Here is a 41,329-nt window from a genome sequence, read left to right as displayed (position 1 = left end):
TGTGGTGCTGCATATGGATTTTGTTGATATGGTTGTTCTTGGTTTTGTGGTACCGCATATGGATTTTGAGGATATTCATAATTTGGACGTGTTTCATATGGATTTTGTGGAAATTCAGTTTCTTGATTTTGCGTTGTTGCATATGGGTTTTCGTCATATTGTTGTTCTTGCTGTCGTAACTCTTGTTCTTCGTATTGTTCTGTGTATCTTTGTTCTTGTTGTTGAGGGTAAAATGGTTGCCTTGGATAAGGCGGTTGATTATTATAGAACATATTTATTCCTCCTTCATGATGATGCTTACCACTCAGTGTATGGGCGGACAAGAAAATATGTGATGAAAAAATGCGGGCGTGTTACAATAAGTAACTGGGTGAAGATAAAATGACAAAACAAGAAAAGATTCAAAAAACAATTACTTTTGTAAAACATATTTTAGAAAAAGATGCGAGTGGGCATGATTGGTATCATATTGAACGCGTACATAAACTGGCGATTTCTTTATCCGAGCAAGAAGGGGGAAATCGTTTTATAATTGAAATGGCAGCATTACTTCACGATGTGGCAGATGAGAAGTTAAATGAAAGTGAAGAAGAAGGAATGAAAAAAGTTTCTGATTGGTTAGAAGAGTTACATGTGGAAGAAGAGGAAAGTAAACATGTTCTTCATATCATCGCCAATATGTCTTATAAAGGTGGTCATGGCGGCACACTTGAATCGCTTGAAGGGGAAATTGTTCAAGATGCGGATCGTTTAGATGCTCTTGGTGCAATTGGAATTGCACGTACATTTGCATATGGCGGGGCAAAAGGGAGATTAATGTATGACCCAACTATTCCGCCGCGTGAAGAAATGACGAAAGAAGAGTATAGAAAAAATAATGATCCATCTTTAAATCATTTTTATGAAAAACTTTTGAAATTAAAAGATTTAATGAATACGAACGCAGCAAAACAAGAGGCGGAAGTTCGTCATCGTTATATGGAACAGTTTATTGAACAATTTATGAAAGAGTGGAATGCACAAATATGAAAATGTTAACTGTGGAAAACTTATCAAAATCATATGGAGAAAAACCGTTATTTGATGGATTATCATTTAGTATTGCAGAAGGACACCGTGCCGGAATTATCGGTGTAAACGGAACTGGTAAATCGACGTTATTAAAAATTATTGCAGGGGCAGAAATTCCTGATACAGGTGATATGACTCATTCTCGTGGGTATACAATTAGTTATTTATCACAGCAACCAGAGTTTGATGAACAACTAACAGTGCTAGAGCAAGTCTTCCATGGTGATACTCCTTTAATTCGTCTTCTTCGTGAGTATGAAAAGGCGCTATTACATATCGAAAAAGATCCAAGTAATGAAAAAGTACAGGAACAATTATTTGCAGTGCAGCAACGTATGGATGCAATGAGTGCATGGGAAGCAAATGCAAATGCGAAATCTCTTTTAACGAAATTAGGAATTACGGACTTCACTGCAACTGTTGGAAATTTATCTGGTGGACAGAAAAAACGTATTGCGATGGCGCAATGTTTTATTGAAACACCGGATCTATTAATTTTAGATGAGCCTACGAACCATCTTGATCATGAGACAGTGGAATGGTTAGAGGAATATTTAGCTCGATATAATGGTGCAGTATTACTTGTAACCCATGATCGTTATTTCTTAGATCGTGTGACGAATCGTATTTTCGAATTAGATAATGGAAAACTGTATAGTTATGAAGGGAATTACAGTACGTTTTTAGAAGCGAAAGCGCTTCGTGAAGAACAAGAAATTGCGCAAGAATCAAAACGTCAAAACTTATATCGCCGCGAACTAGCATGGATCCGCCGCGGTGCAAAAGCCCGTTCAACAAAGCAAAAGGCACGTATTCAACGATTTGATGAGCTAAAGGGCCAAGAAGGGCCAGCTGCAAAACAGTCAGTTGATATTGCACTTAGCGGTAGCCGTCTTGGGAAAAAAGTACTTGAGTTAAAAGATGTGACGAAAAAATTTGGTGATAAAACGGTATTAAACAACTTTAATCATATCGTGAAACCAGGCGATCGCATCGGAATTATTGGAGCGAATGGAAGCGGGAAATCTTCGCTATTAAATATGCTTGCAGGTAAGTTATCTCCTGATAGTGGTGAAATTGAAGTTGGGCAAACTGTAAAAGTTGCTTATTATACGCAAGAAAATGAAGAAATGAATTTAAATCAGCGTATGATTGAATACATTAAAGAGATTGCAGAAGTTATCCATACAACAGATGGAAAAGTAATTGGTGCATCTCAAATGTTAGAACGTTTCTTATTCCCGACTCATTCACATGGTACACCGCTTGGTAAACTATCTGGTGGTGAAAGAAGACGTTTATATTTATTACGTATTTTAATGGGAGAACCAAACGTACTTTTACTTGATGAACCTACGAATGATCTAGATACACAAACATTAACAGTACTAGAAGATTATTTAGAAGATTTCCCAGGTGTCGTTTTAACTGTATCGCATGACCGTTACTTCTTAGATAAAGTAGTAGATGAACTGTTCATCTTTACTGGCGGAGGCGAAGTGCGTGAGTTCCTAGGTAGTTATACAGATTATTTAGAAATGGAAAAAACGAGAGAACTTATGGAGAAAGCGGAAGTTCAAAAAGAGAAAAAAGTAGTAGAAGAAGCTCCAAAACAACAACGTAAACGTAAACTTTCATACAATGAGCAGCGTGAATGGGAAACGATTGAAGATACAATTGCCGAACTTGAAGAAAAAATTGAGTCAATTGGAGAAGAACTTGCGAAAGTTGGATCTGACTTCACAAAGGCACAAGAATTATCTGAAGCACAGCAGAAAATAGAAGAAGAGCTAGAAAAAAAGATGGAAAGATGGAGTGAACTATCAGACATCGTTGAAGGATTAAAATAAAAACAAGCTGCATATATTGAAAAGTAAAGAGAAAAACTTTACACTATTGGTAGAACCTATTTTAGGAGGGAAAAAATGAGAACATCTAATCCAATGTTGAAAAAAGAGGCATTCCGTAAAGAGGGAGCAAGCGCTTCTGCGATGACGATTGGCGGAACAGTAGGCAAAACGTTCATTATGCTTATCTTGCTACTTGCAACGTCTGTCTATTCATACATACAGATGATGCAGGGGACGATGAAGATTCCAGTATTAATTGGTGCTTTAATCGTTGCAGCAATCATCGCATTTGCGTCTATGTTCTTCCCGCGTATTTCACCTTTTGGTGCACCAATCTATGCGGCGGTAGAAGGGGTTGTGTTAGGAAGTATTTCAGCAGTTTATACAATGAAATTTGGCGATTCTATCGTTTTAAATGCTGTATTACTAACAATCTCAATTCTATTTGCAATGTTAGTGTTATATGCAACACGCGTAGTAAAAGTAACGGATAAATTCCGTACAGGCGTTATGGCAGCAACACTTGGAATTATGGTTATGTATTTAGTCGTATTCCTACTAAATATGTTTGGTGTAACTGTTCCATACATTCACCAAGGTGGTACAATCGGTATTATTATTAGTGCAGTTGTTATTGTAGTTGCTGCATTAAACTTATTACTAGATTTCGATTTAATCGAAAATGGTGTACGTAGTCAAGCTCCGAAATATATGGAGTGGTACACTGCAATGGGACTAATGCTTACATTAGTTTGGTTATACTTAGAAATTCTTCGTTTCGTTTCTTACTTTACGAAAAATGACTAATAAAAAAAACCTGCATGAAAAATGCAGGTTTTTTTTATTTTCAAAGATATATTGAACGTATGGTATAATATGGATGTTATCAACTTGAATTGAAGGAGATGGAATATGATGAAAGGGAAGAAGGGGATTATGAAAAAACTATTTTCTAAAAGTTTTTTCATAGAACTAGATGAAGCTTTAACGTATCCATCATCTGAAGTTATTACTTCAGCGATTGAAGGATATGCAACTGAATGCAATGAAAGACTAAAATTTGAGAGTAAAGTTAAACCGATTACTTTTTACTTAGAAAATGTAATGTACCGTGCTGAAATAAAGATGGCTCGCGGAGGATATTACATATCTTGTACTGAAGTGTAATAAATTTTGAAACCATACATGTTTGAACTATGTATGGTTTCTTTTTTTGTTTTGTAAGGTCTAAATTAATACTTTTTACTTACGGATACATCATTTTGTGCTTTTTACCATTCATCCATTTCTCCTTACAATGGAGAAAAATATGTGAGGTGGTATAACTTATGATGAATAGAGTTGTATTAATCGGTAGATTGACAAAGGAGCCAGAATTATACTACACAAAACAAGGCGTTGCTTATGCAAGAATATGTATTGCGGTGAATAGAGGATTTCGAAATAGTTTAGGTGAACAACAAGTCGATTTTATTAATTGTGTCGTTTGGCGAAAATCGGCTGAGAATGTAACTGAATATTGTAAGAAGGGATCACTTGTTGGGATTACAGGGCGTATTCAGACGAGTAATTACGATGATGAACAAGGCAAGAGAATATATAGAACTGAAGTTGTGATTGAGAGTATTACCTTTTTGGAGAGAAGGCGGGAGGGGGCATCGTAATAAAAGGTGATTTTAAGTAATAGCTACGGAAAAAATTGTGGAAAGTATTTTAATAAACTTAAAGAAGGAGTACCGCCAGATTTTTTTGGAAAACAAGTAAAGAGTATACAAAATTTTATTACGTTTTTCGGCTAATCCAGTAACAATCGAGAACCGTAAAACCCATGCCAGGATAGGAATGTATAAAAAGAAGAATCGAGTGATAGAAAATAAAAAAGGGGATCCTTCTGAGAGTAAGGAATCCTCCTTTTTGTTGCTACCGATAATAGGACGTTATGTTAACTTTACATGAATATGTTATACAATAGATAAAAAAGAGATGGGGAGAACAATGAGTATAAACTATCCATTTAAACCAAAATCAAATCGTTATTTAGTACCAGGGCAATTTTGGACTATTCCTTTAGATAACAGTAAATTTGCATGTGGTAGAGTAATTGAAACAGATCCAAATAGTAGAAGGGGATTTTTAGCAGGTTTGATGGATTGGATCGGAGATAGCCCACCTATGGCTGAAAATTTAAAAGGTTGTAAAACGTTAATACAAATAGATGTTCATATTAAAACCATTCATGAAACAGCATTGGATGGTTTTATAAGTGGCTATCGTTCATTAGAATTAGATGGAATTGAAACAGAGTATTTCACTTCACAAATGGTTCATGATGAGAATTGTATGTTAATGAAAGGATATTCAGTACTTAGACAGGCGACCAAAGAAGAAGCAGATACGTATGATCAGTTCGGTTACGCAGGCTACATGATGATTAAATGTTACGCAGAAGATTTATTAGCAAATAAATAACTTCCAATAACGAAAAATATGTAAATAAGCTATCCATATGGATAGCTTATTTACATATTTTTTTGTTTAGCGTGTTTTTTTCAAAAATAATGGCGATGCCTCAAGAAATGGATAAAAAATAAAAATCATCGGAAACGAAAGCTTTTAAAATCCCATCCCTAATTTGAAATGTAAAAAGAATGAAATAGTATGGTAGCGGGAAGAAAGTAGTAAAATTAAGCACCTGAGTAGGAGTATAGAGTGATAACATGTTACAATACAGCTAAGAACACGCAATAAAGGAGAGTTTTTTACGTGAAGATTAAAGCAATTGAACCGACGCCAAGTCCAAATACAATGAAAGTTATTTTGAATGAAGTATTACCATCAGGAGCGCGTAATAATTATACAAATGAAAATAAAGAACAAGCACCAATGCAAGTGCAAGAAATTTTGAAAATTGAAGGCATTAAAGGTGTGTATCATGTAGCTGACTTTTTAGCAGTCGAGCGAAATGCAAAGTATGACTGGAAAGTATTATTACAACAAGTTCGTGCTGTTTTTGGCGAAGAAGTAGTGGAAGAAAGTGAAGAACAACAACTGTCTCATTTTGGAGAAGTGAAAGTGTTTGTTCAAATGTTCTTTACAATTCCAATGCAAGTAAAGTTAACAGATGGAACATCGGAAGAACGCGTTGGCTTACCAGATCGTTTCAAAGAATCAATTATGAAAGTACAAATGTCTGCACCAAACGTTGTAAAAGAGCGTAAATGGGTAGAACAAAGTACACGTTACGGTAATTTTGAAGAAATCGGGAAAGAAGTAGTAGAAGAGATTGTTGCTGCTTATTCAGAAGAACGTGTAAATGAAACGGTTAAAGAATTATTAAATCAAGCAGGTGCTGTTGAAGTAACGATTCAAAAGCGTGAACCATATAAAGTAACAGAAGAGATGATGAAAGATTCTGACTGGAAAAACCGTTTTGCAGCATTAGAACAAATGGATCCTACTGAAGAAGATATTCCAGTGTTGAAGATGGCGTTAGATGATGAAAAAGTTTCAATACGCCGTTTAGCAACAGCGTATTTAGGTATGGTAAAAGGTGATGAAGTATTACCGTTATTATATAAAGCGTTGTTAGATCGCTCTGTAAGTGTTCGTCGTACTGCAGGAGATTGTTTATCAGATGTAGGTGATCCGGCAGCGATGTTCGTTATGATTAAATCTCTGAAAGATCCAAGTAAATTAGTACGCTGGCGTGCAGCGATGTTCTTATTTGAACTTGGAGATGAAAGTGCGATTCCAGCATTAAAAGCAGCGCAAGATGATTCAGAGTTTGAAGTAGCGATGCAAGCACGTCTAGCATTAGAGCGTATTGAAGGCGGAGAAGAAGCAAAAGGTTCTGTATGGAAACAAATGACGGAGTCTCGTAAAGGGGAATAATGTATGATTGTTTTCTATGATAGTTGGTGTCCGATGTGTACGGCCGTTGCAGAACGTACGAAAAAATTAGATAAAAAGGGTAAGATGAAATTTGTTTCATTTCGAAATGAAGATGTAGTTGAGAAATATAAGCTTTCTCAAGAACTACAAAGTAAAATGGAACAAAGACTGTATATTTTTAAAAATAATAAGTGGTATGACGGCATTCAGAGCATAGATGTATTAGCAAAGGCCGTTCCATCTTATTGGTTTGCAGTTCCTTTTATAAAGCTATCTATCGTACTTGGTTTTGGAAGTAAAGTATACGATTATATCGCTAATAATAGAAAACTTGTTCCAGTGGGACATTGCCGCGGTGGGGTTTGTGAAATCCCTACAAAAAAATGAAATCATCGTTATCTTTCTTTTGCACCTATTAATAGAGCGTGATATGATGAATTTGGAATGAAAGTTGAAGGAGAGATTACAAGATGTCAAATGCTTATGAAGAATACATGCGCCAAATGGTAATCCCAATGCGCCAAGAGTTAGTGCGTTCTGGGTTTGAAGAGTTAACTACAGAAGAAGCTGTAACAGAATTTATGGAAAATACATCAGGTACAACTTTAGTAGTTGTAAACTCTGTTTGTGGTTGTGCAGCTGGTTTAGCACGTCCATCAGCAGGTCAAGCGGTTGTTCGTGCTGAAAAACAACCTGATCATCTTGTAACTGTATTCGCAGGTCAAGATAAAGATGCTACTGCAAAAATGCGTGAATACTTCGGAGAAATTCCTCCATCTTCACCATCTATGGCATTATTAAAAGGAAAAGAAGTTGTTCACTTCATTCACCGTCATGAAATTGAAGGTGCAACTATGGACGAAATTATTACGAACTTAGAGCAAGCTTTCGAAAAGAATTGTTAAAGAAGGGGGAGAGTAAATCTCCCTCTTTTCTTTATATAGAGGTGAAACAATGATCGTAACAACAGCAGGAAGAACAAACAAAGAAATGACAGCATATGCAAAAAAGGTAGCAGAAGAATTAAATCGTTCTTTCATTTTACGTAATGATATACCAGTGCATAAATTACATGAGCAGTATGAACAAGATATACTTGTCGTAGGAAAGAACCGATTAGCTATTTATCCGAAAGGTACGGAAGAATCATTTTTCTTTCATCCGAACTCAGCGATGTTTCGTGTGAAAAGGTTAATGCGTGGAGAACACGATCCGTTTGTACAAGCTGCTAAATTAGAGAGCGGAATGACAGTGTTAGATTGTACGCTCGGTATGGCATCAGATAGTATTGTAGCTAGTTATGTTGTTGGTGAAAGTGGAACAGTAACAGGACTTGAAGGCAATGAATATATGGCTTATATCATGAGAAATGGTTTGAAAACATGGTCTTCATCTGTTTCTGAAATCGATGAAGCAATGCAAAGAATCCAAGTAACGCAAACGGAGCATTTTTCATTTTTAGCGCAATGTGAAGACAATAGTTATGATGTCGTTTACCTTGATCCGATGTTTGAAGAAACTGTCATAGAATCTGACGGAATTAAAGGATTAAAACACTTCGCTTTGTATCATGATATTACTGATGAAACAATTGCGGAGGCGAAGCGAGTGGCGAGAAAGCGTGTTGTTTTAAAAGATCATTTCCGTAGTTCTAGATTTGAAAAACACAATTTTCACGTATACAAAAGAAAAAGTGCTAAGTTTCACTTTGGTGTAATTGACCCTTGCTAATTGTTTGAAAAGATGTATAATAAGCAATAATTAATTAAATATACTGTCTGTGATGAAGAGAGTAGTCTTTTTTAGAAGGAAAGCGAGCTAGGGATGGTGTGAGCCTAGTACGGAAGAAAAAGATGAAGCGCACTTCGGAGATGCTTCTTGAACGAATAGTAGAGAAAGCCGAGGCCCCCTGTCCTCGTTATAAACGGGAAAGTGGTTCGTAACGAACAACAAGGGTGGTACCACGGGTTCAAACTCGTCTCTTTTTTAGAGACGAGTTTTTTGTGTTTTAAAAAATAAGGAGGTTGTATCATGGATTATAAAATACAGTTTGCGGAAAGTTTATCTAATATTTTCACGAATGAATTAACGCAAAAACAAATTTTAGATTTAATTGAAACACCGAAACAAGATGAATTTGGAGATGCAGCGTTCCCATGTTTTTCATTAGCGAAGCAATATAAAAAAGCACCAGCTCTTATCGCAAAGGAAGTTGCTGAGAAATTAAATGATCCGTTTTTTACGAAAGTAGAAGCCGTTGGTCCTTATGTAAATGTATTTTTCAATCGTGAAACTGTAAGTGATGCAGTATTAAAAACAGTTTTAGCGGAGAAAGAAGAGTTCGGTCAAAACCACTTTGGCTGTGAAAAAACAGTAGTAATTGATTATTCCTCTCCTAATATCGCGAAACCTTTTTCGATGGGGCATTTACGTTCTACAATGATAGGAAATTCGCTGAAACATATCGCTGAAAAATGTGGCTATGAAGTTGTAGGGATTAATTATATAGGAGATTGGGGAACACAGTTTGGAAAGTTAATTACGGCTTATAAAAAATGGGGAAATGAAGAAGTAGTGAAAGAAGATCCAATACGTGAGCTATTTAAGTTATATGTTCAGTTTCATGTAGAAGTAAAAGAGAATGATGAATTAGAAGAAGAAGGACGTGCTTGGTTTAAAAAGCTAGAAGAAGGCGATGAAGAAGCAGTTGAACTTTGGAATTGGTTCCGTCACGAATCATTAAAAGAATTTTCTCGTATTTATGAACTTCTCGGTGTGGAATTTACTAATTTTCAAGGCGAAGCTTTCTATAATGATAAAATGGAAGACTTTATTGGGATTTTAGAAGAGCACGACTTACTGGAAGAATCAGAAGGCGCATTAGTCGTTAATTTAGAAGAAGAAGGAATGCCGCCTTGCTTAATTAGAAAATCAGATGGTGCGACGATTTATGCAACGCGTGACTTAACGGCAGCTTTATATCGTCAAAACACTTATGGGTTTGATAAAGCGCTATATGTTGTTGGTCCAGAACAAAGCTTACATTTCAATCAATTTTTCACTGTATTAAAAAAACTTGGCTATACTTGGGTTGATGGTATGGAACACGTACCGTTTGGCTTCATTTTAAAAGATGGTAAGAAAATGTCGACACGTAAAGGAAGAGTTATTTTACTTGAAGAAGTACTTGAGGAAGCAATCGACCTTGCAAAACAAAATATTGAAGAGAAAAATCCAAACTTAAAACAAAAAGAAGTAGTAGCAAAGCAAGTCGGTGTAGGTGCAGTTATTTTCCACGATTTAAAAAATGAGCGTATGCACAATATTGAATTCTCATTAGAAAACATGCTGAAATTTGAAGGAGAAACAGGCCCGTACGTACAGTACACACATGCACGTGCTTGCTCTATTTTAAGAAAAGAAAGTGTAGAATTTGAAACATGTACGTTTGCTTTAAAAGACGATCATAGCTGGAGTGTCGTAAAATTATTAAACAAATTCCCACAAGTAATTGAAGCAGCTTTCAATAAAAATGAGCCATCGATTATTTCGAAATATGTATTAGATGTAGCACAATCGTTCAATAAATATTACGGTAATGTTCGTATATTAGAAGAGAGTGAAGAAAAAGACAGCAGACTCGCATTGGTTTATGCTGTGACGGTTGTATTAAAAGAAGGATTACGTTTACTTGGGGTGGAGGCTCCTGAGGAGATGTAAAATAAATATGTAGCTAGCAATATTTACAGTATTTTAGTAATGAAACGGTAGAGTGAACTAAAGCTTAATATTGGAATGAAAAGATGAACCAGATGATAATGAAACTGGTTTGTCTTTTTATATTTTCTTAGATCGAATTCTTATTTATATAAAGTGTGGTGAGAACAAGTTTACGTATGTTTTATTTTGTTGCAAAATCAATTTTAAATATTTTTATAGAGGTAGTTTATTTTAAAGATTTATTATAGATATTTTTTCTTATTTGTTATTTTTAATGTGTCGAGGCTATTTAGTCTTTAACCTATTGGATAAACTGTCTCTAGGAGTGAAGTTTTGGAAGGTATGTAAAGTATTTAACTGGAAATATAGAAATAATACGGGTGAAAAGTTATAATTTAGTTAAGGTTTAATTAAATTGAAATAAATAATAATTGGTAGCAGGAATAAAGTGATTTTCTAATGCTCCAAACAAATATTTTTAAGTAAAGTATAAAAAACACTGTGTTTTTGTACTTTTAAAATTGCGAATATGTTACTAATTGGGCGTTTGTGATTGCTAAGAGCAATTTAAGAAAAACCGTAATAATTTTGATACGGAACAATTTGTATCGAAAAATGTTATTGATTACAGAGCTAACAATATAGTAAAAATCCAAACAGGAATAAAGGAGCAATTATTTTGAATAGTAACGTACTAGACACATTAATAATTCCTTATACTACTGATGCTAGTCCAAGTTGGAATGGCTATAATTATCAAGGAAAAGTAGGGGTTTATGTTGCATTAAATATGATGAAGGATATACCTAAAGAAGATGTAAATAAATATGAATTAGAGCTAGAGTGGTTTGAAGATTTTTCTATAAAAAAAGAAGGGAAATATAAGTCAATACATCAAGTTAAGACTTATGCGGATACAGCTACTTCAAAGTATAAAGAAGCAATTTGGTTATTGTTAGCCAAATTATTAGATATAAAAGAATTAGAAGGTGCTTTTTTACATGTTACTCAAAAATTAACCAGTGTTGATAAGTTAGAAGAAAAGTTATTGGGTTATGTTATGTCAGAAGATGAGGAAAAAGATACAGAAGATACTTCCAAAAAGCAAAAAATAAAGAAATATGCCACCCCTAAAGAGTGCCACGATAAAGTTAAAGCCTCGGGTGAATATCATAAGTTATTTCGAAAATTCTCCTTATATAACTATAATGATAAAGAACAATACTGTTCAATTGAAGGTATTGAGGAAGCGACTAAGGAGAAATTACATCAATTAATTGGAGCATTAGCTACCGAAACCAGGGTTGAAAGAGCGTATTACTATTTATTAGGCTTAATAGATAAAAATATTAGAGAAAGGCATATTGATATTCAGACAGGAGAGAAGAAAAAGAAAGTATCAATTAATTTTTTGGATATACAAAAAATAGTATATCAAGATTTTGAGCTAATTAGTAAAGAATATGCTTCATACTATTTGAAAAATGAATTTAATCATATTGCAAATAGTTATTTAGATGATTTAAAAGAGGAGTTAGAAATTAATATTATATCTGAACAAGAGATTTTAATCTTTAATAATACTCTAAAACAAATTAATGAGTTAGATGATAAACAATTTTTAGATTTTTGTTTAAAGATAACGCCAAATAATGAGGTGAATAAAGAATTACCTGAACATATAATTAAAATGATAAGTCAATGTTTAAACAAAACAGGATTGAATGATGTTTTTTTTGAAATGGTAAAGCAAATAAAAAAAGAGTTTAAAGATAATAAATGGACCTATAATAAAAAAAATTTAGATGGGATGAATATTACTTATTTACCATCAACTATAACTGACGCTGATCATCCGATTAGAAATCGTAAAATAGCAAAGGGAATTATAAGTAATGCTCATCCGGAATTATTGAATGAAGTTGATAAGATTATTACGAAATCCATTAACTTGCCTTCATTAGAGGATGCTAAGGTCTATACTAATGTGCCAGATCCAGAGGATGAAAATTTTGAGAAATCAAAAGAATATCATGACAGAATAACTAAAATTAAAAAAATTAGTTTAGTTGATATAAAAAATGCAAAAGGAGATTTATTGAAGTGAAGAGTATTATAAAAAAAATTTTTAATGACAATGGGTTTAGCGATATAAAAATTGAAAATCCTGTTGAAGGAAATCAAATTGAATTTTGGGCCAATTATAGTGATAACGCTGTTAACTTTTATTTAGTATTATTTTTAGATGAAATAAAGGAGGATTTTTTAACCAATGAAGTGCCAGCTTATTTCAATGCAATTAAGCAATTAGAGGTAGGATATGATGAAAGAATGGATAAGAATCTTTCAATGTTAGTGTGTGTCAAGATGGAAAATGAAATGATACAGGAAATCCCTGAAAAAATCTTTGAAATTGAAGAGGATCCATATTTCTTTAAAAAGTATGTTATTACATACAATGAAAATAATTGTAATGAATTGAAAAGTCAATTTGATACGATGCATGAAAGTTCCAATGATATTTTAAACAGAATTATTAATAATCCTAAAATGTTTTTAAGTTTTAAAATGAATGAAAGTAATAATTTCACGTCATTATATGAAATATCTACTAAATTAATGATAAAAATCCCATTTATGAGGTTAGAGAAAAGATTAGAGGAACTAGACAATTTAAACGAAAAAATCGACGAAGAATTATTCGGAAAAAACCTTTTGGCATTTAAGAATTCTTTATTAAAGTTCAATGAAAATGATGAAAGAATAATAGATCATGTTCTTTCTATAACAGAGGATGAAATAGATAAATGAATAAGTTGAAAATAAGTAGGATACAAATAAAAAATTTTAAACATATTGAAGAACTTGTATTGGATTTTTCAAATAAAGATTTAATTGTGTTAGATGGACCGAATGGATTTGGAAAAACTACAGTTTTTGATGCAGTGGAACTAGTTTTAACAGGAAAAATAAGTAGAATAAAGAATACAGCAGATGGACGTATTGGATATGGAGATATTCTATTTGCGAATAATAGCGAATTAGATACCGAAATAAAAGTAGAATTTATTGGTGAAAATGATTGCTTTGTAATAGCTAAAAGAATTGATTCTAAGAAACGTTTAACAGCTGTAGAGAGAAAACCAGACAACTGGGAGGTTTTTGAGACATATCATTTATCTGATTTTGATATACCTGTAACAGAAGGTGATTTAATTTCAAATGAAGACATAGAGACTATACTTTCAATTGATAACTTAGAAAGATATTTTAGTTTATTCTATTATGTACAGCAAGAAGAAAATACTTTGTTTTTAAAGCAAAATGCTAAAGAAAGAATGGATGAAATTTCTCAGCTGTTTGATACATATAACGAAGAGACAGAATTAAAAAAATTACAAATAATAAAATCGAAAATTACAACTGAGTTAAAAAGATTAGATGGTCCTAAAGGAGAGCTAGCTAATAAAGAGAATACAAAAAATTTATTAATAAATGGGCTAAAAGATCTTGAGAAGAAAGATATACAAGAAATTGAGTATTTTGTTCTATTTCAGGAAGAAAATACTCTAAAAGAATGGGATAAAGAAAAAATTACGCTTAATAAGGAAAGTAGAGAGAAATTTTTACAAGAATTGCGTGAAGTATACATTTTAGTAAGAAATATTGAAAAATTTTTAGACACTGAATTTAATAATGAAATTTATAAACTTACAGAAAATAAAAAACTTCTTGCACATACAATTCTCACATATAACTTTCTGGAAGAGTACGGAAAATTTAAGAAGTTAAAAGATAAAGAAACAACTTTAAAAAGAATAAAACACAAGATTACTAAAGAAAATTTAGATAAAAATCTAATTGTTTCTCATTTTACTGAATTACAGGAATTATTAAGTATTAAAATTAATATAGAGGATATTGAAATTTATATTAGTAATTTAAAAAGTTATAAATTAAGAATGGGAGAAGTTTCAGAAGTAATACAGCAATTAAATGTTACAAGAGAAACTTTAATGACTCAATATAATAAAATTAAAGAAGAGTTTGAAAGTGTTGAGTGTCCTTTATGTGGAAACCCATATAAATCTTATGAAAATCTAATTACATCTGTTAATGAAAAGGAAAAAGTTTTTTCACAGATGTTAGATAAAGATACTAATAAATATAGTGAATTATATAATGAACTATTCTTAAATCATGTGGACAAGATACTATTAGAAATTGAAAAATATTTATTGGTAGAACAAAATATAATAAATGAAGATTTGTATAAAGTATTCATAGAAGCATTACGTAATAAAAATGCTATAAACAATTTTGTGGATTGGTGTGAAAATAATAACTTGGATATTAGTTCCAGTTTGAATACTGAATTTAGATTCGTAGAGAATATTGATGCTAAGGTGCAGCAACTTATAGATCTGTTGTTATTACAAATAAAAACTGTTGATAGCTCCTATGCAAATCATGAAAGTAACAAAAGTACTTTTAACACAGTATTTAGTGGAGATATTAAAAAGGTACGTAAAATTGATTTGGTTGATATAATTAAAAAAGTAAAATATATAGATTATCAATATTATTATAATAGCTCTGAAAATATAAAAGTTTTACAAAGAGAAATAGATCAAATGTCTACGAAACGCAGAAAAATAATTTTAGCAGAACAAAAAATAAAGGTGTTAATCGAAGTATATGAACAAAAAATACTAAATCATTGGAAAAAGATAATTACGGACATTGAAATTCCTTTTTATATATATACCGGTAAAATAATGCAAAATTATCAAAGAGGTTGTGGTCTTTTTATACATGATAATGAAAGTTTCGGACAAAAAAGTATAAGATTCGTCTCTAATCTTAAATCGGATCATGATGCAATAAACTACCTTTCTTCGGGACAGCTATCAGGTTTAGTTATTGCATTTACATTAGCTCTCAATAAAGTATATGGAGAGAACTCAATTGATATAATAATGATTGATGATCCAGTTCAAACGATGGATGAAATAAATATCGCGTCATTAACTGAATTACTTAGAAATGAATTCAAGAGAAAACAGATTATTATGTCTACTCATGAAGAGGAAGTATCTAGATATATTCGTTATAAATTTGCTAAATATGATTTGAAAACTATGAGACTTAATATTAAAAATGAAATTTATACTAATAGGTTTGAAAAATAGTTTGTAATCAATAAGATAATTTTATGGATTTAGACTTAAATAAGTCAATTATAAGAAGGCTTTCCTAAAAAGTATTTGGGAACGGCCTTTTTTTATTAATAAGTTACTAGTAATATATTTTGTTGTTAAATCGATATCTTTTATTAAATGTTAATATAAAAAGAGTTATGTACGATATAAACTAATTTTTAGGAATTATTTATATTTCTGTTCCGAATAACGCAATTAATTGGTTGGTTTTTTGAAATGAAATGATAAAACTAATTTTCTAATAATATATGTTAGTGTATAAACTTAACAAAATACGGAGAAAAACAATCATTTTTACTATATTTTGTTATAAATTTGAATAATATTAATTAATACCATCCATTATAAGAGATTTTAGTTGAATACATACTATATGGTGTGTAAAATCTAAGCAAGTAGCAGTATAAATATAAATTCGAGGTGAATGCATGCTAGATTTTAAGCAGTTAGAAACTTGTTTAAAAGACAAGAGATTTGTAGATGGATTACAGGAAATAAATAATGAAATTGCATATATAAAAGAAACGAATACTTTATCCTATGTGAAGAATTGGCTTGCCAATATTACTTCGCATAAGGAGTTCGATATATTAATTCGCCTTACTGATGAAGGGCTTATGCACCAATACAGTTCATTCCTCATTCGTTACGCTTATAAAAAATTCCCAAATATGAGAACGCTCTCTTTATATTGTGATGAGTTAATTGATGAGCGGAAAATTCTTGAAGCAGAGCAGTTGTTAAAATCTTCTTTAGAAGAGTTAAGTAAAGAAGAAATAGATGCAGATTTTTTAGCGAAAACATATTTTACATTAGTACGATGTCTTTTAGAAATGAAAAGAAATGAAGAAGCGCTAATGTATATGCAAAAAGCAGAGGAGTATAGTACGCGCGTAGTGTTTGATAAATGGGGCTACGTTTATATGCATACAGGCGAATGGGAGAAAGCGGAAGAACAATTTATTGCTGGCATGCAGCATGAAGATTGTGAAGAGTTATCTACCTATTTATTATCACAATTGTATGCAAATAAAGGAGAACAAAAACGTGCGATACAGTTAATTAATGATGCGATTGTAAAGTTCCCACAAGTACCATATTTTCATTTTGAGAAGGTAAAGTATTTATTAGATTTAGAGCAATATGAAGAGATGTTAGCGGTAATAGATAACATAAATACTCAGCTGCCATATCATGCTTATAACACTTACTTTGTACATTTACGTGCAGAAGCGCTGTACAAAATGAATAAATTTGCAGATTTACAAAAGCTATTAAAAGAAGAAAAGAGTTTAAAAGAATCTTTATATCATAATTTAGAAAAAAATCCGGATGGAAAAAAGGTTCACTTGCCGATAGTTCCTATTGTACAAAAGGATAATTATTGTGTTCCGACAAGTTTAGAGATGATGTTGCGTATATGGGGAGAGACACGTACACAAGATGAAATAGCAGAGTTTATTTTTGATATGACAGGATCGAAGTTTTCAGATACTGTTTCTTATTTAGAAGAATTAGGTTATGAATATCGTTATTTTAAAGGGAATGAAGAGAATTATAAGAGACTGATTGATGAAGGAATTCCTGTTTTATTAAGTATAGATATTGAGCATGCTTCACACGTACAAGTTCTATCTGGATATGATGATACATTGCAAGCTTTCTATGTTCAAGATCCAAACTTTATAGAACCAGTTCTTGTAGAATATAGTAAATTACAAGAAAAATATCGTTATACAGGCTGTTTAGCAATCACGTTTGTTCCGAAAGAAAAGAAGGCGCAACTAGCGTTTCTAAATGAGGAAGAAAATCGTTATTTTAAATCTATTTTTTCTCTTACGGATCATTTAGATGAACATGACAAAGAGGGAATTAGTAACTTAGTACAATTTTTAAAAGAAACGAGCGATAATCCAAATACGTGGCTATATACGATAAAGCACTTAGATGTTGAAGTAGATAAAGAATTTATTTTATATTGTATCGATAAGTTAATGGAAAAGTTTCCGAACTCGGACTTTGTTAAATTGCATGGTGCACAGTGTTTTATTCGTCTTCAAGAAGTAGAGAAAGCGGAGCAAATGCTGACAAGCGTTGAGAAGAAAAATAATCGTGCATTATATCATTTAATAAACGGAAGATATGCTTTTGAGCAGGAAAGTTATATAGAAGCGATTTCAAGCTTTCGTTCATCGTTACAATTAGACGCAGATCAGCCTATTGCTTGGAGTTTTCTCGCTTTATCCTATATGTATATTGATCAATCTGAAAAAGCATTGCAATACTCTCAAGTTGCGTTAGAGCGCAGTCCTGAAAGGTTCACTTTAACGAATCACGGTTTAATATTAATAGATTTAGAAAGATATGAAGAAGCATATGAAATCTTTAATGACTTGTTAAAAGAGTATAAATATGAAGCACATGTATGGTATGAACGAGCGAGATGTGCACATCAACTAGGAAAATTATATTTAGCAATAAAAGGGCTTAAAGTAGCGATTCATTTGGATAGTAATGCACCTTACATTTATACGAAACTTTCGGAAATATACGAATCTGATTTGAAGGATGAGGAAAGTACGAAAGAAATTTTATTAAACGGTATTGAGAATTGTGATGATAAAGCACCTCTTTACGTAAAATTAGGTGACTATCATTTTCAAAATGATAGCTTGGAAGAAGCAGAAGTATTGTATAAGCGTGCTTTAGAAGAAAACGATGAGGATGTTTATTCTCACTTCGGATTTACACAAGTGTATATGGCAAGAGAACAATACAAGGAAGCAAAAGAATACATTCTTGGTCTTGAGAAGCAAATTGAAAAGAGCCAAGATTTCCTCATGAATGCAGGAATGGTTTTATGGGATGCTGAAATTGAACTTGGTGGAAATGAAGAAGGATTTAAAGTAGCGCTATCTAAGTTAGAAAATGGTATAAAGAAAAGTGATTATAATGTAGCAAGTGCGTTAGATGAATATGTGAATCGAATTAAAGGAACGGAATTTGTACAACGAGGTATAGCGTTTTTAAGAACGTTACACAAAGAAAGTAATGAAGTAAGTGAGTACGGTTGTTATGCAGGTATTTTATATGAATCTATTGGACAGTACGGCCAAGCGATGAAAAGATATAATAAGGCGATAGAACAAAAGGAAACGGCATTACCGTATTACCGAATTGGTGAAACACTTATGGCATTAGGGCAATTGACGGAAGCAAAACAAGCGTATGAAACATGTTTAGAGCTTGATGGGAATTTCGTAGGTGTACATTTACAGCTTGCGGAAATATACGAAAAAGAAGAAAACCGTTCTAAAGAACAAAGTCATATGGTTCAGGCGATGAAGGAAGAGCCGTTGCATATTAATATGGAATATTTGGCACAGCTTTCAGTAGATATGAATCTTCAGGAAGAATTGCTGACTGAACTAGAACAATTAGAGGAAGAAGTACCTGAAATATGGCGTTTAGATGCGATTGCATATGTGTACGGAGCGATGAATGAAATAGATAAAGAACAAGCACAGATTGAATACGCGCTACAATTAGATGGTGAGCATATAGAAGTTCTATATCATTATGCAAAAGTATTAGTGAAAAAAAGAAATGTAAAAGCAATTGAAGTTGCAATGAAAGTAATACAAAAAGATTTTGATAATGAACGTATATTTGATGTTTATGTAAAAGCAGTAGAGCAACATAAAAAATTGTCTAACATACGAGATTTTCTTCATACGTTAAAGGTGAAAAAAGCAGAAAGAAGTACAGCATTCATGTATGCTGCAGCTGCGGTTACGGAAATATGGATTGAACGTCAGCTGCATGAACAGCCAAAACGATCTATCATTACGAGAGCTTTTTATCGTATGAAAAATCGTGCCAAAGAAATTTCAATGGTTACTATGATAATTGATTTATATGAAATCTCTTTAAAGTTAAATCCGAAAAATAGTATGGCAGCACAGCGATTTGCGCTATTTTATGAGAATGTAGAGATGAATAAAGAAGCAATAGAGATTCTGCACACGTCGCTAGAAAATAGATGGGATTATGAAGTAGCGAAGCAACTTGTAAATCTTTTCGTTGAGTGCGAGGAAGAAGATATGTTAAGAGATGCTTTGGAATTAACGAAGCAAATGGTTCGAGAACTACCAGATGATTATGATACTCTTCTTCTGCAAGCACAAGTATTCTTTAAAGCAGGGGAAGAAAGAAAAGCAGAAAAGATTACCTTACAATTAACGGAGCAAACACCGTTTGTAAGTAGAGCATTTCTTGCTTTAGGAGAAATGTATCAAAGTCAAGAAAGGTTTGAAGAGGCAATTCATCTATTAGAAAATGCTTCTATACATCATCCAAATGAAACAGCAATTCTCCTTTCTTTAGCGTCTTCATATCATGGTGCCGGCCAAACACTAAAGGCAGAAAAAATAGCAAATGAAGTATTAACAATGGATGCAAATGATTTGTTAGCAAGATATGATCGTGCTTGTTATTTAGCACAGTTAAATAGAAATGAAGAGGCGAAGGAAGAGCTTGAAATTGTCCTTCGTGAGGATGAATCGGGATTCTTTGCTGAACTTATTGAGGATGATGAAAATTTAGCAGCATTGCGAGAATTTGAAAAGTAATTGTATAAGAATATATTTTGAATTAGTTGACAATTAGTTGTCAAATGGCATAAAATAACTTTTAATAAAGTATACAAATCTGAAGACGAGAAAGAGTAAAATAGTGAACTGTTCTCCAGAGAGCCGGTATATTGCTGAAAGCCGGTGGGCAGACGTTATTTGAAAATCATCTCCGAGGAGCTGAGGCTGAAAGTGAGTAAGCCCGGACGGATGTCTACCGTTACAAAGAACACGTATGATAGTACGTTGCTAAGCGCTATTAGTGAAAAAGCTAATAGAATTAGGGTGGTAACGCGGGTAAACCCGTCCCTACTTCATAGGGACGGGTTTTTTGTGTGCTTTTAAAACATTCAAAGGAGTGATTGTAGATGAAGAAAGTAGATGTAAAAGAGTCAGCTGTAGGGAGAGAAACACGTATTCGTAAGCAGTGGAACGAACAAAGCATTTTTGAACAATCAATTCAGAATCGAGAAGGCGCGCAATCGTTTGTGTTTTATGAAGGACCACCAACGGCGAACGGTTTACCACACGTCGGCCATGCACTTGGTCGGGCAATTAAAGATTTAGTAGCAAGATATAAAACGATGGCTGGTTATAAAGTAGTAAGAAAAGCAGGATGGGATACACACGGTTTACCTGTAGAACTAGGTGTTGAGAAGCAACTTGGTATTTCTGGTAAACATGAGATCGAAGAATATGGTATTGAACCATTTATTCAAAAGTGTAAAGAGAGTGTTTTCACATATGAAAAGCAGTGGCGTGAATTCACTGAAAGTATTGGTTATTGGGTAGATATGGATGATCCATATGTAACTTTAGAGAATCCATATATCGAAAGTGTATGGCATATTTTGGGGACGATCCATGAAAAAGGATTGTTATATAAAGGACATAGAGTTTCACCATACTGCCCAAGCTGCCAAACCTCATTGAGCTCACATGAGGTTGCACAAGGGTATAAAACAGTAAAAGATTTAAGTGCAACAGTGAAGTTTAAAGTGAAAGATAGTGAAAATGAGTATTTCTTAGGCTGGACAACAACGCCTTGGACACTTCCAGCAAATGTTGCGCTTGCTGTACATCCAAATATGGAATATGTTAAAGCAAAACAAGAAGGTCATGTATACATTGTTGCGAAAGAACGTGTACAAGAAGTATTAAAAGAAAACTATGAAGTATTATCTGTTCATAAAGGCGAAGAATTATTAAACACATCTTATACAGCGCCATTTCCGATGAAAGAAGTCACAAATGGTTACCGCGTTATCGCAGCAGAGTTTGTAACGGCAGATAGTGGTACAGGACTTGTTCATATTGCTCCAGCATATGGAGAGGACGATTATAGAGTTGTTCAAAGTGAAGGATTGTCATTCTTGCACGTTGTAGATGAAAAAGGTGAGTATACAGAAGCGGTACCATTTTTGAAAGGTAAATTTGTAAAAGATTGTGATGTGGATATCGTTCGTTATTTAGCGAAAGAAGGTTTACTATATCATAAAGAAAAATATGAACATAGCTACCCACATTGCTGGCGTTGTGATTCACCACTACTTTATTATGCAGGAGAAAGTTGGTTAATCCGAACAACTGCAATTAAAGATACATTTTTACAAAATAATGATTCAGTTACTTGGTATCCGGATCATATGAAACATGGACGATTTGGTAAGTTTTTAGAAAATATGGTGGACTGGAATATTAGCCGAAATAGATATTGGGGAACGCCATTAAACGTATGGGAATGTGAAAGTTGTGATCATCAGTTTGCGCCGAAAAGCATTGCCGAATTAAGAAAGCATAGTACGAAAGAAACACCGGAAGATTTAGAATTGCATAAGCCTTATGTAGATGAAGTGCAAGTCCGCTGCGAAAAATGCGGAGGCACAATGAATCGTACACCAGAAGTGATTGATGTTTGGTTTGATAGTGGTTCTATGCCATTTGCACAATATCATTACCCATTTGAAAATAAAGAGTTATTTGAAGAGCAGTTTCCAGCGGATGTTATTGCAGAAGGAATTGATCAAACACGCGGCTGGTTTTATAGTTTATTAGCAGTATCAGCACTATATACAGGAAAAGTACCGTATAAACGAGTGTTATCACTAGGGCATGTTTTAGATGAAGAAGGGCAGAAAATGTCTAAAAGTAAAGGGAATGCACTAGATCCAGTTGATTTAGTAGATAAGTTTGGTGCAGATGCGCTAAGATGGGCTTTACTTGTTGATAGTGCTCCGTGGAATGCGAAGCGTTTTTCTGAAAGAACCGTACTGGAAGCGAAATCTAAATTTGTAGATACATTAGTCAATGTGTATAGCTTCTACGTTTTATATGCGAATTTAGATGAGTATAACCCGAAAGAAACGTATGATGTAAAGCGTACGAAATTAGACGAATGGGTATTATCAAGATTGCATAGTACAACGAAAAAAGTGAGAACAGCACTTGATGATTATCAATTTACGAATGCAGCTCGTGAAATTGCAGCACTTGTAGATGAAGTGAGTAACTGGTATGTAAGACGCTCACGTAATCGTTTCTGGGAATCTGGTATGAACGCTGAAAAAGCTGCTGCGTATGAGACACTTCATGAAGTACTTGTAACAATTAGTAAATTAATTGCACCATTCACACCGTTTGTTGCGGAAGACATTCATCTTAATTTAGAAGGAAGTAGCGTTCATTTAGCTGATTATCCAGTTGTAAATGAATCACTACTTCAGCCGAAATTAGAAGCGGAAATGGATGCTGTTTTACAAGTTGTTGAACTTGGAAGAAGTAACCGTAATCAGCATTCTTTAAAAGTAAAACAGCCGCTAGCAGAACTTGTATTACTTGAGCATAACGAGAATGATATGGATTGGGAATCTTATCGTGATATCGTTATGGATGAGTTAAATGTAAAAGCGTTCCATGTTGAACTTGATGAAACAAAATACACATCATATCAATTGAAGCTCAATTTTAAAACAGCGGGGCCGAAATTCGGTAAAAATGTGAATGCAGTGAATGGTTGGCTAAAACAATTATCACAAGAAGAAGTACAAAACTTTGTATCAACAGAAAGAGCAGTTTACGAAGCAATACCAGGAGAAGAAGTAGTTGTAACTGCTGAAGATGTGTTAGTTGAGAAAGTTGCAAAATCAGGATTTTCTAATATGACTAACGGACAATATACAGTTATGTTAGATACGAATGTAACGGAAGAATTGTTACAAGAAGGAGTAGCGCGTGAATTCATTCGTGCGGTTCAAGAATATCGTAAACAGTTGAATTTACCAGTTAATTTACGAGTCGATGTTATTCTCGATACAGAAGAAGAACTACAACGAACGTTAACGAACCATAAAGATTTATTGGAAGAAAACTTACTCGTTAAACAATTTACATTTGGTCACTTAACGAACGAAGACGATGAACTTTCTTTAGGTGAAACAAAATTTAGAATTAAATTAAGTGCAGCTAATTAAAGAAAAAAGGAAGTTGGAATGATTCCAACTTCCTTTTTCGTATGGAGGTAAATTAACTAGTTAATTTCCTCATAATCCATTCGATAGGTCCTCTAGAAAATTTCTTTCTCCATAATACGCTAAACAAAATACTGAAAATGAAAAATACAGTAGCAAATAATAAAACGAAAAGTAGTGTTTGATGTTCCATTCTATTGAATAGAATTAATGTCCCAATCCCGATAAATACATGACTTACATAATGAGTTAATGTTAATTGACCTGTTTGTATAATGGAAGTAACAAACCAATTATTTTCATATTTTTCAGTGATATAGAGGCAAAGTATTAATATAGCAATAGCAGATCCTGTTGCAGATAAAATGTACAATACATTTGGTAAAATGGGTCCTGTATTAAACAAAAATGTAGCAGCTGCTTTGCCAATGTGTGGAATGAAGTAGTACGTGAGCCCTTTTGATAAAAGTTCTATCAGTATGGTGAATGTAATACCGAGCAAGAGCAACCTATCTCTAATCTTTTTATTATGAAGATCTAATCTGCCAATTATCATACCGATTAAGAAGAATGAAAACCATGGGAAAAAAGGGTGATAACCATTAAAGAATAAATTGCGAAGAAAACCGTTAACTGTCCAGAAGTCTACATAGTTTATAAATGGAGTAGGGCCTCCCCAACCTTCGAAAGCATTGAAAGTAAGCTGAAGAGATTGTGCCAAGAGTAGGATAATAATAGATAAGAAGAGTAATGCTTTTTTTCGGACTGTAATGAGTAAGGCAGCAACGAAAAGGTAAACACCATAGTAGTGTAATATATCCCCAGTCCACTCCATTACGTATAAAAGTAATCCTAAAATAAATAAGAATAGTGCCCGTTTCCATATGATCTTTCGGCTATTAGAAATTTTTATTTTTTCATTTCTAGCAACAGAGGATCTAGTCATTAAAGATATGCCAATTCCAGCAAGTATAACAAACAAGGCAGAAGCTCTACCTTCAAAAAGTGACATGAAAGTTATTAAAAATGGGGGACCATTTCCTTCTGCACCTGTTATCACCATAAAATTAACAAGCAGCATACCAAACATCGCCAAGGCCCTAGCAAAGTCTAAGCCGATAATTCGTTTTTTAGTATTCAATTCAATCCCTTCTTTCAAAAATACTGTTTACAGCTTCCATCCATATTTGTCTATAATCTATATCCACATGTAACATCATAAAATTCCCGACATTATCAAGCACTAATGCTAACATATGAGCTTTTGAAACTAGATTTTTATTTTCAATTAATTGCAGCTCATTTGCTTTTGTAAGGAGGGATTCAAATCCTTGTAAATATTCTGTTTGCACAGTTAGTAATCGATCTTTGTACATATCATTTCTTGAAGATAGTAATACATATTCTTGCAACACACGATTAAAATAAGGATCGTTCTGCTGTTCATCAATTATTTTGAATCCAATTTCAATGCATTTCTCAATAAAATTTTCTTTCGTAAACTCTTCTGTATGGAAGAAGGAAGAAAACTGCATCGCAGCACATAATTCTGTGAAAATACATTCGATTAATGCATCTTTAGATTTAAAGTAATAATAAATGGACGGTTTAGCAATGCCGACTTCTTCAGCAATCATTGAATAAGTCGTTTTGGTAATACCATGTCCGGCAAACAGTCGATAGCTTGCTTCCATAATTGAAGAGAGTGTTTCTGCACTTTTGCTCATAATAAAGCCTCCTAAAAAAAGGTTATATAAATCGTATCATTCATTAATATTTTTTTCAACCTATCGTTAGGTAAAAAATTGGCCTGTTTTTTTACAAAGTCATTTAAAAAGTTTAAGAGTTAAGGAATTGCTTTAGAAATATATTTCTAAAATATTGTGTTCACTTTACACATAAATATTGAGAAAATTTCACTTACCCTAAATGGAAAGGTAATAGAAGTGTCCATAGAGAATTACTCGTAGATTCAATTTTTATCCCCCCATTTTGTGGGGAATGATTGCCGAGTGGTAATGGGATAAGGTTGAGCTACTTTATTAGGGGGAGTGGTTCTATGTTTAATAAAAAAATGGTGGCAATGGCAATGACTGTACCGTTAGTAATGGGGACGATTTCTACGGTTTCGGCATTGGAAAAACAACAGCAAGTAAAGTTAGAAGCTTATTCGCCACAGAAAAAAGCAACTGAATATTTAAAAGAAAATGCTGCGCAGTATGGATTGAAAACAGACCTTTCAGACTTGCAATATATTTCTACAACAGAAACGTCAGTAGCTTCATATGTTAGGTTCCAACAAGTTGTTAATGGTGCACCTGTATTTTCAAAACAAATAACAGTTACGCTTAACGGAGAGGGAAAGGGAGTACTCGCTGTTTCTGATTATCAGCCTGTTACAGGTGTGAAGGAAGTAACGACAAAAATTAGTGAAAAAGATGCAATACAAAAATCAATGGCGTATGTTGGAGAAGCAAGTGAGCAAAATTTATGGGCTCCTACAGATAAAGAGTTCGGATATATTGTTGAAGAAGGAATTGCTCGTCCAGTATATAAAGTTGTAGTCCATTCTAATAATCCATTTGGTGCATGGGAAACATTTATTGATGCAGAAAATGGAAAGTTAATTAAAAAGGTTGATATAAACCGAAAAGCTGAAGGGTCAGGAAAAGTATTTTTACCTAACCCAGTCGTATCTAGCGGTAGTAAAGTAGGCTTAAAAGATAATAACGATGCAGATTCAACAGCTCTAACGAATCAACTGAAAACTGTTACGTTAAAAGGTTTAGATGGAACAGGATTTTTAATTGGAGAATATGTAACGATTTCTTCAAAAGCGAAAACAAAATCTACGAATTTACAATTTAACTATACACGCGCAAATGATAGCTTTGAAGATGTTATGTCGTACTATCATATCGACACATTGCAACGATACATTCAAAGTCTAGGTTTTAAAAATATTAATAACCGTTCGATAAAAGTGAATGTTAATGGTACAACTGATGATAACTCATTCTATTCTCCATCAACAAAAGCTTTAACTTTCGGTACTGGTGGTGTTGATGATGCAGAAGATGCTGGAATTATCGCACATGAATATGGGCATTCGATTCAAGATAACCAAGTTCCTGGCTTTGGTAGTTCAGCAGAAGGTGGAGCGATGGGAGAAGGATTTGGCGACTTCTTAGGTGCTACATATGAAGATGCAGTATCGACTACTGGATATGGTAAAGCATGTGTTGGAGAATGGGATGCGACAGCTTATTCTAGTTCAGATCCAACATGCTTACGCCGATTAGATACGAATAAAGTATATCCGAAAGATATAACGAATGAAGTGCATGATGATGGTGAAATTTGGGCTCAAGGTCAATACGAAATGGCACAAGCTTTTGGCCGTGATGTAGCAACAAAAATCATTTTACAATCACACTGGTCATTAACACCAAACTCTAAATTCAGTGATGGAGCGAAAGCGATTAAGCAAGCGGATGCTCTTTTATATGGCGGACAACATGCTGCTGATATCGATCGCATTTGGGCAGCGAGAGGCATTAGTACGAATTAATATAAAAAGTCGTGGCATTTATAAGCCACGACTTTTTAATTTGCTTACGAACTGGTACTAGTAAATAAAGCTATATCAATGATAGTGTGAATATATCCGTATCCCATTTACTTTTTAGCTTCTTTAAAAACAAAATGCTCTTTAAATTTTCTAGATTCAACTTTTTGACCATTTCGCATCGATCGGAATGGGTGCTCTTGCCATGTAATAATAACATCAACTTCATCTGCTTTTGTAGCAACAGGTAAATTAGCGTGTTCAAATCCAGTTTTTTCACTTGCTAAACGACTTTCCTTTAGGGAAAAGAGTTCATATTTCGTTTTCTTATTTGGTTCGTTGCGGAATACTTCGACGTTTACGTTATATACCTCACTATTCCCAACATTCTTTACTGAAAAATGATATGTTTGAAATTCAGCTTTTTTAGCTTGAAGCATATTCTTGTTTGTTTTTTTCGGTTTATCAATATTCACTTGCCATTGATCAGAGTTTTGAGAGATTGGTAAAGATTTTGGTGAATAGGCGTATGTTTCGTTTACTACAATTAGGCAAAACAATAGGAGAAAGAAACTAATTGCTTTTTGCATATACATACCTCGCTATAAAATTTTTTATTAATATGCGTAAATGAATTGGGTTTTATGTAAAAAATGGAAAAGGGTGACGATTTGATTCAACTACAATTAAATAAATTGGAAGAGATAGTAAATGGTGAAGGATTACAAGAATCATTTCATTATATAGAGATGCAAGGCGTCTGTATTGACTCTAAAAAAATTACGAAAGGGAATTTGTTTGTTCCGATTATTAGGGTGAAAGATGGACACGATTATGTAAAAGAAGCGATGGAAAAAGGTGCGGCTGCTTCTTTATGGAAAAAGTCTTACGGTGATCCTCCAAAAGGAATCCCGATTATTTTTGTAGATGACACATTACTTGCACTGCAAAAAATAGCGCGATATTACCGAAAGACAAGTAATGTGAAAGTTATCGGAATTACTGGTAGTAATGGAAAGACAATGGTAAAAGATATAATAAGCACGATATTAAGTACAACTTATCGTGTGCATAAAACGAAGGGAAATTTAAATAGTCAAATTGGTTTACCACTAACGATTTTAGAAATGAAACAGGATACAGAGTTGTTAATACTTGAAATGGGAATGAGCGAAACGGGACAAATTCGAAACTTAGCACAAATAGCACAGCCAGATGTAGCGATCATTACAATGATTGGACAGTCACACTTAGAAACGCTTGGATCAAGAGAAGAGATTGCGAAGGCTAAATTTGAAATTGTAGACGGATTAAATGACGGTGGACTGTTCTTATATAATGGTGATGAGCCATTACTTTCTCAAAATATTAATATGCTAGGTATAGAAAGTAAGTCGTTTGGTGGAAAGTATACAAATGATTTGTTTCCAACGAACGTACAATTAGATGAATATGGTGTTCATTTTAAATTAAATCATTCAAAAATACAGTACGATGTTCCCTTACATGGAAAACATAATATTTTTAATACGATTGTCGGAATCGCTGTAGGTCAATTTTACAAAGTCCCTATAGAAAAAATACAAGAATCATTGCAGCAAATAAACATTACACAAATGCGCTTTCAGTTTTTAACCGCTAAAACAGGTTTTACAATTATTAACGATGCATGGAATGCCAGTCCTTCCTCCATGAAGGCTGCAATTGAAACGTTGCAGAAATTAAATGCCTATAAGAAAAAAATTATAGTGATTGGGGATATGTTGGAGTTAGGCAAGAAAGCTGAAACATATCATAGAGAAATTGGTAAAATGTTAAATGAGGAGAGCATTCAATATGTATTTACGTATGGAGAGTTAGCCAAAATTGTAGCGGAAGAAGCAAGAAAGAACTATCATACAGGAAAAATAAAGTCATTTGATAATAAAGCCAAAATAGCAGAGGAAGTATTGAAAGTTATAACGAAAAAAGATGTTGTTTTACTGAAAGGTTCACGTGGAATGGCTTTAGAGGAGATTGTACAAAACTGGATGTGAAAAATCAAAATATATTTAAAAGTGCTTGCATTTTATAGGGAAAAGAGTTAGAATACTCTGTAAATATAAAAAGTGATGATCAGGAAAAGTACATGGTGCAAAGGTCTACAGAGAGCAGCCGGTTGCTGGGAAGGTTGCGATACCGCATGATGGAAAGACACCTGTGAGCGTTGCTTTGAACGTGATTGTTAGTAAAAGCAAACGGTACCTACCGTTATCAGGGCTAAGATGGTCAGTATGACAATTTGGGTGGTACCGCGGAAAAAAAATCCGTCCCTATTTATAGGGGCGGATTTTTGTATTCTTTGAAAGGGGGTGAGTGACCGTGGATGATGACGATGACAACAATAACGTAAATAAATATAAAATTACTGGAGGGAAAAATAATGGATTCAATAATGAAGCGTTCACTCACAAAAGAATGTACAAAGCAAAGTGGAAAGGTTGTATTACTTCAAGGATGGGTAAAAAAAATTCGGCACCTTGGAAATGTTAGTTTTTTATTATTACGGGACAGAACAGGAGTAATTCAATGTGTATTAGAAAATGAATTGGCCGGATATAAAGTTGATGTAGAAAGTGTTGTCCATGTAATCGGTGAGATAGTCGAGACGTCGAAAACGGAATTGGGTGTTGAAGTACTTGCTCATGAAGTGAAAGTAATAAACGGTGCAGAGCCACTTCCATTTGAAATAAATAAAAAGAAGTTACAAGTTGGCTTAGATCAACTACTTAATGAGCGGGTAATATCATTAAGGCATGAGCGAACTGCAGCGATTTTTAAAGTGAAATCTACACTCGTTCAGAGCTTTAGTGAATTTCTAATAGAGAACGATTTCACACGTATATTTACTCCGAAAATTGTTTCACAAGGGGCAGAAGGAGGAGCAAATGTTTTTAAGCTTCCATACTTCCAAAAAGAAGCTTATTTAGCACAATCACCACAGTTCTACAAACAAATGATGGTAGCGGGTGGACTAGAACGAGTTTTTGAAATTGCACCTGTATATAGAGCGGAACATCATAACTCTTCCCGTCATTTGAATGAATATATCTCGTTAGACGTAGAACTTGGATTTATTCATGATTTTTATGAAGTGATGCAACTAGAAACGGATGTTTTACGATATATATTTCAACAAGTAGCGAAAAAATGTGAAATAGAACTACAACTATTACAAATAGAAGTACCTGTTATTACTGAAATACCTAAAATTACATTGTTAGAAGCACAAGAAATTTTGAAAAGTAAGTATCGTAAAGAATCTCCTGTAGGGGATTTAGATACAGAAGGTGAAAAGTTACTAGGGAAATATGTAAAGGAAACATATAATAGTGAATTTGTTTTCATTACACATTATCCGAAAGAAGCGAGACCGATGTATACGATGCAAAATAAAGAGAATCCAGCTATTACTGATTCATTCGACTTATTATATAAAGGGTTAGAAATAACGTCAGGGGCACAGCGAATTCATAATTATGAAATGTTACTCGCTTCGTTTAAAGAAAAAGGATTGCACCCAGAGAAATTTCAATCTTATTTAAATACATTCCGATACGGTTGTCCCCCGCATGGAGGTTTCGGAATTGGGTTAGAAAGGATTGTATATAAACTATTAGAATTAACAAATGTACGAGAGGCGAGTGCTTTTCCGAGAGATTGTACTCGTCTTATACCATAATATCAAAACCCTTCTATGAATATAGAAGGGTTTTGTATATTTAAACATAAGTTAAAGAGAAGAAAAATGTCTTTTTGTGTGAAAATATGTAAATTATATCGAGAACATTTTATAATAAATTGAGAAAAAGAAAATTCATAAGTTATAATGAAATGTGAATATAAAAAAAGTTCATATAATAATGTATGGAAGGGTATGAAACATGTTATATCAAACTCAAGCAACACAACAAACACCAGCTTATATAATCTATCTTCTTGATGTAAGCGCATCAATGAATCAAATGATGGATGTAGAGGGAGAAGAAAAAAGGAGAATTGACATTGTAACAGATGCTCTTTCTTTAGCGATTCGCCAAATGGTATTTCGTTCGACAAAAGGTAGTCGATTGCTTCCAAGATATAAGTTATCTATTTTAGCTTATAGCGATCAAGTTTTTGATCTTTTGGGTGGGGTGAAAACAATAGATGAAGTAGCAAGACTACGTCCACTAGAAAAAATTCAAACGCATCGCTTAACTGATACAGCAAAGGCTTTCTCTGTAGTGGAGAAGTTATTGCAAAAGGAATTACCGAATTTACAAGACGGGCCAGCTCCTGTTGTTTGTCATATGACAGATGGTGCTTCAACTGGCGAAGATCCAGAATTAATTGTGCGAAGAATTATGAATATGTCTGTACCTGATGGAAATGTACTAATTGAAAATATCTTTATTTCGGATGAAATTATGCAAGAACAAATTACTAGTATAAAGAAGTGGGAAGGGATTATGCCACATACAGAAATTACGGATGAATATGGTGCAAAGTTGCAACGACTTTCCTCTCCTATCCCTCAAAGTTATCGTGAGATGATGACTGAGTATGGTTTTCATATTGGGGATGGTGCAGTGATGATGTTTCCAGGTACAAATGCAGATTTAGTATCACTTGGATTTCAAATGTCTGCTGCAACGCCGGTTCGATAGGAGGGAGAAAAATAGTGAAGTATATCCTGTCGCAAGAAAAAGAAACAGTATTACAAGAGAAGAAAGGTGAAAATTTTACATATCGATATAGTTACGTAAGAGCTAAAGAAACGCAAGACTTAAATGAGAGTGGACAAGATTTTCTTATATTTCAAGATAATGGGACTAGTATTACCTTTGCATTATGTGATGGTGTAGGAATGTCTTTTCATGGTGAAATCGCTGCGAAATTTCTTGGTATGAAGTTAGTAAACTTGTTTGATACATGTCAAGAAAGTGGACTGGATATTGCTACATTATTAAATGAACAGTTAAATAATTGGATAGAAGAAGCTTCAGAGGAAGTGAGTGCATTTCGCTTGCCAGAAGAAACACCGTGGTTACTACTTGATGTTTTGGAAGAAAAGCGAACAAAAGGTAGTGAAACGATGTTTATTGGCGGGAAAATAGAACTCATTCCAAATCAAGATAAAGTACAAATAACGATAGTTACACATGGTGATTCATTTGTACAATTGTTTCAAGATAAGGAGAATTGTTCGAATATAATGAAGTTTAATAGAAATATAGAGAAAAGATGGTCTACACAGCGAGGCATTATTGGTGGGGAATTGGCGGTTTTTTCAAAGGCATTATCTAGGCAAGAAGCTAATCGGATAGTTATTCACTCAGACGGACTTGTGCCGCTTATGCAGTATAATTTTGAGGAAGTGTTAAAAGAAATTGAGAGGGCACAGAACTCTCCGACGAGCGATGATATTTCGTTTTTAGATATTTCTTGGTAAGAATACAACGGAAAGGTGAATATACGTGGAAGAGATTATTGTGACGTACATAAAACAATCAAATGAAGAAATAGATATTGCGATCCCAAATGATGTGAAAGTAATACAAATTATTGAAGCAATTTTACATCACGAAAAAATAGATGAAACATTAAGTGAAATTTACGAAATTAGAGTGACAAAGGATAAAGAAGAGTGGCATTCTATTCGAAATGACGAGACTTTGAGAGATAATGATGTTTGGGATGGACAATATGTAATGCTAAATAAAAAAGGGGCGATTATCCCTTCTTTTGAAATGTTACCGGCAGAAGAAGTTAATAATGAACCTGTTAAACAAGGTATATCTTCTAGTGAAGAAGATTATGTATGGAAAATCATTGAGTAATAGTTTTGAATGGGGAAGGAGAAATGCTTTGTGCAAAAATCACCATATTTTCAGCGCTCTCCGCGTGTGAAAGTAGATATACCAACAGGGGATGTTATTATTCATGATCCGCCAAATATACCAGAAGAACCTAAATTTTCTATTGAAACAATGTTATTACCAGCGATGATGACAATTTTAACATTGATATTGTATTTTGTGATGATGAAATTTATGAAGATGAATGCAAGTTATATGCCACTTATGATGGTTTCGAGTATCCCAATGTTAGGATCGTATGCAATTACAACGATGGGGCATTTCCGTAAAAAGAAAGAACATAGGCAAATGGTGGAGCAGTTACAACAAAGATATTTGGAGCAAATTCAAAAGCATCGAGTGGAGTTAGATACGTTAAAGGTTGAACAAGCGAAATATTTAATAACACAAAATCCAAGTCCACTAAAGAGTGTACAAAGAATTGAAAATCGAGAAAGTAATTTATGGGAGCGAACACCTGAAAGCCCAGACTTTTTAGATATCCGTATTGGAACAGGTGAGAGACCATTTTATGTTGAATTGAAAGTGCCTGAACAGCAAGGTTATGAGGAAAATCCATTAATCACAGAAGCACAAAATGTGAAAAGAGATTTTAATACAATCCCTAATGGGCATATTTCAATATCATTGAAAAAAAATGATGTAATTGGTGTGGTTGGCAATAAAGAAGATCGATTGAACTTCACTCGAATTGTAACGACGCAAATTATGACACATCACGCTCCAAATGAAGTGAAAATAGCAGCCTTCTATCATGAGAAGGAGAAGAAAGAATGGGATTGGATGAGGTGGATTCCTCATGTGTGGGATGAGCAGAGAAGCATGCGTTTTTTATCTGAGAATCAACAAGAAGCGCAGAAATTAGCTGAAGCGTTGTTCACACCACTTAATATGCGTAGAATTTATAATTCCTCTGCACAGGTAGATGCGAAAATACCTTTAATCCCAATGTATGTTTTTTTCTTATCCGCGAGAGAATTTTTAGAAGATGATCCTATACTTCCAATGTTACTTAGAGAAGGGGAAAGTGTCGGAGCATCTACATTTATATTTGCAGAACAGAGAGAACGATTGCCGATGGAATGTGATCTTGTTATTAGCTTAAACGGAGAAAATGGTGAGTTAGTAGAAACATTTTCAAGCTCAGCTGAAAATAGCGGGACAACGCGTGCTAGTTTTAAAGTAGACCGACTTTCATTTGAACGATGCGAATCAGGTGCGCGAAGTATTGCTCCTATTCGAATGAAAAGTTCTACAGCGGCTAACATACCGAAAGTATTAACTTTTTTAGATTTGTTCCAAGTGAAAAAAATGGAAGAGTTACAGGTGCTAGAGAGATGGAATAAAAATCGATATCCGACTTCATTGCCGGTTCCAATAGGTGTAAGAGAAGGAAGTAAACCTGTGTTTCTAAATATTCACGATAAAATTGAGAAGAAAGGACATGGTCCGCATGGTTTAATGGCTGGTACAACAGGTTCAGGGAAAAGTGAAGTGATCCAGTCTATTATAGCAGCGTTAGCGGCTACCTATCATCCTCATGAGATGGCATTTATGCTTATCGATTATAAGGGTGGCGGAATGTCAAACACGTTTGCAGGATTACCACATATTATCGCATCTATTACAAACTTAGAAGATCCGAACTTAATTGAGCGTGCAAGAATATCATTAAAGGCGGAATTAGAGAGAAGACAAAAATTGTTTATTCAGGCTGGAAATGTTCAACATTTAGATGAATATTATGAAACAAGCTGGCGTGAAAAAGAACCTTTGCCACATTTATTTATTGTCATTGATGAGTTTGCTCAAATGAAAAAGGAACAACCAGAATTTATGGACGAACTAATTAGTGTTGCTGCAATAGGAAGGACATTAGGAGTTCACTTATTATTAGCTACACAAAAACCTTCAGGGGTTGTAAATGATAAGATTTGGAGTAACTCACGTTTTCGAATTTGTTTACGTGTACAAGATGACGCCGATAGTCGTGAAATGTTAAAAATTCCAGATGCCTCTAAAATTAATGTACCGGGAAGAGGTTATTTACAGGTTGGAAGTAATGAAATATTGGAATTGTTCCAATCTGCATGGAGTGGAGCACCTTATAATCCAGATGAAGAGAAAGTTCTTGCTGTTGTTGATTTTACAGAAGTTAAGCTTTCGGGTGAAAGAATAAAAGTGAAAAAGCGCCCAAAACCAATGACAAATAGTCCAAAGCAATTACAAGCGTTTATTCACTATATACAGAACGTATCGGAGAAAGAAAATATTAAAGCATTGCCAGGGCCGTGGTTGGCACCTTTACCAGAAAAATTATTATTAAAAGAGTTTTATGAAATGGAAAATTGGACTGCTGATGTATGGAATAAGGAGAAAGAAAATTTACAAATTACGGTTGGATTAATTGATGATGTCGGAAATCAAGCGCAGTATCCTTTAAAGCTCGATTTACAAGAAGGCCATTTAAATATATATGGTATGCCAGGAACAGGAAAAACAACGATGTTACAAACGATCATTATGTCTCTAGCAGTATCTCATACACCAGCTGAAGTGAATTTTTATATTATTGATTTTGGACGTATGTTTTTAGATTTTAGAGATTTACCTCATGTAGGCGGGATTGTACAAGAGGACGAATATGAAAAAATGAAACGTTTATTTGGTTTTTTGAAGAAAGAAATTACAGAAAGAAAAGAGAGTTTTTCTAACATCGGTGCAAAGTCATTTTCTATGTATAATCGAATGGTCGGAAAGAAAGTTCCTGCTATTGTTGTAATGGTAGATGGTTATATAAGATTTAAAAATGAATTCGAAAAAGAGAATGAAATATTAGAAATGTTATTACGAGAATCAAGCACATACGGCGTGTACTTCTATTTCTCGCTTAATCAAACTATTGATATGTTTGATCGTGTTCGTAATAATATACCGATGGCAATTACATTTGAATTGCAAGATAGAACTGAATATCATAGTTTAGTTGGTAGACCTAATTTCCCATTAATCGAAGTTCCTGCTGGTCGTGGGTTAATGAAAGGACAACCGCCTGAATTGTTCCAAGCAGCATTGCCGTTTATTGGTGAAAGTGAATTAGAATATTCACAGCAGTTAAAAACGATTATTCAAACAATGAGCAGTGAATGGAATGGTGAAAAAGCAAGAGAGATTCCAATGGTTCCTAAAGAAATATTTGTAGAAGATTTAGTTGAGCGATTAAAACCAGCTCAAATTTCTGCAGGAGTTGAAACAGACGATATTCGTTTACAAAGTTTTTCATTGGACGAAATGAATCATATATTTATCGGTGGAAGAATAGAAGGTGGGAAAACATCATTATTACAAACACTTCTGTTCTCTACTGCTTATCAATATTCTCCGGATGAAGTCGAATTATACTTAGTAGATTTTGGTGAAAGACCTACAGGTATTTTAGCTCTTGGAGATTTGCCTCATGTAGAGAAGAGGTTTACAGATGGTATACAATTAAAAGAAATGTTAGATGATCTGCTAGAAGTAATAAATAATAGAAAAGTAGTTATGCCATCTTTAGATTCAAAAGAAGAAGTGGAAATGCCATATAAGAAAATAATTATTGCAATTGATGATATTGATCAAATGTTAGCGATATTATCTAACGACTTTGATTCGAAAAATAAAATGGAACAAATAGTTCAAAATTGTAAAAATAAAGGGATTCATTTTGTTGTGGCCGCTACAACGTCTAGTGTAAATAGCTATTCTCATGAAAAATGGTTTACAGAAATTAGAAAGAGAAGTTTTGGTTATTTATTAGGTACGACTCAAAATAGTGATGTCTATTTCTTTAATATAAAGCTTCCACATACTGAGATGGATCGAGAATTATCAAGTGGGGATGGATATTGTATACGTAGAAAGCCAATGAAAATAAAATGTGCATATACACCACCACATTTACTTTACAAAATGACAAATAAAATTATTGTGAAATGGTCAGAATTAAAGGTTAAATAATATTAAAAAAGGGTTAAATTACAAGAAAATAGAATTTTTTTGTAATTTACCCCTTTTAAAATTGTTTGAATATAGTTTATAATCTAATTGTTGTATCATTTAAGAATTGAAAGGGGAAATATATACAATGGCAGAAATTAAAATTACACCAGAAGAACTTGAGCGAATTGCTAGTAACTTTACAAACGCAGCTGGGGAAGCTCAAAACCAAATTAATAGACTTGAAGGCGACATTAATAGTTTAGAAGGACAATGGGCTGGGGCAACACAAGCGAAGTTCCGAGGCGAATTTGCTCAATCTAAACAAGCGATGCAACAATACATTCCAATTTTAGAAGGTATTTCATCAGAATTAAAACGTATTTCTGATAAATTCCGTAACACAGATAACGCATATTAATAATAGAACAATTGCAAAAGACCAGGAGCTATTGTTCCTGGTCTTTTCTTTAAAAATTGTCATATGAGAGTAAGGGGATAAAATGGGATTCCGACCAGAAGTAGGAGAAAAAATTATTTTTAATAAAGATGTTTATCGTTTTGAGAAACATCCAGCAGTTATTGGGATTGAAATGCCATATGGGCAAGAGGGAAGACAAGGAACAGTTTATCAATTACAACATGAAAATGGTGTGGAACGAATTGCGTTAAAAGTTTTTAAAGAGCGCTATCGTGATGAAAAACATCAACTAGCATTTTTAAAGCCACTTTCCTCCTTAGCTGGTCTTAAAGTATGCTCACGCTATATCGTTACTACAGAAGAACATACATCTGCTATCGAAAAATCAGAAGATCTTGTTAATAGTATTGTAATGCCTTGGATTGAAGGTCCAACTTGGGCTGATATTTTACAAGAACAACGAGTGTTATCAAAAGAACAATGTTTCTTTATTGCAGAAGCATTTCTTACAACACTTAAAATGATGGAGGAAAATGAGGTTGCTCATAATGATCTATCATCCAGTAATGTACTCATACCTTTTTTAAGTGAAAATCCAATTGAAGGCCAACATTATATTGAACTTGTTGATGTTGAGCAAATGTATGGACCAAAAAGTAAAAGACCTTCATTATTGCCAGCAGGTTCAGCGGGTTATGCACCAGTGTATTTGGAAAATGGGATATGGCAAAAAGAAGCCGACCGTTTTGCTGGCGCCATTTTATTAAGTGAAGTATTAAGTTGGTGTAGTGAGGAAATTCGAAATAACAAATGGACGGATGCAAGTTACTTTAAAACGGAAGAAATGCAGACGGAATGTGAAAGATATACGTTACTTCAGCAAGAATTGCATCATCAATGGAATGGGGAAATCGCACAGTTATTTAATCAAGCATGGAATAGTAACACTTTCGCAGAATGTCCAAGCTTTGCACAATGGTACGATGTATTTCATAGTGCAAGAGAAATAGTAAAAATTGATGCGAAAAGGCAGTCAGAAGAAGAACACTCTCTTTTTGTATCGAAATGTTTGGAAATTGCAAGATTATTAGAAGAGAGAGGATTTAAACAAGCGGCATTATATGAATATAAAACAATTTTTAATTCACTCAATCCATCAACAGCTCTAAAACAAGAACTCGCATATATTATTCAACTACTAGAGAATCAAGAATCTGAAATAAATCAAAAAAAAGTACTGCAAAGTTATGTGGAACTAGCTACTGAATTGGAGCGAGAAAATAATAAAGAATATGCTTGTTTCGTCTATTCACGAATCGTACAATTTCCAAACATTGATCATGCGTTAAAAAAGGAAATTGAAAGCATTATTAAAGAGATAAAAGAAGAAAAAGAGCCACCAATGCCAGAAATAGCAGCTACAATCACAGTTCCAAATAGCATTTTACAGAGCCGTAAACAAACAAAAAAACAAGTTGAATATGATATAGATGATGAAATTTTAAATGCAAAAGCATCGAATCAACCTCTTACATTAACGCATGAACAAAAAGAACCGTCTGCCTTTTCAAAATGGTGGAGCAAAAATAAAAAACGTATTTTGATCATTGGTTCAATTACAATTGTCGTTATAGGTGGTGCTACGGCGTATTACTTCTATACAACGAATGCTAAATATCAACACTTTATGGAACAAGCAAGGCAAGCCTATCATGATAAAAAATATAAACTTGCAGAAGAGGCTGTTGGTCATGCAATTGCAGTGAAAGGAAAAGACGAAGCGCATCTTCAATTAGCAACAATTTACGTTGCTGAAGGAAAGAATAAAATTGCAATCGACTATATTACCAAATTAATAAAGGATAGAGAAATTGATAAAGAAAATAATGAAGCTGCCTATTTATTAGCTTCAGCAAATTTCCGCATTGGAAAATATCAAGAAGCAGTTCCGAATTTCGAACAAGCATTAGCGAATAATGCAAAAGGAATTGAACCGTATAAAAAAGATGCAATGAGAGATTTAGCTGTAAGTCATATGAAGATGAAAGAATTTGAAAAGGCGGAAGACGTTATCGTCAAAATGAGCACGAAAACAAATGAAGATAAGGCGATTGTTTCGTATTTAAAAGGACAACTAGCTACGGCAACTGTGCAGTTAGACAAAGCTGAATCGTTCTTTAAAGAAGCTATTACACAAGATTCAAAGAACGCTATATATACAATTGAACTTTCAAACTTATATGTGCTTTGGAATAAAACAAATTTAATTGATAGTGCGAAAAAAGAGGCGAATTATCAACAAGCATCTCAAGTATTACAAGCTGCAATCCAAAAGGATATGAAAAATATAGAGTTACTAAATCAACTAGGAATTGTATATTATGAAGCTGGTCAATTTTACGAATCGCGAGATGGTGGAAAAAGTAATGCTGCGTATCAACAAGCATTAGAAGCTTATAATCGAGTTGTCAACAGTGGGACCCGAGATACAAATACACTTGTGAATATAGGGATTTTATACGATAAAGTGGGACAAGGAAATGAAGCCGAGAAATTTTTCGCAGAAGCATATTCGCAAAATGATGAAGATCCACATGTGAATTTTGCATTTGGGATGTTCAAAATTAAACAAAAAAAATATGAAGAAGCGAACCGCTTCTTAAGAAAAACAGTACAAGCAAATGAAAATGAAGCTGAAGTAAGAGCAGCACAAGAAAAATTAACAGAGATGAAAACAAACGGCTGGATTCAATAAAGATGTGAAAAGGGGAAGAAACATGGAAGAAAACAACAACAATCTAGGAAAAAAAGTTGCTATATCAGTAATGTCGGTGGCTTTATTTGGAACGTCAGGATATCTTGTTTATGACAAAGGCTTTAGTACAGCAGGAAGAGAAACGGTAAAACTAGCAAGTAATACAGAAGAGAAAAAAGATGACCGTATTACAGGAAGTAATTTACAGTCTATGTTCCCAAATTTAGTTGCTGATCCTGCAAAAAAAGATGACAAACCTGGAGAAAAACCAAACATTAATTTAGCAGATTTAATCGGAAATAATAAATCACCGATTACACCAGTGACGTATAAGCCAGATGATGTGTCGGTAGAAAAGAAAGATCCACAAATCAAATTATCAGATGCACCAGCGCCACAAAAGCCGGAACTGCCAACTAATATGGTGGGGCCGGTGGTGGAGCCGAGTAAAAATTTACCGGATAGTTTGGTGGATACGGGGAAAACACCAGGTGGTGATAAGGAACTAGAAAAACCAAAACCGGATGGTGATAAAGAGCCGGAAAAACCAAAACCAGATGGTGATAAAGAACCAGAAAAACCAAAACCGGATGGTGATAAAGAACCAGAAAAACCAAAACCGGATGGTGATAAAGAGCCGGAAAAACCAAAACCAGATGGTGATAAAGAACCAGAAAAACCAAAACCGGATGGTGATAAAGAACCAGAAAAACAAAAACCAGATGGTGATAAAGAGCCTGAAAAACCAAAACCAGATGGTAATAAAGAACCAGAAAAACCAAAACCGGATGGTGATAAAGAACCAGAAAAACCAAAACCGGATGGTGATAAAGAGCCGGAAAAACCAAAACCAGA

At 33.8% G+C, this 41,329-nt stretch carries 28 protein-coding genes, 2 pseudogenes and 3 other annotated features; of the genes and pseudogenes, 26 read left to right on the top strand and 4 right to left on the bottom strand.

Going from position 1 to position 41,329, the window contains the following annotated elements; genetic code table 11:
- A pseudogene (locus IBT51_RS26365) lies at positions 1-272 on the bottom strand (hypothetical protein); the annotation flags it as partial.
- 109 nt (positions 273-381) lie between these two features.
- Here IBT51_RS26365 and IBT51_RS26360 point away from each other — a divergent pair.
- The 16 genes from IBT51_RS26360 (at position 382) to ileS (ending at position 23,855) form a co-directional block, all read left to right on the top strand.
- The gene (locus IBT51_RS26360; protein WP_069355499.1) at positions 382-1,029 is read left to right on the top strand and encodes an HD domain-containing protein; all 648 of its coding nucleotides are present in this window, start codon (positions 382-384) and stop codon (positions 1,027-1,029) included.
- The gene (locus IBT51_RS26355) at positions 1,026-2,921 is read left to right on the top strand and encodes an ABC-F family ATP-binding cassette domain-containing protein (RefSeq protein ID WP_088024748.1); all 1,896 of its coding nucleotides are present in this window, start codon (positions 1,026-1,028) and stop codon (positions 2,919-2,921) included. The genes IBT51_RS26360 and IBT51_RS26355 overlap by 4 nt, the downstream gene beginning before the upstream one ends.
- Positions 2,922-2,996: 75 nt before the next feature.
- Positions 2,997-3,728 (top strand): Bax inhibitor-1/YccA family protein, encoded by a 732-nt coding sequence (locus tag IBT51_RS26350; protein ID WP_200457887.1) that lies wholly within the window; start codon positions 2,997-2,999, stop codon positions 3,726-3,728.
- 105 nt (positions 3,729-3,833) lie between these two features.
- Positions 3,834-4,088 (top strand): DUF4318 domain-containing protein, encoded by a 255-nt coding sequence (locus IBT51_RS26345; RefSeq protein ID WP_053564643.1) that lies wholly within the window; start codon positions 3,834-3,836, stop codon positions 4,086-4,088.
- Positions 4,089-4,249: 161 nt separating this feature from the next.
- On the top strand, positions 4,250-4,585 hold the full coding sequence (locus tag IBT51_RS26340; RefSeq protein ID WP_000982013.1) for a single-stranded DNA-binding protein: 336 nt from the start codon (positions 4,250-4,252) through the stop codon (positions 4,583-4,585).
- 331 nt (positions 4,586-4,916) lie between these two features.
- Complete coding sequence (locus IBT51_RS26335; protein WP_000026686.1) at positions 4,917-5,390, top strand: Imm26 family immunity protein; 474 nt, start codon at positions 4,917-4,919, stop codon at positions 5,388-5,390.
- Between the two features lie 294 nt (positions 5,391-5,684).
- A complete protein-coding gene (locus tag IBT51_RS26330) occupies positions 5,685-6,812 on the top strand; it encodes a conserved virulence factor C family protein (RefSeq protein WP_000692587.1) in 1,128 nt (375 codons plus the stop codon).
- Positions 6,813-6,815: 3 nt separating this feature from the next.
- On the top strand, positions 6,816-7,199 hold the full coding sequence (locus IBT51_RS26325) for a thiol-disulfide oxidoreductase DCC family protein (RefSeq protein ID WP_000634891.1): 384 nt from the start codon (positions 6,816-6,818) through the stop codon (positions 7,197-7,199).
- Positions 7,200-7,282: 83 nt separating this feature from the next.
- Positions 7,283-7,717 (top strand): BrxA/BrxB family bacilliredoxin, encoded by a 435-nt coding sequence (locus tag IBT51_RS26320; RefSeq protein ID WP_000063706.1) that lies wholly within the window; start codon positions 7,283-7,285, stop codon positions 7,715-7,717.
- 49 nt (positions 7,718-7,766) lie between these two features.
- Positions 7,767-8,543, top strand: a complete 777-nt coding sequence (locus tag IBT51_RS26315) for a class I SAM-dependent methyltransferase (protein ID WP_053564641.1) — start codon at positions 7,767-7,769, stop codon at positions 8,541-8,543.
- Positions 8,544-8,583: 40 nt separating this feature from the next.
- Positions 8,584-8,798, top strand: a binding site (T-box leader).
- A gap of 45 nt (positions 8,799-8,843) precedes the next feature.
- Positions 8,844-10,532 carry an arginine--tRNA ligase gene (gene argS / locus IBT51_RS26310; protein ID WP_088021924.1) on the top strand — a complete coding sequence of 563 codons (1,689 nt, stop codon included), beginning with the start codon at positions 8,844-8,846 and terminating at the stop codon, positions 10,530-10,532.
- Between the two features lie 679 nt (positions 10,533-11,211).
- A complete protein-coding gene (locus IBT51_RS26305) occupies positions 11,212-12,639 on the top strand; it encodes an ABC-three component system protein (protein WP_200457886.1) in 1,428 nt (475 codons plus the stop codon).
- A complete protein-coding gene (locus IBT51_RS26300) occupies positions 12,636-13,343 on the top strand; it encodes an ABC-three component system middle component 1 (protein ID WP_200457885.1) in 708 nt (235 codons plus the stop codon). Before IBT51_RS26305 ends, IBT51_RS26300 begins: the two co-directional genes overlap by 4 nt.
- Positions 13,340-15,724 (top strand): ATP-binding protein, encoded by a 2,385-nt coding sequence (locus tag IBT51_RS26295; protein ID WP_200457884.1) that lies wholly within the window; start codon positions 13,340-13,342, stop codon positions 15,722-15,724. The genes IBT51_RS26300 and IBT51_RS26295 overlap by 4 nt, the downstream gene beginning before the upstream one ends.
- Positions 15,725-16,182: 458 nt before the next feature.
- Complete coding sequence (locus IBT51_RS26290; RefSeq protein ID WP_200457883.1) at positions 16,183-20,385, top strand: bacteriocin-processing peptidase family protein; 4,203 nt, start codon at positions 16,183-16,185, stop codon at positions 20,383-20,385.
- Between the two features lie 73 nt (positions 20,386-20,458).
- Positions 20,459-20,699 (top strand) — a binding site (T-box leader).
- 54 nt (positions 20,700-20,753) lie between these two features.
- Positions 20,754-23,855: an isoleucine--tRNA ligase gene (gene ileS / locus IBT51_RS26285; protein WP_200457882.1), complete on the top strand. Its 3,102-nt coding sequence runs from the start codon at positions 20,754-20,756 to the stop codon at positions 23,853-23,855.
- A 52-nt stretch (positions 23,856-23,907) separates the two neighbouring features.
- Here ileS and IBT51_RS26280 read toward each other — a convergent pair whose 3' ends face one another.
- Together IBT51_RS26280 and IBT51_RS26275 are read right to left on the bottom strand one after the other, a co-directional pair.
- Positions 23,908-24,993 carry a DUF418 domain-containing protein gene (locus IBT51_RS26280; protein ID WP_200457881.1) on the bottom strand — a complete coding sequence of 362 codons (1,086 nt, stop codon included), beginning with the start codon at positions 24,991-24,993 and terminating at the stop codon, positions 23,908-23,910.
- A gap of 1 nt (position 24,994) precedes the next feature.
- Entirely contained in the window at positions 24,995-25,579 is a 585-nt protein-coding gene (locus IBT51_RS26275; RefSeq protein WP_016512885.1) for a TetR/AcrR family transcriptional regulator, read from the bottom strand.
- A gap of 332 nt (positions 25,580-25,911) precedes the next feature.
- On the opposite strand from IBT51_RS26275, the gene IBT51_RS26270 reads away from it, so the two are divergent.
- The gene (locus IBT51_RS26270) at positions 25,912-27,423 is read left to right on the top strand and encodes a M36 family metallopeptidase (protein ID WP_000482274.1); all 1,512 of its coding nucleotides are present in this window, start codon (positions 25,912-25,914) and stop codon (positions 27,421-27,423) included.
- A gap of 107 nt (positions 27,424-27,530) precedes the next feature.
- Here IBT51_RS26270 and IBT51_RS26265 read toward each other — a convergent pair whose 3' ends face one another.
- Entirely contained in the window at positions 27,531-28,010 is a 480-nt protein-coding gene (locus IBT51_RS26265; RefSeq protein WP_200457880.1) for a hypothetical protein, read from the bottom strand.
- Between the two features lie 63 nt (positions 28,011-28,073).
- On the opposite strand from IBT51_RS26265, the gene IBT51_RS26260 reads away from it, so the two are divergent.
- The 9 genes and pseudogenes from IBT51_RS26260 to IBT51_RS27175 form a co-directional block, all read left to right on the top strand.
- Positions 28,074-29,456, top strand: coding sequence for a UDP-N-acetylmuramoyl-tripeptide--D-alanyl-D-alanine ligase (locus IBT51_RS26260; protein ID WP_140155657.1), 1,383 nt, complete (start codon positions 28,074-28,076; stop codon positions 29,454-29,456).
- A 66-nt stretch (positions 29,457-29,522) separates the two neighbouring features.
- Positions 29,523-29,737, top strand: a binding site (T-box leader).
- 105 nt (positions 29,738-29,842) lie between these two features.
- Complete coding sequence (aspS, locus tag IBT51_RS26255; RefSeq protein WP_000377342.1) at positions 29,843-31,141, top strand: aspartate--tRNA(Asn) ligase; 1,299 nt, start codon at positions 29,843-29,845, stop codon at positions 31,139-31,141.
- A gap of 202 nt (positions 31,142-31,343) precedes the next feature.
- Positions 31,344-32,108: a vWA domain-containing protein gene (locus IBT51_RS26250; protein WP_000966848.1), complete on the top strand. Its 765-nt coding sequence runs from the start codon at positions 31,344-31,346 to the stop codon at positions 32,106-32,108.
- Positions 32,109-32,119: 11 nt separating this feature from the next.
- On the top strand, positions 32,120-32,893 hold the full coding sequence (locus IBT51_RS26245; protein ID WP_088023238.1) for a hypothetical protein: 774 nt from the start codon (positions 32,120-32,122) through the stop codon (positions 32,891-32,893).
- A gap of 25 nt (positions 32,894-32,918) precedes the next feature.
- Complete coding sequence (locus IBT51_RS26240) at positions 32,919-33,281, top strand: ubiquitin family protein (RefSeq protein ID WP_000391135.1); 363 nt, start codon at positions 32,919-32,921, stop codon at positions 33,279-33,281.
- 30 nt (positions 33,282-33,311) lie between these two features.
- Positions 33,312-37,319, top strand: coding sequence for a type VII secretion protein EssC (essC, locus tag IBT51_RS26235; RefSeq protein ID WP_140155656.1), 4,008 nt, complete (start codon positions 33,312-33,314; stop codon positions 37,317-37,319).
- A 127-nt stretch (positions 37,320-37,446) separates the two neighbouring features.
- Positions 37,447-37,719: a WXG100 family type VII secretion target gene (locus tag IBT51_RS26230; RefSeq protein WP_053564631.1), complete on the top strand. Its 273-nt coding sequence runs from the start codon at positions 37,447-37,449 to the stop codon at positions 37,717-37,719.
- Between the two features lie 82 nt (positions 37,720-37,801).
- On the top strand, positions 37,802-40,474 hold the full coding sequence (locus IBT51_RS26225; RefSeq protein ID WP_095691010.1) for a tetratricopeptide repeat protein: 2,673 nt from the start codon (positions 37,802-37,804) through the stop codon (positions 40,472-40,474).
- A gap of 22 nt (positions 40,475-40,496) precedes the next feature.
- Positions 40,497-41,329, top strand: a pseudogene (locus tag IBT51_RS27175) (hypothetical protein); the annotation flags it as partial.

Origin of the sequence: Bacillus sp. S71, from assembly GCF_016625265.1 — a bacterium.
GTDB classification, from domain to species: Bacteria; Bacillota; Bacilli; order Bacillales; family Bacillaceae_G; genus Bacillus_A; species Bacillus_A cereus.
This window is presented reverse-complemented; position numbering and strand designations above follow the sequence as displayed.

What these genes read in the sequence shown, in the direction of transcription:
- ileS (WP_200457882.1), top strand. Translation starts at nt 20,754, where the DNA reads ATGAAGAAAGTAGATGTAAAAGAGTCAGCTGTAGGGAGAGAAACACGT.
- argS (WP_088021924.1), top strand. Translation starts at nt 8,844, where the DNA reads ATGGATTATAAAATACAGTTTGCGGAAAGTTTATCTAATATTTTCACG.
- IBT51_RS26265 (WP_200457880.1), bottom strand. Translation starts at nt 28,010, where the DNA reads ATGCAAAAAGCAATTAGTTTCTTTCTCCTATTGTTTTGCCTAATTGTA.
- IBT51_RS26230 (WP_053564631.1), top strand. Translation starts at nt 37,447, where the DNA reads ATGGCAGAAATTAAAATTACACCAGAAGAACTTGAGCGAATTGCTAGT.
- IBT51_RS26315 (WP_053564641.1), top strand. Translation starts at nt 7,767, where the DNA reads ATGATCGTAACAACAGCAGGAAGAACAAACAAAGAAATGACAGCATAT.
- IBT51_RS26345 (WP_053564643.1), top strand. Translation starts at nt 3,834, where the DNA reads ATGATGAAAGGGAAGAAGGGGATTATGAAAAAACTATTTTCTAAAAGT.
- IBT51_RS26290 (WP_200457883.1), top strand. Translation starts at nt 16,183, where the DNA reads ATGCTAGATTTTAAGCAGTTAGAAACTTGTTTAAAAGACAAGAGATTT.
- IBT51_RS26320 (WP_000063706.1), top strand. Translation starts at nt 7,283, where the DNA reads ATGTCAAATGCTTATGAAGAATACATGCGCCAAATGGTAATCCCAATG.
- IBT51_RS26340 (WP_000982013.1), top strand. Translation starts at nt 4,250, where the DNA reads ATGATGAATAGAGTTGTATTAATCGGTAGATTGACAAAGGAGCCAGAA.
- IBT51_RS26260 (WP_140155657.1), top strand. Translation starts at nt 28,074, where the DNA reads ATGGAAAAGGGTGACGATTTGATTCAACTACAATTAAATAAATTGGAA.
- IBT51_RS26275 (WP_016512885.1), bottom strand. Translation starts at nt 25,579, where the DNA reads ATGAGCAAAAGTGCAGAAACACTCTCTTCAATTATGGAAGCAAGCTAT.
- IBT51_RS26325 (WP_000634891.1), top strand. Translation starts at nt 6,816, where the DNA reads ATGATTGTTTTCTATGATAGTTGGTGTCCGATGTGTACGGCCGTTGCA.
- IBT51_RS26225 (WP_095691010.1), top strand. Translation starts at nt 37,802, where the DNA reads ATGGGATTCCGACCAGAAGTAGGAGAAAAAATTATTTTTAATAAAGAT.
- aspS (WP_000377342.1), top strand. Translation starts at nt 29,843, where the DNA reads ATGGATTCAATAATGAAGCGTTCACTCACAAAAGAATGTACAAAGCAA.
- IBT51_RS26250 (WP_000966848.1), top strand. Translation starts at nt 31,344, where the DNA reads ATGTTATATCAAACTCAAGCAACACAACAAACACCAGCTTATATAATC.
- IBT51_RS26355 (WP_088024748.1), top strand. Translation starts at nt 1,026, where the DNA reads ATGAAAATGTTAACTGTGGAAAACTTATCAAAATCATATGGAGAAAAA.
- IBT51_RS26335 (WP_000026686.1), top strand. Translation starts at nt 4,917, where the DNA reads ATGAGTATAAACTATCCATTTAAACCAAAATCAAATCGTTATTTAGTA.
- IBT51_RS26360 (WP_069355499.1), top strand. Translation starts at nt 382, where the DNA reads ATGACAAAACAAGAAAAGATTCAAAAAACAATTACTTTTGTAAAACAT.
- IBT51_RS26270 (WP_000482274.1), top strand. Translation starts at nt 25,912, where the DNA reads ATGTTTAATAAAAAAATGGTGGCAATGGCAATGACTGTACCGTTAGTA.
- IBT51_RS26295 (WP_200457884.1), top strand. Translation starts at nt 13,340, where the DNA reads ATGAATAAGTTGAAAATAAGTAGGATACAAATAAAAAATTTTAAACAT.
- IBT51_RS26350 (WP_200457887.1), top strand. Translation starts at nt 2,997, where the DNA reads ATGAGAACATCTAATCCAATGTTGAAAAAAGAGGCATTCCGTAAAGAG.